Origin of the sequence: Neomoorella sulfitireducens (assembly GCF_024733845.1) — a bacterium.
In the GTDB taxonomy this organism is placed as follows: domain Bacteria; phylum Bacillota; class DSM-521; order Neomoorellales; family Neomoorellaceae; genus Neomoorella; species Neomoorella sulfitireducens.
Genome location: NZ_JANRHG010000003.1, coordinates 57,672 through 115,342, shown reverse-complemented (window position 1 = coordinate 115,342; position 57,671 = coordinate 57,672). Strand labels below are relative to the sequence as shown.

Annotated in this window: 57 protein-coding genes and 1 tRNA gene (1 of these 58 only partly in view); 3 read left to right on the top strand and 55 right to left on the bottom strand. The window is 55.9% G+C overall.

Annotation, left to right across the window (positions count from 1 at the left end; all coding sequences use genetic code 11):
• Positions 1 to 20 precede the first annotated feature (20 nt).
• The 5 genes from NWF31_RS04985 to NWF31_RS04965 form a co-directional block, all read right to left on the bottom strand.
• Complete coding sequence (locus tag NWF31_RS04985; RefSeq protein ID WP_258359408.1) at positions 21 to 212, bottom strand: hypothetical protein; 192 nt, start codon at positions 210 to 212, stop codon at positions 21 to 23.
• A 349-nt stretch (positions 213 to 561) separates the two neighbouring features.
• Positions 562 to 1,038 carry a DUF4365 domain-containing protein gene (locus NWF31_RS04980; protein ID WP_258359407.1) on the bottom strand — a complete coding sequence of 159 codons (477 nt, stop codon included), beginning with the start codon at positions 1,036 to 1,038 and terminating at the stop codon, positions 562 to 564.
• Positions 1,035 to 1,724, bottom strand: a complete 690-nt coding sequence (locus tag NWF31_RS04975; protein ID WP_258359487.1) for a hypothetical protein — start codon at positions 1,722 to 1,724, stop codon at positions 1,035 to 1,037. Before NWF31_RS04975 ends, NWF31_RS04980 begins: the two co-directional genes overlap by 4 nt.
• 187 nt (positions 1,725 to 1,911) lie before the next feature.
• Positions 1,912 to 2,271, bottom strand: coding sequence for a toxin-antitoxin system TumE family protein (locus NWF31_RS04970; protein WP_258359406.1), 360 nt, complete (start codon positions 2,269 to 2,271; stop codon positions 1,912 to 1,914).
• On the bottom strand, positions 2,258 to 2,575 hold the full coding sequence (locus tag NWF31_RS04965; RefSeq protein WP_258359405.1) for a hypothetical protein: 318 nt from the start codon (positions 2,573 to 2,575) through the stop codon (positions 2,258 to 2,260). The genes NWF31_RS04970 and NWF31_RS04965 overlap by 14 nt, the downstream gene beginning before the upstream one ends.
• Positions 2,576 to 3,223: 648 nt before the next feature.
• Here NWF31_RS04965 and NWF31_RS04960 point away from each other — a divergent pair.
• A complete protein-coding gene (locus NWF31_RS04960) occupies positions 3,224 to 3,445 on the top strand; it encodes a helix-turn-helix domain-containing protein (protein ID WP_258359404.1) in 222 nt (73 codons plus the stop codon).
• Positions 3,446 to 3,536: 91 nt separating this feature from the next.
• Positions 3,537 to 4,694 (top strand): site-specific integrase, encoded by a 1,158-nt coding sequence (locus tag NWF31_RS04955; RefSeq protein WP_258359403.1) that lies wholly within the window; start codon positions 3,537 to 3,539, stop codon positions 4,692 to 4,694.
• A gap of 366 nt (positions 4,695 to 5,060) precedes the next feature.
• On the opposite strand, the gene NWF31_RS04950 is transcribed toward NWF31_RS04955, so the two are convergent.
• From NWF31_RS04950 to NWF31_RS04905, 10 genes are all read right to left on the bottom strand, one after another.
• A tRNA-Thr gene (locus tag NWF31_RS04950) sits at positions 5,061 to 5,135 on the bottom strand.
• A 102-nt stretch (positions 5,136 to 5,237) separates the two neighbouring features.
• Entirely contained in the window at positions 5,238 to 5,798 is a 561-nt protein-coding gene (locus NWF31_RS04945; protein WP_258359402.1) for a YdcF family protein, read from the bottom strand.
• 33 nt (positions 5,799 to 5,831) lie between these two features.
• On the bottom strand, positions 5,832 to 7,019 hold the full coding sequence (metK, locus tag NWF31_RS04940) for a methionine adenosyltransferase (RefSeq protein ID WP_258359401.1): 1,188 nt from the start codon (positions 7,017 to 7,019) through the stop codon (positions 5,832 to 5,834).
• A 4-nt stretch (positions 7,020 to 7,023) separates the two neighbouring features.
• Positions 7,024 to 8,256, bottom strand: coding sequence for a bifunctional phosphopantothenoylcysteine decarboxylase/phosphopantothenate--cysteine ligase CoaBC (coaBC, locus tag NWF31_RS04935; protein WP_258359400.1), 1,233 nt, complete (start codon positions 8,254 to 8,256; stop codon positions 7,024 to 7,026).
• Positions 8,253 to 8,456: a DNA-directed RNA polymerase subunit omega gene (gene rpoZ / locus NWF31_RS04930; protein WP_258359399.1), complete on the bottom strand. Its 204-nt coding sequence runs from the start codon at positions 8,454 to 8,456 to the stop codon at positions 8,253 to 8,255. Before rpoZ ends, coaBC begins: the two co-directional genes overlap by 4 nt.
• 79 nt (positions 8,457 to 8,535) lie before the next feature.
• On the bottom strand, positions 8,536 to 8,805 hold the full coding sequence (remA, locus tag NWF31_RS04925; RefSeq protein ID WP_258359398.1) for an extracellular matrix/biofilm regulator RemA: 270 nt from the start codon (positions 8,803 to 8,805) through the stop codon (positions 8,536 to 8,538).
• A gap of 16 nt (positions 8,806 to 8,821) precedes the next feature.
• Positions 8,822 to 9,700 (bottom strand): YicC/YloC family endoribonuclease, encoded by an 879-nt coding sequence (locus NWF31_RS04920; protein WP_258359397.1) that lies wholly within the window; start codon positions 9,698 to 9,700, stop codon positions 8,822 to 8,824.
• A gap of 12 nt (positions 9,701 to 9,712) precedes the next feature.
• Positions 9,713 to 10,885 (bottom strand): LL-diaminopimelate aminotransferase, encoded by a 1,173-nt coding sequence (locus tag NWF31_RS04915; RefSeq protein WP_258359396.1) that lies wholly within the window; start codon positions 10,883 to 10,885, stop codon positions 9,713 to 9,715.
• A 98-nt stretch (positions 10,886 to 10,983) separates the two neighbouring features.
• Positions 10,984 to 11,829, bottom strand: a complete 846-nt coding sequence (gene dapF / locus NWF31_RS04910) for a diaminopimelate epimerase (protein WP_422880241.1) — start codon at positions 11,827 to 11,829, stop codon at positions 10,984 to 10,986.
• A gap of 74 nt (positions 11,830 to 11,903) precedes the next feature.
• The gene (locus NWF31_RS04905; RefSeq protein ID WP_258359395.1) at positions 11,904 to 14,702 is read right to left on the bottom strand and encodes a cation-translocating P-type ATPase; all 2,799 of its coding nucleotides are present in this window, start codon (positions 14,700 to 14,702) and stop codon (positions 11,904 to 11,906) included.
• Positions 14,703 to 14,832: 130 nt separating this feature from the next.
• On the opposite strand from NWF31_RS04905, the gene NWF31_RS04900 reads away from it, so the two are divergent.
• Positions 14,833 to 16,590, top strand: a complete 1,758-nt coding sequence (locus NWF31_RS04900; protein ID WP_258359394.1) for an Rqc2 family fibronectin-binding protein — start codon at positions 14,833 to 14,835, stop codon at positions 16,588 to 16,590.
• Between the two features lie 82 nt (positions 16,591 to 16,672).
• On the opposite strand, the gene NWF31_RS04895 is transcribed toward NWF31_RS04900, so the two are convergent.
• The 40 genes from NWF31_RS04895 to lspA form a co-directional block, all read right to left on the bottom strand.
• Complete coding sequence (locus NWF31_RS04895; RefSeq protein WP_258359393.1) at positions 16,673 to 17,497, bottom strand: HisA/HisF-related TIM barrel protein; 825 nt, start codon at positions 17,495 to 17,497, stop codon at positions 16,673 to 16,675.
• A gap of 106 nt (positions 17,498 to 17,603) precedes the next feature.
• A complete protein-coding gene (locus NWF31_RS04890) occupies positions 17,604 to 18,224 on the bottom strand; it encodes an amino acid kinase family protein (RefSeq protein ID WP_258359392.1) in 621 nt (206 codons plus the stop codon).
• A gap of 23 nt (positions 18,225 to 18,247) precedes the next feature.
• Positions 18,248 to 19,516 carry a hydantoinase/oxoprolinase family protein gene (locus NWF31_RS04885; protein ID WP_258359391.1) on the bottom strand — a complete coding sequence of 423 codons (1,269 nt, stop codon included), beginning with the start codon at positions 19,514 to 19,516 and terminating at the stop codon, positions 18,248 to 18,250.
• A gap of 45 nt (positions 19,517 to 19,561) precedes the next feature.
• Entirely contained in the window at positions 19,562 to 20,719 is a 1,158-nt protein-coding gene (locus NWF31_RS04880) for an ATP-grasp domain-containing protein (protein WP_258359390.1), read from the bottom strand.
• 34 nt (positions 20,720 to 20,753) lie between these two features.
• A complete protein-coding gene (locus NWF31_RS04875) occupies positions 20,754 to 21,542 on the bottom strand; it encodes a (5-formylfuran-3-yl)methyl phosphate synthase (protein ID WP_258359389.1) in 789 nt (262 codons plus the stop codon).
• 18 nt (positions 21,543 to 21,560) lie between these two features.
• Entirely contained in the window at positions 21,561 to 22,502 is a 942-nt protein-coding gene (locus NWF31_RS04870; RefSeq protein WP_258359388.1) for a triphosphoribosyl-dephospho-CoA synthase, read from the bottom strand.
• A gap of 15 nt (positions 22,503 to 22,517) precedes the next feature.
• Positions 22,518 to 23,474, bottom strand: coding sequence for an ATP-grasp domain-containing protein (locus tag NWF31_RS04865; protein ID WP_258359387.1), 957 nt, complete (start codon positions 23,472 to 23,474; stop codon positions 22,518 to 22,520).
• Between the two features lie 20 nt (positions 23,475 to 23,494).
• A complete protein-coding gene (mch, locus tag NWF31_RS04860; RefSeq protein WP_258359386.1) occupies positions 23,495 to 24,472 on the bottom strand; it encodes a methenyltetrahydromethanopterin cyclohydrolase in 978 nt (325 codons plus the stop codon).
• Entirely contained in the window at positions 24,454 to 25,308 is an 855-nt protein-coding gene (locus tag NWF31_RS04855) for a formylmethanofuran dehydrogenase subunit C (RefSeq protein WP_258359385.1), read from the bottom strand. Before NWF31_RS04855 ends, mch begins: the two co-directional genes overlap by 19 nt.
• Before the next feature lie 29 nt (positions 25,309 to 25,337).
• Positions 25,338 to 26,243, bottom strand: coding sequence for a formylmethanofuran--tetrahydromethanopterin N-formyltransferase (fhcD, locus tag NWF31_RS04850; RefSeq protein ID WP_258359384.1), 906 nt, complete (start codon positions 26,241 to 26,243; stop codon positions 25,338 to 25,340).
• Positions 26,234 to 27,892: a formylmethanofuran dehydrogenase subunit A gene (locus tag NWF31_RS04845; RefSeq protein ID WP_258359383.1), complete on the bottom strand. Its 1,659-nt coding sequence runs from the start codon at positions 27,890 to 27,892 to the stop codon at positions 26,234 to 26,236. Before NWF31_RS04845 ends, fhcD begins: the two co-directional genes overlap by 10 nt.
• On the bottom strand, positions 27,885 to 28,784 hold the full coding sequence (locus NWF31_RS04840) for a formylmethanofuran dehydrogenase subunit B (protein WP_422880244.1): 900 nt from the start codon (positions 28,782 to 28,784) through the stop codon (positions 27,885 to 27,887). Before NWF31_RS04840 ends, NWF31_RS04845 begins: the two co-directional genes overlap by 8 nt.
• Before the next feature lie 51 nt (positions 28,785 to 28,835).
• Positions 28,836 to 29,171: a hypothetical protein gene (locus NWF31_RS04835; protein ID WP_258359382.1), complete on the bottom strand. Its 336-nt coding sequence runs from the start codon at positions 29,169 to 29,171 to the stop codon at positions 28,836 to 28,838.
• Between the two features lie 24 nt (positions 29,172 to 29,195).
• Positions 29,196 to 29,558: a molybdopterin dinucleotide binding domain-containing protein gene (locus tag NWF31_RS04830; RefSeq protein ID WP_258359381.1), complete on the bottom strand. Its 363-nt coding sequence runs from the start codon at positions 29,556 to 29,558 to the stop codon at positions 29,196 to 29,198.
• Positions 29,555 to 30,853 (bottom strand): ATP-grasp domain-containing protein, encoded by a 1,299-nt coding sequence (locus tag NWF31_RS04825; protein ID WP_258359380.1) that lies wholly within the window; start codon positions 30,851 to 30,853, stop codon positions 29,555 to 29,557. The genes NWF31_RS04830 and NWF31_RS04825 overlap by 4 nt, the downstream gene beginning before the upstream one ends.
• 5 nt (positions 30,854 to 30,858) lie before the next feature.
• A complete protein-coding gene (locus NWF31_RS04820; RefSeq protein WP_258359379.1) occupies positions 30,859 to 31,719 on the bottom strand; it encodes an NADP-dependent methylenetetrahydromethanopterin/methylenetetrahydrofolate dehydrogenase in 861 nt (286 codons plus the stop codon).
• A 34-nt stretch (positions 31,720 to 31,753) separates the two neighbouring features.
• On the bottom strand, positions 31,754 to 32,425 hold the full coding sequence (locus NWF31_RS04815) for a DUF447 domain-containing protein (RefSeq protein ID WP_258359378.1): 672 nt from the start codon (positions 32,423 to 32,425) through the stop codon (positions 31,754 to 31,756).
• 4 nt (positions 32,426 to 32,429) lie between these two features.
• Positions 32,430 to 33,866, bottom strand: coding sequence for a DUF6513 domain-containing protein (locus NWF31_RS04810; RefSeq protein ID WP_258359377.1), 1,437 nt, complete (start codon positions 33,864 to 33,866; stop codon positions 32,430 to 32,432).
• A gap of 70 nt (positions 33,867 to 33,936) precedes the next feature.
• The gene (locus NWF31_RS04805; RefSeq protein WP_258359376.1) at positions 33,937 to 34,482 is read right to left on the bottom strand and encodes a flavoprotein; all 546 of its coding nucleotides are present in this window, start codon (positions 34,480 to 34,482) and stop codon (positions 33,937 to 33,939) included.
• A complete protein-coding gene (locus NWF31_RS04800) occupies positions 34,479 to 35,507 on the bottom strand; it encodes a beta-ribofuranosylaminobenzene 5'-phosphate synthase family protein (protein WP_258359375.1) in 1,029 nt (342 codons plus the stop codon). Before NWF31_RS04800 ends, NWF31_RS04805 begins: the two co-directional genes overlap by 4 nt.
• A gap of 90 nt (positions 35,508 to 35,597) precedes the next feature.
• Entirely contained in the window at positions 35,598 to 36,344 is a 747-nt protein-coding gene (locus NWF31_RS04795; protein WP_258359374.1) for an MIP/aquaporin family protein, read from the bottom strand.
• A 178-nt stretch (positions 36,345 to 36,522) separates the two neighbouring features.
• On the bottom strand, positions 36,523 to 38,004 hold the full coding sequence (locus NWF31_RS04790) for a DUF2193 domain-containing protein (protein ID WP_258359373.1): 1,482 nt from the start codon (positions 38,002 to 38,004) through the stop codon (positions 36,523 to 36,525).
• Positions 38,005 to 38,297: 293 nt separating this feature from the next.
• Positions 38,298 to 40,268, bottom strand: coding sequence for a sigma-54-dependent Fis family transcriptional regulator (locus tag NWF31_RS04785; RefSeq protein WP_258359372.1), 1,971 nt, complete (start codon positions 40,266 to 40,268; stop codon positions 38,298 to 38,300).
• A 482-nt stretch (positions 40,269 to 40,750) separates the two neighbouring features.
• On the bottom strand, positions 40,751 to 41,659 hold the full coding sequence (locus NWF31_RS04780; protein WP_258359371.1) for a DMT family transporter: 909 nt from the start codon (positions 41,657 to 41,659) through the stop codon (positions 40,751 to 40,753).
• A 59-nt stretch (positions 41,660 to 41,718) separates the two neighbouring features.
• The gene (hslO, locus tag NWF31_RS04775) at positions 41,719 to 42,612 is read right to left on the bottom strand and encodes an Hsp33 family molecular chaperone HslO (RefSeq protein WP_258359370.1); all 894 of its coding nucleotides are present in this window, start codon (positions 42,610 to 42,612) and stop codon (positions 41,719 to 41,721) included.
• 3 nt (positions 42,613 to 42,615) lie between these two features.
• A complete protein-coding gene (pyrF, locus tag NWF31_RS04770) occupies positions 42,616 to 43,338 on the bottom strand; it encodes an orotidine-5'-phosphate decarboxylase (protein WP_258359369.1) in 723 nt (240 codons plus the stop codon).
• Between the two features lie 36 nt (positions 43,339 to 43,374).
• Entirely contained in the window at positions 43,375 to 46,590 is a 3,216-nt protein-coding gene (gene carB / locus NWF31_RS04765; RefSeq protein WP_258359368.1) for a carbamoyl-phosphate synthase large subunit, read from the bottom strand.
• A gap of 1 nt (position 46,591) precedes the next feature.
• A complete protein-coding gene (gene carA / locus NWF31_RS04760) occupies positions 46,592 to 47,680 on the bottom strand; it encodes a glutamine-hydrolyzing carbamoyl-phosphate synthase small subunit (protein WP_258359367.1) in 1,089 nt (362 codons plus the stop codon).
• Between the two features lie 37 nt (positions 47,681 to 47,717).
• Positions 47,718 to 48,284 carry a bifunctional pyr operon transcriptional regulator/uracil phosphoribosyltransferase PyrR gene (gene pyrR / locus NWF31_RS04755; protein ID WP_258359366.1) on the bottom strand — a complete coding sequence of 189 codons (567 nt, stop codon included), beginning with the start codon at positions 48,282 to 48,284 and terminating at the stop codon, positions 47,718 to 47,720.
• 135 nt (positions 48,285 to 48,419) lie between these two features.
• The gene (locus NWF31_RS04750) at positions 48,420 to 49,871 is read right to left on the bottom strand and encodes an NAD(P)/FAD-dependent oxidoreductase (protein WP_258359365.1); all 1,452 of its coding nucleotides are present in this window, start codon (positions 49,869 to 49,871) and stop codon (positions 48,420 to 48,422) included.
• A gap of 33 nt (positions 49,872 to 49,904) precedes the next feature.
• On the bottom strand, positions 49,905 to 50,942 hold the full coding sequence (locus NWF31_RS04745) for a DUF1786 domain-containing protein (RefSeq protein ID WP_258359364.1): 1,038 nt from the start codon (positions 50,940 to 50,942) through the stop codon (positions 49,905 to 49,907).
• 31 nt (positions 50,943 to 50,973) lie between these two features.
• Positions 50,974 to 51,144: a twin-arginine translocase TatA/TatE family subunit gene (gene tatA, locus NWF31_RS04740; RefSeq protein ID WP_258359363.1), complete on the bottom strand. Its 171-nt coding sequence runs from the start codon at positions 51,142 to 51,144 to the stop codon at positions 50,974 to 50,976.
• A gap of 66 nt (positions 51,145 to 51,210) precedes the next feature.
• Positions 51,211 to 51,972, bottom strand: coding sequence for an ABC transporter permease (locus tag NWF31_RS04735; protein WP_258359362.1), 762 nt, complete (start codon positions 51,970 to 51,972; stop codon positions 51,211 to 51,213).
• A gap of 1 nt (position 51,973) precedes the next feature.
• Positions 51,974 to 52,894, bottom strand: a complete 921-nt coding sequence (locus NWF31_RS04730; RefSeq protein WP_258359361.1) for an ABC transporter ATP-binding protein — start codon at positions 52,892 to 52,894, stop codon at positions 51,974 to 51,976.
• Positions 52,895 to 53,078: 184 nt separating this feature from the next.
• Positions 53,079 to 54,563, bottom strand: coding sequence for a hypothetical protein (locus NWF31_RS04725; RefSeq protein WP_258359360.1), 1,485 nt, complete (start codon positions 54,561 to 54,563; stop codon positions 53,079 to 53,081).
• 95 nt (positions 54,564 to 54,658) lie between these two features.
• Complete coding sequence (locus tag NWF31_RS04720) at positions 54,659 to 55,597, bottom strand: AEC family transporter (protein ID WP_258359484.1); 939 nt, start codon at positions 55,595 to 55,597, stop codon at positions 54,659 to 54,661.
• A 10-nt stretch (positions 55,598 to 55,607) separates the two neighbouring features.
• The gene (locus NWF31_RS04715; protein WP_258359359.1) at positions 55,608 to 56,453 is read right to left on the bottom strand and encodes a DNA methyltransferase; all 846 of its coding nucleotides are present in this window, start codon (positions 56,451 to 56,453) and stop codon (positions 55,608 to 55,610) included.
• On the bottom strand, positions 56,443 to 56,682 hold the full coding sequence (locus NWF31_RS04710) for a putative signal transducing protein (protein ID WP_258359358.1): 240 nt from the start codon (positions 56,680 to 56,682) through the stop codon (positions 56,443 to 56,445). The genes NWF31_RS04715 and NWF31_RS04710 overlap by 11 nt, the downstream gene beginning before the upstream one ends.
• A gap of 1 nt (position 56,683) precedes the next feature.
• Positions 56,684 to 57,622: an RluA family pseudouridine synthase gene (locus NWF31_RS04705; protein ID WP_258359357.1), complete on the bottom strand. Its 939-nt coding sequence runs from the start codon at positions 57,620 to 57,622 to the stop codon at positions 56,684 to 56,686.
• Positions 57,619 to 57,671, bottom strand: the 3' end of a protein-coding gene (gene lspA, locus NWF31_RS04700) for a signal peptidase II (protein WP_258359356.1). Its footprint extends 400 nt past the window's final position; only the last 53 of its 453 coding nucleotides appear in the window; its start codon lies beyond the right edge, outside the window — the gene reads right to left on this strand; it ends in the stop codon at positions 57,619 to 57,621. The genes NWF31_RS04705 and lspA overlap by 4 nt, the downstream gene beginning before the upstream one ends.

Sequence of the window (57,671 nt, the reverse complement as noted above, 5' to 3'; positions counted from 1 at the left end):
TTGATGGAAATTTTTCCTGATTAGGAGTGCCTTGAGCCTCTGCTTACGGTTTCTTCGATTATGCTCAGCTGTCTATCGATTTCAGTGAGCATTTCCTGGATGGTCTGCCAGCGAACCGGGTGCAGTCGAATTCCACCCAGCCGGGCCTCAAGGTTAACAAACCTCTCTTTAAGACCCTGGCACAGGCTTAATGCTTTTTGAATTGCCTCCATGATTTTTCACCTCGCCTTAAGTTAAATTATACCTGCCAATTGCTTACTTACAAGATCAGCCGAACGGGAAACATCGGCGCGTGTCAAGTAACGATGGTGCTTTGCACAGCTATTTCCGATGCAATCCGTTTCGCAAATCAGCCGGATCTCAGTCAAAATGAACGTCAGTTCTACGGTTTGATAGAATAAGTCGCTATAGCTTTTATTTAATCAATCTAGCTTAGAAAATAATAAGGAAATAAAAAATCTCCCTAAGGGGAACCCATAGAAAATAATTTCTATGGTGTGTTACCTCTTTCAATTTTTGTCTCTTTAATACGGGCAAATGATACCTAAAATTTTTTGTACGCTACTCCAATAGGCTGAAATTATTTCTATACCGGTCAAACTTCGGGCGGGGCGCCACCGTGCCGTCTGCCCTTACGTTGCAAAAGTTGATAGTGTACCGTCCCGCGTTTCGCCCGGTCTTATTCCGGCGGGCAAGCCCGACAAGCTCTTCCGAAGGAACCACCCAATAAGTGTTGGCTTGCTCGGAGTAGAAAATGAAAAAGTAGTTGGGCCGGGGGTTGACAATATCCATGGCGGCAAAACGTCCGGCATTTCGGGGATTGCAATCTTTCGACCGCGCTTTGATCTGGACGTCCAGATACCGTAGCTCGCCTTCCTTTTCCTGCCGTATGATGCAGTCGATACCCTGGTCGTCCACAAGCGTCTGGTAGACGTCAAAGCCTCGCCGGAGCAATTCGGCTATGACAACGTATTCCTGCCGTTTGCCGAATGAGGCGGTGCTGCGAAAAGGGCGGCCTTCATGTCCAGTATTTCTCACGGATTTTCACCCCTTCCAAGGACAGCTCTCATAAGCTCCTTGACTTTCCCCGCGGGGGATTCGAAGAGGCGCCGCAATTCGGAATTAATTCCAGTATAAGGTCTTCTCCAGGGCAATAAGCCCTTCCATGCCCTCAATTGGCCTGCCAACCACAGGTACCGGTCGAGTTCCCGAGTGGTCACGGGAAAATCCAGGGAATCCTTCAACGCTGAAAAGCCCGCCCCAAACTGCTCATACGAAAGCCCTTCCCCGCCCTTCCCATTCAAATGGTATGTGAGCATCTTAACCGCATACGAGTCGTAAATCGGGAATCGATCCGGATCAATAAAAAAGTGAGCGAATTTGGACGCAAAACTCCGGAACGTCCATGTTATGTGCTTTGCTCCCCTGACAAACTTCACCTTTGCCAGCTCCTCTACGATGGCGGGAGTAGCCGGTACCGTGGTATTTCCCAAGACGCTGCATAAGTGTTCGGCCACCTCTGCTACGGCGTAAACCTGGGTTCCGTAGAGGGCGTTGACGGCTGCCGCTTTGAGCAGGATCGATTTGAAATCGAAGTCCGGAAAAGACCGGGCAAGGGAATCCAGCGCCTCATCCGTCGCCTGCCATCCCTTGCAATTTTGGTACAACTGCAGGGCAGCTTCCATCTGCCGGCGCTGGAGAGGAACGGCCGGTTTTTTAGTCATCACTCACTTCATCTCCTCCTGATACGATCTTAGTTTTTGGGCAATAAAAAAAGCCCCTTACCTAAAGGGGGTTTTTCATGACCAAAGCCGAGCGGCAAAAAAATGGGAAGTCATGATCGCCGAATATCGATCCGACGGCCAAGCATAGCCTTTGTCACCCGCAAAAACTCCCTTTCGACGCCTACGTTTAAGGGTTATTTTTCATCCAGGTCCGAATGGCGGCAAGTACTTCTTTTAAATCAGTCTCAGACGAGGCCAGTACTTTTTTTTCGTTATAAACATGCTTGTGATGTGGGTAGGTCTCTATTTCTGGCCAATGCGGCGCATTGTCCCATCGAACTAGTAGTTTATCATTCTTGTCCTGCCAGTGATAGGCGTATTTACGTTTTTGGGCATCAAAAATGTAGTCCCGTACATGCAGTTTACTACCGTCATTAAAGGTAATTTCCAGTTGCAGAGCGCTGTCATTGCCCTCAACTTCAAAACGTAGAACTTCCAGGTGGGCAATGATATCCGAAAAAGATTTCAATATATTACCGATATGCATTTTTTAGAACCTCTAATCGCTTTTGCCACAAAGCGAGGGCATTTTCTGCAAACTCCCAGTCCATTAAGTCGTTTTCTTCTTCAAAGACTTCTGCTCCAACAATACTATTTACCTTGCGTTGAAATTCCTGGAACGTCAGGCCATATTTCTTCCTGAATTTTGCACATTCGCGTTCATATCTACTAATCTTTGCAAGGGCGACCATTAAAGAAATCTCACGTGTGGCCTCCTTCTCAGAAGCAAAACCGCCTTCGGCCAGAGTGCGGGCAATCACCTGATTAAGCTCAAAATTAAAACTTTCCATCCGGACTTCACCACCCTTTCACGGCCCATTGGAAATCGTTCTTGGTCGATATTTCACTTTAATTATATCACGTTTAATTTTTGGGCAACAGCAGCTTATGTGTAACCTTCGGTCGGCGTGGGCATGATGATAGGGCACTTTGTGCTCTCTGGCGATCTTTTCGATCTCGTCAGAGGTCAGACGCCTGCCAGAAGCTTCCGCTACCTTCTTAAAAGCCGCTTTTAAGTTCGCGGCCTGGAAAAGTTCACTCTTGCTTGTCTTGCGGTGTTGTGAACCTACTCTTTCCCTTCGACCAAAGCGCGAAGCCTTTAATGGTAATTATTTCTCCCCGGGTCGTCCATAGAGACCCCCAGCATAAACTGAATTAATGAAAAAAGTGCAGTTATTTGCTTGATAATTGGAATCTGCTTCGAGGTACCGGTAGGCTTAGAGGTGGAAGGGTTTTTGCCCTTTTCGGATTGCAATCTTTCGGCCGCGCTTTAACTTTTTTAACCCCCTACGCCGCTCGAAAAGTGCTGGGATAGAATATTTCTAAAAAGTCAAGCTTTCAAGTGAAATATACTTAAAAGTTCCGTTTTCTTTTGTTTCAAATGAAAGTTTTACACCAACTTGATACTCTTTTCTTAATAGGATAACGAGGAAAGGAGCGTGAACATCGTGCTTGAACTTAAAAAGCAAAAAAGCATTATGGCAGAAAATTTACCGTTAGTATTAACCGTTCAAGAAGTTGCCCGTTACTTGCGAATAGGAAAAAGTCTCGCCTACGAACTAACTAAACGCAAGGACTTTCCCGCGCTTCGGATAGGTCGCACTGTTCGAGTGCATAGAGACGCTTTCTTGCTCTGGCTGGAGGAAAACCTCAAAAAGTAGAAAAAATAGAAGGCATTCTCCCCGATCAACAAGAAATATATATTGTTTTGGCCGGGGAGCCCCGGGAAGGGGAGTAAGTGTAAACAAGAAAATGGGAGGGAGTATAGAAAAAAGAGGAAAAAATACCTGGCGAATCAGGTATGAACTGCCGCGAGACCCCAAGACCGGCAAGCGGCGTCAGGGGTCCAGAACCGTTCATGGAACGAAAAAAGACGCTGAAAAAGTTCTTAGAGACATACTTACTCAAATTGACCAGGGAACGCACATTGAGCCTTCTGATTTGCCTTTAGAGAAATTTCTCAATCAGTGGCTCCAAATGCACCGCGCCAACATTCGAGATAAAACTTTCTATCGTTATGAAGGCATAATCAGAAATCACATCAATCCAACGCTGGGGAAAATACCTCTCAGTAAACTAACACCATATCATATTCAGTGTCTATACACTGAAAAACTAGCGGAAAACAGGTCAGACGGGGAAAAAGGCGGTTTAAGCAAGGCCTCAGTGCGCTATATTCACAGCGTTCTCCATAAGGCTCTGGAAACTGCTGTAAACCTGGACATGATTCCACGAAATCCAGCGGATAAAGTTCAGCCACCTTCACCGGAAGACACAGAAATTACCCCGCTGACGGAAGAGCAAGTAGCACGTTTCTTAGACGCAGCCAAAGGAAACCGTTTTGAGGCGCTGTTCATCACGGTCCTGGGAACCGGCTTGAGAAGAGGAGAAGTGTTGGGCTTACGGTGGGAGGATATTGACCTTCAGAACGGACTTTTGACAGTTCAACGAACTCTTGAAGCGGCAAAAGGAAAGCTCAAATTCGTTCCGCCGAAGACTAAAACCTCCAAACGAACAATTTCATTGCCGTCATCCGTCGTTGAAGCACTAAAAAAACACCGCATACAGCAAATGCAGCATAAACTTCGCCTGGGGCCGATGTATCAGGACCAGGGGCTGGTATTCCCCAGCGAAACGGGTACACCTTTAAACCCCGACAACCTGGACCGCTATTTCAAGCCGATACTAAAAAAAGCAGGGCTGCCGGACATCCGCTTTCATGACTTGAGGCACACCCACGCAACCCTGCTTATAAAGCGCGGTGAAGACATAAAGATGGTGAGCCAGCGTTTGGGCCACAGCGACGTGGCCTTCACCATCAGGGTTTACCACCACGTAATGCCCAATGTCGAACGCGAGGCCATGCTCCGCTTCGACGAAGTGCTCCAAGGAAGCGGGCAAAAAAAATAGGGTTCCTCGCTATTTTGTATGGGCGAACATTAGTTCTATTACCTTTTAAATGCGGCTGTTTATCGGAGCGTAGCGGAGACCTTTGACATGGAGAATGCCTGTGTTAGCCTGGCTGGCAAAGGGCCGCAGGCGTAGCCGTAGCTGGCCCTTGGCCGTTTAGAAACACAGGCGCGAGGCTCCATGTCAAAGGCAGCCGCATAGTTGATTAAGTCTTACCCACACTAAATAGCGAAGAACCAAAAATAGGACAGGATATTATCCCTGTCCGCACCTTTGCGGCTCGTGACCAAACGGTGACCAAAACCCATTTTTCCCCAATTAAGTCACCGCTCCGCGTCTCGAAAGCCGCACCATTATTAGCTTTTTTGGAGCTGATGGTGGGATTCGAACCCACGACCTGCGCATTACGAGTGCGCTGCTCTACCCCTGAGCCACATCAGCATTTATCACAGGTGTTATTATAACACCGCCCGGCCGGGGAATCAATACTGCATCCCCTATACACATGCTTTCCGGCCGGATACCAGTACAGGCGGTTCTGTCTCAGACAATCACCCTTACCAAATTAGCGAGTACTTCCCGCAATACCAGCGGGGGGCGAAACATGGCTGTCCTGTGGACCCCGGCGCCCGAGGCTTCTATACCCAGCCGCCGGGCCTCGGTGATTGCCCGCAGCAGGTGGTAATCATGGGTGACAATAATAGCCTTCTTCCACCCATACCTGAGCATGATTTTCCCGGCTTCAGCGAGGTTTTCTCTTGTGTTGCGCGATCTTATTTCTTCATGAATGGCATCAGGTGGTATACCGCGGGTAACAAGCGCCAGGCGGGCGGCGGTACCTTCAGGGGTCGGATTCAAAGTACCGGTACCGCCCGTCGTTATTATCGCCGGCGCATACCCCCTGCGATAGAGATCTTCGGCCAGGGAAATCCGTTCCAGCAAAGCCGGGCTGGGACCATTCTGCCAAACGGCAGCACCCAGCACAATGATCACATCAGCGTTACTTGGCTCTAAGTTTCGCCCATACCACTCGATGTAACCGTACATAAAACTTGTAGTTATAACAACGACCAGAACCGCAGCAATGATTACTTTTTTAAGCATTGGCGGGCCTACTTCTATGAATAAGGGCTGTGGCTATAGCCCGGCAGCCTCCCGCAGGGCTTCCACCTTGTCCAGGCGCTCCCATGGCAAGTCCAGGTCGGGCCGGCCGAAGTGACCGTAAACCGATACCGGCTTATAGATGGGCCGGCGTAAGTCCAGGTCGCGGATAATGGCCCCCGGTCGCAGGTCGAAGTAAGACCGGATTAATTCGACCAGTTGCCCATCACTGATCTTCCCGGTGCCATAGGTTTCTACGCTAATGGATACCGGCCGGGCCACGCCGATGGCATAAGCCACCTGGACCTCGCAGCGTTCGGCCAGACCGGCTGCCACCACGTTTTTGGCCACATAGCGGGCCGCATAGGCAGCCGAGCGGTCCACCTTGGTGGGATCCTTGCCGGAAAGGGCCCCGCCGCCGTGACGGGCCATGCCGCCGTAGGTATCTACTATAATCTTGCGGCCGGTGAGTCCCGTATCGCCCTGGGGACCGCCGATGACAAAGCGTCCCGTGGGATTAATAAAGTAACGCGTCCGGTTGTCCAGCATTTCCGCCGGTATCACCGGTTTGATAACGGTTTCCAGGACATCGTCCCTCAAGGTGGCCATGTCGATATCGGGGTGGTGCTGGGTGGATATAACAACTGTATCCACCCTTACCGGCCGGCCGTATTCATATTCTACCGTCACCTGGGATTTACCGTCCGGCCGCAGGTAAGGCAGGAGCCTCTCTTTACGCACCTCGGCCAGCCGGCGTGTTAGCTTATGGGCCAGGGCGATGGGCATGGGCATATACTCCGGCGTCTCCCGGGTAGCATAGCCGAACATCATCCCCTGGTCACCGGCACCGAGGGTTTCCAGCTCATCCCTGGCTACCCCCGCCTTTTTCTCCCAGGCTTCATTGACGCCCATGGCAATATCAGGTGACTGCTCGTCGATGGAGGTGAGTACGGCACAGGTGTCGCAGTCAAAACCAAATTTCGCCCTGGTATAACCTATCTCGCGAATGGTTTCCCGGGCTACCCGTGGTATATCCACATAACAGTCGGTGGTTATCTGCCCGGCCACCAGGACCAGGCCGGTACTCACCAGGCACTCACAGGCCACCCTGGCCAGGGGGTCCTTCTCATAAATGGCATCCAGGACGGCGTCGGCAATACGGTCGGCTATTTTGTCGGGATGCCCTTCTGTTACCGATTCGGAAGTAAATAACTTGCGTGTCATTACTCTATTCCTCCCTTTCCGGCCTTGTTCCCTTTTTTGGAAAGCCCGGCAGGTTTTTAACGGCATCCAGGATGCGGTGGGCTACTTCCGGCTTGGAAAGCCGTGGCAATTCTTCTTTGCTCCCGTCAGGATAAAGCAAAGTGACAATATTGGTATCGCTGCCAAACCCCGCCCCGGGCCGGGTAACGTCATTGGCTACCATTAAATCTAAATGCTTGTTCTGGAGCTTTTGCCTGGCGTTTGCCAGCAAGTCCTGGGTTTCCGCAGCAAAACCGACTAATATTTGTCTTTTTTTCCTCCTGCCCAGGTAAGCCAGGATGTCCACCGTCGGCTCGAGCTCAAGGTTTAATCCCTGTTTAGCATCTTTTTTAATCTTATTTGCTGCTTGAGCAACAGGCCGGAAATCGGCAACTGCCGCGGCCTTGAGGACTATATCGCTTCCTTCAAAACGCCCTTCTACAGCGGCCAGCATTTCCGCAGCCGTCTGCACCCGTATTACCTCTACCTCAGGTGGTGGGGGCAGCGGGCTGGCAGTAACCAGCGTCACCCTGGCACCCCGCTCCCAGGCGGCCCGGGCCAGGGCATAACCCATTTTCCCGGAGCTGTAATTCCCTATGTACCTTACCGGGTCCAGGGGTTCCCTGGTACCGCCGGCAGTAACCAGTACCGCCACATCCCTGTAATCACCTGGTGCCAGGGCTCGACGGCAGGCAGCAACAATGCGTTCTAAACCGGCAAGGCGTCCTTTGCCTGTAGTTCCGCAGGCCAGGAAGCCTTCCTCGGGCTCAACAATGCCCCAACCGCGTCGTTCTAAAGTTGCCAGGTTTTCCTGTACGGCGGCTTTGGCATACATATTGACGTTCATGGCCGGTGCTACCAGGGTAGGACAGGTGACGGCCAGGGCCGTTGTAGTCAGGAGATCATCCGCCAGCCCTGCGGCCAGCTTGGCCAATATGTTAGCAGTCGCCGGGGCTACAAGAAAAAGATCCGCTCTATCGGCCAGATCGATGTGGGTCAGGGGGTCTTCTCCCCCGGGCTTAAAAATTTCCGTCAGGGCCGGCTGCCCTGTCAGGACGCTGAAGGTCAGGGGACTGATAAATTCCCTCGCCCCCGCCGTCATGATCACCTGCACGGTAGCCCCTTCCTGAACCAAAAGCCGGCAGAGCTCGGCCGCCTTGTAAGCGGCAATGCCGCCGCAGACTCCCAGAAGGACGGTTTTTCCCTCTAAAAACTTCACGCCTTCTTTTTGCCCCATTCGTATTTAATTTTACCCTCGGCAATTTCCAAGAGAGCCACCGTTACCGGCTTGGTTCCCTTGGGGTATATTTCGGCAAACTGCCCTTCTGAAAGCGACCGCGCTCTCTTGGCGGCCAGGACCGCCAGGGCGTATTTGCTGCCGATCCGCTTTTCCAGTTCATCCAGGGATGGCTGTTTCAATATTCCTTCCTCCTGAAAAGATAAAAACACCTACCGTAATTATCTTGTTTATAGATCGCAGTTTTAATTAAATACAGGTTTACTCTTCTTCAGGGGTACTGATGGGTTCCCGGGTGGAAAGGCGGTGGGCCACCGTTTCCGGCTGTACTGCCGAAAGGATGATATGCCCGCTGTCGGTAATGATCACCGCCCTGGTCCTGCGGCCGTAAGTGGCATCGATTAACATGCCGCGGTCGCGGGCTTCCTGGATAATTCGCTTAATGGGCGCCGATTCGGGGCTGACAATGGCTACTATGCGCCGGGCGGAAACAATATTACCAAAGCCGATATTAATTAACTTGATGTCCATACTCCCCCTCCTTTGCCTACTCCACGTTCTGGACTTGTTCGCGCATTTTCTCCAGTTCGCCCTTAACTGCTACTACCAGGTTACTTATGGCCAGGTCACCGGCCTTGGAACCGATAGTGTTTATTTCCCGCCACATTTCCTGCAGGATAAAATCCAGCCGCCTGCCGGCCGGCTCCGTGCCGTTCATGGCCGTGGCCATTTGCTCCAGGTGGCTTATAAGGCGGACGATTTCTTCGGTAATGTCCGCCCTTTCGGCCAGGAGGGCTACTTCCATCTCCAGGCGCCCCGGATCAAGGACCATACCGCCGCTCAGCTCGGTAACCCGCTCTTTAAGCCGCCGGGCATACTCCCGGGGTACTTCCGGTGCCCGTTCCCTGATGGCTTCAACCTGCCGGCGTATGTACGCCACCCGTTCTTCAAGGTCGGCCCGGAGGCGTTGCCCTTCGGCCCGCCGCATGGCCAGCAAATCCGCCAGGGCTGTTTCTAAAGCGCCGGAAACAACCGGCCATAAACTGGCCTCGTCCCATTCCGGGTCGGCAACTTTAACGACCTCCGGCACGGCCAACAGCTTCTCGGCGGTAATACCCGCCGGTATAGCCAGATTCTGAGCCAATTCCTTCAAGGCATTATAATACGCCATCGCCAGGCCCATGTCAACGGTTAGCGGCCGTTTCTCTCCATTTTCTTCATTGATGCTCACCAATACTTCGACACGGCCCCTGCTCAGGTTATTTTTAATAACCTGGCGTATTTTTTCTTCCAGGGCCATGTAAAGGCGGGGCAACCGGATTACCACATCAAGGAAACGCTGGTTTACGGCGCGGATCTCTACGGTGACCGTCCTGCCGGCACCCCTGGCTTCCCCCCGCCCGTAACCGGTCATACTGTTAAGCATGTCCCGCTCCTTCTAAAACTCCACTTTACCCAGAGCCCGCCGCAGGCGTTCAATTGCTTCCTGCATGCGCTCTTTGCTGATAGTTAAAGCGATGCGGAAATAACCCTCGCCATAGCTGCCGTAGCCGTTGCCCGGGGTAATTATCACACCGGCCTTTTCCAGGACCGTCTCGGCAAACCCGGCCGAAGTATAGCCCCTGGGCACCGGCGCCCAGACATAGAAAGTAGCTTTGGGTTTCTCAAGCTGCCAGCCCAGGGAGTTAAGGCCGTCAACAATAATGTCCCGCCGCTCCTGGTAAATACGCCGTACCTCGGCAAGGCCTTCCTGGGGCCCCGTCAGGGCGGCAATGCCGGCATACTGGACGGCCTGGAAGGCGCCGGAGTCGATGTTGGACTTGAGGCGGCCCAGGGCTTCGATGACGTCGGCGCGGCCGCAGGCCCATCCCAGGCGCCAGCCGGTCATATTGTAGGGTTTGGAAACGGAGTTGAATTCAATGCCGACCTCTTTGGCGCCGGGGGTTTGCAGGAAGGAAGGGGCGCGGTAGCCGTCGTAGGTAATCTCGCTGTAAGCGGCATCGTGGCAAACAATGAGGTCATAGTTTTTGGCAAACTCGACAACTTCCCGGAAGAATTTTAAGTCGGTCACGGCACCGGTAGGGTTATTGGGGTAGTTAATAAACATCAGCTTGGCCCGGCGGGCGACGTCGCTGGGAATCTCCTGCAGATCAGGCAAAAAGCCATTGGCTGCCGTGAGGGGCATAAAGTAGGATTCCCCGCCCGCCAGCAGGGTGCCAATGTGATAGACAGGATAGCCGGGATCGGGCACCAGGTTGATGTCGCCGGGGTCAACGTAGCAGAAGGATATGTGGGCGATACCCTCTTTGGACCCGATGAGGGTTACTACTTCCCGGCGGGGATCAAGGTCCACATCGTAAAGCCGGCGATACCAATCGGCCACGGCCCGGCGGAAAGACAGCATGCCTTCTGATGTGGGATAACGATGGTTTTCGGGGTTGTGGGCCTGTTCGACCAGCTTTTCTATGACATGGCCCGGGGTGGGCATATCGGGATCGCCGATACCAAGGCTGATGATATCGACTCCCCGTTCCCGGGCCTCTTCGATTTTCTTCTCAATGCGGGCAAATAAGTAAGGTGGTAACTCGCGGATACGCCTGGCTTCCTGCATATTTATCCTCCTTACCATAATGGCATCATTTTGGGCGCTCCCGCCCTTTTAACTGTAGCCTGAATAAATGCTATTTCTGCGCCACCTTCAGGGGCGGTTTAATCGCCGGAAAGGGGGAAATCTCCCCGGAAGACTTCTACTGCCGGCCCGGTCATATAAACATGGTTATTCTCCTGCGACCACTCGATCTGCAGATCGCCGGCAGCCAGGTGAACCGTCACTTCCCGGTTGCTGCGTCCGGTCAATACCCCGGCGACGGCGGCGGCACAGGCACCTGTACCGCAGGCCAGGGTTTCCCCGGCTCCCCGTTCCCAGACGCGCATTTTCAACTCGCCCCGGTTCATTACTTCGATAAACTCGACGTTAGTGCGCCGGGGAAAGAGGGGGTGGTTTTCGACTGCCGGGCCTACCTCCGTCACGGGAGCCCCGGCCACATTTGCTACAAAGAAAACGCAGTGGGGATTTCCCATGGACACGCAGGTTCCCCGCCAGGTGATACCATCCACCGGCACCGGCTCGTCCACCACCGGGGAACCTTCCCCGGCCATGGGAATTAGTTCTCGCTCCAGGCGGGGCTCGCCCATATCTACCCGGACGCCGGCTACCTTGCCGTCCTTGAGAATAAGCCGGGGTTTGATAATCCCGGCCAGGGTTTCTACCCTGATTTCCGGTTCCCGCACCAGGCCGGCTTCATAAGCATAGCGGGCAAAACAGCGGATACCGTTGCCGCACATCTCCGGCTCACTGCCGTCGGGATTAAAAATCCGCATCCTTATATCCGCCACTTCTGATGTCAGTACGAGGATAAGTCCATCGGCGCCGATACCGAAACGGCGGTTGCAGGCCTGGCGGGCAAGACCGGCTAAATCGCCCGGCAAGTTTTCTTCCAGGGCGTTTACCAGGATAAAATCATTTCCCAGGCCATGCATCTTCACAAAATGCAACGGCAATCACCCTTATCTCATGGCATTTGATGCTCTTATTTTAACATTACCCTTCAATTTTTACCACCTTTATTTTACCTCTGCCATACCAGGCGCCTGGCCGGGGCTACCAGGTAGTAATATATGGCGTGGAGGATGGTGCGCCACCCGGCCGCCGCGATAACTATACCCCAGTGAAAAGGGTTTAAGGGTACTGTTTTAAATACGGCCTGGAGCAATGGCAGGTAAATTACCAGGAGCTGCATGGTAGCCGAGCAGGCCACGGCCATAACCAGGTAAGGATTGGATAAATACCCCACCGCAAAGGGTGAATGATGTTCGGAACGGCATTCAAAAACGGCGAAGAGCTGGGCCATGACCAGGGTGGTAAAGGACAGGGTACGGGCGGTGGCTAAATCGCCATTGCCCAGGTACAGGCCCAGGATAAATACGGCCAAAGTAGCCAGGCCGATCTGGAGGCCCAGGACGGCCATGCCCCTGCCCAGGCCCCGCGCAAAAACACTTTCCCCGGGTGGCCGGGGCGGCCGCTGCATGACGTCTGGCTCCTTGCTGTCCAATCCCAGGGCCATGGCCGGCAGGCCGTCGGTAACCAGGTTCATCCAGAGTATCTGGATGGGTAAGAGAGGTAGGGGCAGGCCGCTGATAACTGCCACGAACATGGTAAATACTTCGCCGATATTACAGGATAACAGGTAACGGATAAATTTGCGGATATTATCGTAAATACCGCGGCCTTCTTCCACGGCGGCCACAATCGTGGCGAAGTTATCGTCGGCCAGGACCACGGCGGCAGCTTCCCTGGCCACGTCGGTGCCGCTGCGTCCCATGGCAATGCCGATATCGGCCTCTTTAATGGCCGGGGCATCGTTGACCCCGTCCCCGGTCATGGCCACAATGTGGCCGCCGGCCTTTAAAGCCCGGACGATGCGCAGCTTGTGCTGGGGCGAAACCCGGGCATAGACATTTATTTCCCGTGCCACCCGGGCCAGTTCGGCATCGGTTAGCGTTTCCATTTCCCGGCCGTTTAAAACCTGGCCTTCTCCTGCAGGCAGGCCCAGTTCCCGCGCCACGGCCTGGGCCGTTACCTGGTGGTCACCGGTAATCATAACCACTTTAATTCCCGCCTGGTGGCAGGCGCGGATGGCCGCTGCCGCTTCCGGCCGCGGCGGGTCCAGCATACCCATTAAGCCCACCAGGATAAGGTTCTTTTCTACCGTTTCTTCATTTAATTTCGCCCCCGCCTCCAGGTCGCGGTAAGCCAGGGCCAGGACCCGCAGGGCCTGCCCGGCCATAGCCTCGTTCTCGGCTCTGATGAGCTCGCGCCGGGCGGCATCCATGGGCAGGATCTGGCCGTCCACCAGGATCCGGTCACAGAGGTCGAGGATCACATCCGGGGCCCCTTTGACATAAACCTTTAAGCCCCGGCCGGCCCGGCAGATAACGCTCATGCGCTTGCGGCCGGAATCAAAGGGAATTTCGGCCACCCGGGGTTCTTCCCGTTCCAGCCGTTCCCGCCAGAGGCCACCTTTGGCAGCTGCCACCAGCAGGGCGCCCTCCGTAGGATCGCCGCTGATACTAAAGGTGCCGCCGTTGCTGCCGCCAAAGATTTTGCTGAGAAAACCGTTCTTTCCTCCCTCACCGCCCTTTTCCCGGCCGTCGTCCCGGCGCAGCCACCCGCCAATGGCCAGGCCTGCCTTCTGCAGGACGGCGTTGTTGCACAGGGCGGCAATCCTGAGGAGCATCTTCAGGTCCCCTTCTACGTTCACCCGCCGGTCCCGGTCCAGGTACTCACCCCGGGGATTATAGCCGCTCCCGCTTACCGCCAGGCTCCTGCCGCCAGCCCAGACCCGGAGTACGGTCATCTGGTTTTGGGTAAGGGTCCCGGTCTTGTCCGAACAAATCACCGTAACACACCCCAGGGTCTCTACGGCCGGTAGCTTGCGAACGATAGCCTGGCGCTGTACCATCTTCTGTACTCCCAGGGCCAGGCAGACGGTAACGATGGCCGGCAGGCCCTCGGGAATAGCTGCCACCGCCAGGCTTACCCCTGCTAGGAACATGCTGTACAACTCTTCGCCCCGGAAGGTGCCGAAGCCGACCACGGCAGCGCAGATGGCCAGGCAGGCCAGCACCAGCCAGCGGCCTAAGGCAGCCAGGCGCTTTTGTAAAGGGGTTTCTTCATCCTTTACTTCCTGGAGCAGGCCGGCAATCTTGCCTACTTCCGTTTCCATCCCCGTGGCTACCACTAGAGCCTCGCCGCGACCGCTGGTGATCACCGTCCCCTGGTGAACCATATTGTACCGGTCGCCGACGGCCACCGTGCCCGTAAGGGCCCCAGGCCTTTTGTTGACCGGCACCGATTCCCCCGTCAGCGCCGCCTCATCGGCCTGGAGATTAACTGCTTTTAAGAGCAGGGCATCGGCCGCCACCCGGTCACCGCTTTCCAGGAGTAAAATATCGCCGGGGACGACCTCCCGGGCCGGTACCCGCCGCACCTCATTATCGCGCCGCACCCGGGCCTCCGGCGCCGCCATTTCTTTTAAAGCTTCCAGGGAACGTTCGGCCCGGTATTCCTGGATAAAGCCCAGGAAGGCATTGATAACCACAATGGCCATAATAGTTACGGAATCGGCAAGTTCTCCGAGAAAGGCCGAAACAGCCGTAGCCGCCAGTAACACCAGGACCATGAAATCGCGAAACTGGTTTAAGAAAATTATATAAGGTGGTTCCTTCGGTTTGGCCTTCAGCTGGTTGGGACCGGCTTTCTCCAGGCGCCGGCGTGCTTCCTCCCCCGCCAGGCCCCTCTGACCGTCTGACTGCAAAACCTCCAGGGCTTCGTGAGGACTCATCTGGTACCAAAGGCGTGACTGCATTCCCCTCTTCCTTTCTTTCTCCCGGAATCACCATCAGTCTATGCCTGTCCCTGGAAGAAAAGAACAGCCGGCCGGGGAGTTTCCCGCCACCCGGGGGGCATGGTATACTAGGGGAAAGGAGCGAGATATAATGGCTTTTGACGGGCTTTTCCTTGCCGCCATTAAGGAAGAATTAACCGGGCTGGCTGGCAGCCGGGTTGACCGCATCTTTCAACCGGAAAAGGAAACCATCATTCTCCACCTGCGTAAAGGCCGCGACACCAGGAAACTCCTCCTCTGTAGCCTTGCCGACCAGGCCCGGGTGCATCTTACGGCGGCCGCCTTCACCAATCCCGTTACCCCGCCCCTTTTCTGCATAGTCCTGCGCAAGCACCTGGAGGGTAGTATCCTGGCGTCCGTCGCGCAGCCGGGCCTGGAGCGGGTCCTATCATTACATTTTCAGACGACCGATGAACTGGGCCGGCCGGGAACGCGGGTGCTATTGATTGAAATCATGGGCAAGCACTCCAATATCATCCTTCTTAACCCCGGGGGCAGCATTATTGACGCTGCCCGTCGTTACACCCACGCCGTCAGCCGCCACCGGGAAGTCCTGCCCGGGCGCCCCTATGTCCCGCCGCCGGCTCAAGTTAAGGCCGATCCCCGCAGCCTTGACGCCGAAACCTTTGCCAGCCTCCTGTGGGAAAACCCCTGGGATACACCCCTGGAACGCCTGCTGGTGACCAGATTCGCGGGCATAGGGCCGGAAACCGCACGGGAAATTTCCTGCCGCGCCGGGATGCCGGCCGGGACAACCCTGGATAGCTGCGGCGAATACGAGCTGGCCCGCATCTACCAGGCCCTGCGGGATATTATTGCTGCTACTGAGCCCGGGGCCTGGCATCCCGTTGTCGTTATGGACCGGGACCGGCAACCCCTGGCCTTTGCCGCCTATGAGCCTTACCAGTACGAGGGGTTACCCCAGCAGCCTTTCCCAACTCCCTCGGCCGCCTGCGACAGTTTTTACCAGGCCCGGCGGGAACGACAGCTCCTGGAGGGGGCCCGGCGCAGCCTGGAGCATATCCTCGACCGGGAATTGAAACGCTGCTATAAAAAAGAAGGCCTGCAGGCGACCGCAGTAGCTGAAGCTGCCGAGGCAGAAAACTTCCGCCTCGCCGGGGAACTCATTACCGCCAATATCTACCGGCTGGAAAAAGGGCAGGCCGCTTTAACTGTTAACAACTTTTACGACCCTGCAGGTGAAATGGTGACCATCGAGCTGGACCCGGCTCTCACACCGGCGGAAAACGCCCGGAGGTATTTTCACCGCTATAACAAAGCCAAGAATGCCGCCCGCATAGCTAAAGAGCAACTGGAACAAACCCGCGCCGAAATAGCCTACCTGGAAAGCATAGCCCAGGCCTTGAGTATGGCCGTAAGTTTTGAGGACCTGGCGGAAATCCGGCGGGAGCTGCGCCAGGCAGGGTACCTGCTGGAAGAAAAGGAAAAAGAAAAGCCGGGAAAAAAGGGTGATAAAAAAGAGGCCGCCCGGCCCTCCCGGCCCCTGGAATTTACTTCACCCGATGGTTTTAAAATCCTGGTCGGCAAAAATAATCGCCAGAACGACTGGCTGACCTTAAAATATGCCGCTTCAAGCGACCTCTGGCTCCATGCCAAAGACATTCCCGGCTCCCATGTCATTATCCGTACCGGCGGCCTGGAAGAAGTGCCTTTTACCACCCTGGAAATGGCCGCCCGCCTGGCTGCCCGCTACAGCCGCGCCGGCCAATCCAGCAAGGTACCGGTAGATTACACCCTGGTGAAAAACGTCCGTAAACCCTCATGTGCTAAGCCCGGCATGGTAATCTATGACCACCAGCGGACTGTTTTTGTATCGCCGGCGGAATAAACGAGCACGAGCCACCCCGGTGACGTAGCTTTATATCTCTCGGGCGATATTCGGGTACCTCTTCTTAAGAAACAAATATTCGCTAATGGGTTCGGTGTTTAAGGGCCTTAATGTCCTGATAGGTAAGACTTCCATTATGGAGGGCTGTGGCTACCAGAGCCCCGTCTATCCCGGCGTTAGCAAGCCACTGCAAATCGTTAAATCCCGAAACTCCACCGCCCACCAGGAGAAAACTATTGCTTGATTGATAATCAGGCGTTACTAAAGCGGCGATACATTCCCGGATGAGCCGGCGGTCAGGGCCGGCTCCGGTACCTACCCGATTTAGTTCCAGCAGAATAAATTTTTTAACCCCTAGCCCCCTTAGCTGTCTCAATGCTTGAGGAGGGGTAAGATCGGCAAGTTCAGGAGTCGCGCTGATAATACGCCCCTCCCGGCTGTCCAGGCTTACAATTATATGCCGGGAACTATATCGCTTGATGATCGCCTCCAGGTGGGAGAGGGAAATCAAGGTCTCCGTGCCGATAACAACTTGATCGGCTCCTGCCTTCAAGACTTGCTCGACGCCAACCACATCGCCGGCTCCCGCATCAACCATGAAAGAAATCCTTCCCATGTAACCGGTTATTTCCCTGTTCCGCTGTATAATCCGGGCTAAAATGTTTAAATTTCCGGTCTGTCCATCCCGGGTGTGTCCATCGCCGGCAATAGCATCCAGATCGGCCAGGTAAAACTCCCGCAGGCCAAACTTGCGAACAAATGCTTCTATAACCATATCAAGCTCTGCCGAACTGGTTAATACACTTTTTATGGGTTTATAGTTTTCCCGTTCCCCTCTGAGGGCGTGTACTACCAGCCCATCCTTCATGTCAATTACCGGTATAAGCCGAAAAGACTTTACATTCATTGTCAAGTCAACCTCCATAAGGTGTACAATCCGGCTCCTGTAAGAAACCATATTTTTACCGCTCAGGTCCACGTAAGCGCCGGGTGATGCAAGGTGGTTTTATCGTTCAATAATAAATTCCCTCGGTTTGACCTGCTTCCAAAAGTTTGGCCAACCGCTCGGGATAAAGACCGTTAACAATCCATACCCGAAGATCAGGAGGTACGGCTTGACTAAAAAAGGGATCGACAATTGTATTTTTAATCTCAGGAACCACATCTACACTTTTTAATAAGACCAATAAACGAGCTTTCCACACCCTGGCTATATACGCAGCAATGGAATCGGAAGTAACATCCCAGGAAAGGGGTAAATCTTCCGGAGGCACGCGGCTTATTAACCTGGAACAGAGCAGAATAACTGGATAAGATGATGCCAGCTCTATTAATTGACTGCCCGTCCTCTCTTCCCCCAGATCTAGCAACCTGCTGCCGGGTATAAATTCCCGCAAAAGATAGGCGTACTGGTCCATGGAGGATAAGGCCATAAAGTGGCAGGTAGATTCCCCCAGACCCAGTTTCTGCCCGTACTCCCGTACGACTTCGGCAAAAGGCCCCCCGCCGGGCACGATGGCTAAAGAATATGACATCGATAAACGAGCGATTTCTTTGCCCAAGCGGCCCAGGACCCGGCCCCCTTCGTGATAAACCAGGCTTCCTCCAATCTTAACCACAGTTAACGCCCGCAACTTTGCCCCTCCTTCTCTAAAATTCACGTTTCTAATTGAGAGGCCAATAGCCAGGCAACGGCATAAGCAGTAAGGGCATATCTCTCCCACCGGCCATTGTCTATTATCTCACCCTGACTGCCGGGCGCCAGTTCCCACCAGGGAATAGCTTCCCAGCCCAGACGACCTGCTATTTGTTCCAGGAGAAAAATCCCCTGGCCGGCCATTATCAAGCGCCGTGGCCAACCCGGCGGCCAACCCTTTGCCGGTTCCTGTCCTTCTGGCGTCAATCCCGGTCCTGTTTCCCGTCCTCCCGGCGGCCCCATCTGCGGCGGTTCTTTGCCCAAAAACCGCCGGCTACCCCCCTCCTCACCCTGCCGTGGCAGCATCCGGTGACCCGATGCCGGGCACCAGATGCCATTTGTTCCCCGGCTGCGGGAGAGTACCTGCCAGATAGCTTCAGTTACCTGTTGGATTTGCTTCTCCACTATATAACGGGCCACAGCATATATCCCACTCCATCCCAGGACTTCGGGCTCAGAGGCCACCACCCGGGCCAGGCGCCGGGCACAGCCTCCCGGGGTCCGCGCACCGTTGTCAGGAACCGCCGCCACATAATCTTCTTCCCGGATGTATCCCAAAAACCGGTAAACATCAGCCGTAATGGCAAAATACTCGCCGGTCACCCGGCAGGGGCGGCCATTAATAAATACACTGCCCGTTATGGTATTGACCGGCGTCCGGATTATACCGGTATAGACGAGTTCCCCCCGTTCCAGCCGCTCAACGTCAGTTCGTCCGTAAACCTCCACCCTGCCCCGGGACAGCGGCAGTATATCCGTAGTGGTACTGCCCATATCCACCAGCAGGGCAGTGGTATCCTTCACCCGGGAGGAACGAGCTAAAGCGGTGGCGCTGGCCAGCCAGTTGGCAGCAGCTGCCTCCATGGGTTGTTCTTCTGCCCCGGCAAGGCTAACGAAATCTCCATTTAAAGTCCAGACATAAACCGGTGTCCCGGTGAACACCTGCCGCGCTGCCGCCAGGATCAAGCGAACTCCCTGGACCTTAGAGGTGAAAACATCGCACAGCTCGGCAGTCATGGTCAAACCTACCGCCCCGGGTGCACGGCCGGAGCCAAATCGCCACGCCTGCCCCTTCAGCCTTTCCAAAACCCCGTACAGGCCTTCCGGGTCACGCCAGACTTCATAATAAATCGACTCCCCATGGACGCGGATAACCTGCCCGTCTTTTATCTCCAGCCAGCAGGCCTTGGTATTGGCCCCACCGATATCCAATCCCATAACTACCGGCAAAAAGATCCCCTCACTTGCAAGTAAAATACCTTGAGCAGCAGCCCGCTAGGTTATGTTTTTCCCTGCGCTTACCCGGTAAGTGAATTGCCCCGCAATCTGCGGCAGGGGAGGCAGGCGGTGCTTGAGGCAGGCATCCAGAATATACCGGGCCAGGTTAACATTAACTACTTCCCGCAGGGCTACATAGGCCACGGTAACCCGGGGATTTATCTCCATAACTACCGGGCCAATTGAACTGAGTACCAAGTCTACCCCTACATAGCCGGCCAGCCCCGGGATAAGCTCGCAGGCCCGCCGTGCTATATCCAGCGCCACCTGGGCCTGGCGATGGGAATAGGGCGCCACGACGCCTATAAAATCGAGGTTATCGCCGGAGATTATCTGGCGGTTCAAGGTCAAAGGCAAAACCGTACCTGCTCCAGGTTGACTACCGGCACCGGGGCCTTCTGCATACGGCGGTACTACCAGGCAGCTCACGCTAACCGGATCCCCGGCTACATACTCCTGTACCAGAAAGGAGGGATGGTTGGAGGTGGCAGCCACCCTCTTTAAAGCGCTTTCCCAGCGGTGCGGGTCTCTTACAACCGTAATTCCCTGGCTGCCGGCGCCGTCCAACGGTTTTACCACCGCCGGCACCGGGAAACGATTAATTAGCCGGGAGGTTAACCCGGAAGGCAAAGGTGAAGAAAAGACTTCACTGTGCGGGGTTAAAAGCCCGGCCTCCCGGCACAGCTGTAAAGTTTGAGCCTTGTCGCCGGCCGTGGCCACTGCCTCGGCCGATGAACCGAGTAAGATTTTCCCCCGGCGCTCAACTTGAGCCGTCAGCCGGGCCAGAAGTCCTCCCGTCTCCGGGGCAATAACCAGTGCTCCTGCACACTGCTCCAGGGCTTCTGCAAAAGCTCCTCGCCATTTTTCTTCATCAAGGTGAGTTCCCCCGTCTTCCTGCGGGCAGGGTTGCAACTCGACCGGCCCGCCGGAATCTTTATCTGTCACCAACGCGTGTACCTGTCCTGCATACGGAGCGCTTGTAACCAACGGCTGTAAACGACTATCAAGTACTGTAAGAATCTCTAAGCCGGGAATGCACGCAAAATCGCTAAGGACGGCGTTTAACATCGAGAAACCCTCATGGAGCAGGCTTTCTTCCTTATCCCTCCCGGTAGTTCCCCCGGCTGAAAAATATTCAAAAATCAAAACGCGCAAGTAAATGTCCCCCAGTAATCATTTTGGTAAGAACCTAAAACGGTCTTGCCCGCAATAAGCTTATCCCCGCCTCGGGGTCCAGATTGGTAAAGAGAAGGGTTTTAAGATAGCTCACCCGTGCCGCGGTCACCCGTCCCCGGAGGCGGTCACCGCCGCAAGCTGCCGCCCGAATACCGATGATATCAGGGCCTAGTTGAGCGAGGGAAGAAAGGTGACCGGGTTGCACGGAACCGGCAAGACCGCATAAGAGTTCCTGGCGGTGGCAGTTATCTATAAAATCACAAATTTGCTCCCGGGATAGGATCTGGATCAGGGAAGTTCCATTTTTCTCCCAGGTGTCTACCAGGCAGCCTGTCGCCCCGCCTTCCCGGGCCATCATGGTAAATTGCTCCAAAGTCCAGGAAGCGGAAGCCAGGGTATCGGCATAAGCCACGGCTACTATCCCGGGAGGAGTGGGAAAACAGGAAACTAACCCCCGGGTTATTTCTTTCAGAGTGGCAAGTATTTCCCGGGGCAAGGTGGAACCCGGGAAACCGATTTTTAGATAATCAGGCCCGCAGGTCGCCGCCCCTAGCGACGCCAGGGCCGCAGCACAGGGCTTTCCCGGAAACTCTCCCAGGGCTACACTAATCGGGATGGTCGCTTGCAAATGCCGGCAAATAGCCAGGGTAACCTGCGGGGACGGAGCCCCTAAAGGGCCTTCCGCCGGGTTTTTAATATCAACTATATCCGCACCCCCCCGGCTGGCTGCCACAGCCTCATCAAGGTTGATGACGCTTACCAGGAGGCGCGGGCCGTGATGCCGCTGCTTACCGCTGTCCAAGGATATCCTCCTTCCCCCTCATTTGGATCCTGCTGCCGGTCGGCTCCGGCGCCAGAACTCCGGGCCACCCTCCAGCAACAACCAAAAAAGGGCAGCTGCAGTTATATCGGCGGTGGCGCCCGGATTTAACATTTTTCCCTGTTGCCGCAACCAGCTGTCTAATTGCTTAACAGCTTCACGTCCGTTCGCAGTAGTCCATCCACCCGCCTTCCACGCCTGCCGGGCCCTGTGCTGCACCTCTGTGACTGCCTCGTTCCCCGTTTTCCGCGCGATTAAGGTATCCTGGTAGCGGCTCAACAGGTAAAGGTGGGTCTGGGCGATGGCCTCCGGCAACTCCAGGCCCTGTCGCAAACTCCGGAGCAACATTGGACCACCCATCGCAAAAGTCAGCCGGTAACCGGTAGCGTATTCCCCGGCTATCAGATCCCGGCCTGCCGCCAGCTGCATAGCTGCCAGTAAAGTTATTTGCGGCACTTCCTCCCGGTAAATATCGTGGGCTTCTACCTGCCCCATCCCTGAGGGTGTCGCTAAACGGATGGCTTCGTACACCGCCCGGGTATCTTCAACAGTCAGGCCATTGAGTACCTTGCTTACTTCAGCCATTAGCTCTTTTTTACTGCGGCCTTTTCCTACCGGGTAAGGATGATAACTGCCGTCTGTCATCTGGCCCCACGCCTTGGCCAGAGGAACCATCAGCAGGACCATGCCCAGGTTAGTGTTCGAGGCTACCACCCGGCGGGTGGCGGCAATGGCCTGGAGCACGGTTTCGCCTACACTCTGCCGGTGAGCACGGCCCAGGGGCTGCCCCAGGGCCAGGGCGCTCAAGAGAAAATCTTCCAGGGAACAATCAGCAAAGTCATGAAAACGATTGACATTGCCTACCTTGGGAGCAGCCGCCTCGAGGATACAGGCCGCCTGTCCCGCCCAGGCAATATCCCGGCGAAAATCGCATTCAGGCATAATTTTCCTTCCTTATTAACTCCATTTTGATACCCGGCGGCTCCTGGAATAGCCCATCTTTTCTTTCTCCAGGCATTTATCGACGGCATAGCCGGCGATGACACGGGCGATGTCAACAGGAGCCACCGACTGCAGGCCGCTCCAGCCAGGTATGCCGTTGGCCTCCAGGATATAAGGCTGGTTATTGCAGATCAAAATATCCACTCCCAGGTAATCGGCACCCAATACCTCGGCAGTTTTCAGGGCCAGCCGGGATAAAGCCGGGTCGGGGTTTACGTGTTCAGGTACGGCCCCGCAGGCGATATTGGTTTTCCAGCTGTTACCGCGGCGGCGCATGGCACAGACCACTTCTTTGCCAACTACTAAAAGGCGAAAATCTTCGTTGGCATGGGGTAAAAACTGCTGCAGGTAATAAATATAGCGCCCCAGTTCCAGAGCCCGAAAGACGCGGTAGGCTACATCCAGGTTATCTACCAGCACCATGCCCTGGCCACGGGAGCCGAAAAGGGGCTTTACTACCACGGCGCCCAGCTCTTTAACCGTTTCCAGGGCCCGGGTGAATTGTTCGGTCACCAGCGTCCGTGGCACCGGTAAACCGGCATCGGCCAGTAGCGCCGAGGTGTAAAACTTATCAACCGTCTTCTCCAGCACGGCAGGCCGGTTAATCACGGTTAGACCCAGGTTTTCCAGGCGGCGGAGCACATCTACCCTGTAAATCACCTGCTCTAAAGAGCCTCCCGGCAGGGACCGGACCAGCAGGGCATTGAGGGTTTCCAGCCCGGGCTCACTCCCCGGCATTGCTTCTACGGCCAGCGGTCCCGGGATATGAACGGTCAGGCGCGTGGGAGAAATCAAGACCACCTCTGCCTTCAGGCTCTGTAAAGCCGCAGCTAAAAGCTGAACATGGGTAGACCGGGAGGTTCCCAGGATGCCAATACGGAGTTTTTCCTGCTTCCTGCTAGCCAGTCCCACTGCTATCACTCCCGGGTATTTCATTCCGCCAGCCCGAAAGAGGAGGCCAGGATGTCCGGGCGCACGGAACCGGCATGAAAAGTGCGGCCGCTTTTCAAATTGCTCACCCACACTTCAGCCGGGCTGAATAAAAAGGGGTCGATGCTATAAAAGTCGCCATAACGCCGGAACAGTTCCCCGAAGGGCTGGCCGTAATCGCGGGAGGCCCGGGAGGGAACCCTGGTCACCAGAGAAGCTATATTATCGTCCTCATCCTCGACATTATAATGAACTATCGATCCGTAAAGCACCGCATCGTTGGTCCGGCCTATGGCCGCCAGGTCACCCGCGGCCACCGGTGGTACAGGGCAGATACCCCAACCGCTACGTATAAGCCCCAGATCATAACCCAGTTCCTTCAACTTATGCAGGCCTGTCTCTACCGCCCTGGCGGCAACCTGCACCGAGCCCGCGGGCGAGGCTGTAGGAGCTACCAGGATATAGACATCGGCCGGACTGCGTTTACATTTTTGCACAATATATTCAGCTACCTCTGGCGACGGGAGCCGGTTGCTTTCCAGGCAGACAATGGCCGGGCCGGAGCAATCTTCATAATCCAGCTCCTGGAATAGATCTTCTACTCGAGCTGCCGCCCGTCCCGGTCCCGAACCCATGGCTAAAAATTTTTCTTTTTTAATCGCCCACCCGGCATACTGGGAGGCCAGGCAGGCACGTACCGGGTGATCGGTCATTACTTCCACCGCCGGCCACTGCCAGCCGCCAAAATTCATCCAGTGCAACTCCACCCTGGCCAGGCCCCCCAGGCAAATAGCGGCAAAAAGGCGGCCTGCTTCCCATCCCCCCGGGGCTTGAACGCCGCAGTCGATCACGGTAACCTTATCTAGGATATAGACTTCCACCCGGAGCTGATCCGGCCTGGCCAGCATTTCCCGGACCAGGGGCAGGGCCTGGAGATTGGGACTCAGAGATGGCGCGGCTTTTAATTTAGGGACTGGCATACCAGGATTTCCCCCTTTCCCCCTTCGTTGGCATCGCCGCTGAAACGCTTAAAACTCATTTCCCTGTAATCCGGGGGCAGCGCGAAACCCTCCTGTTGCAGGTAATTATAGAGCAGGCGCCAGAAGAGAGGTCCATAGGTGCAATCATAATAAAAGGTGGGCAATAGCTCGCCGGGTTGCAACAGGATAATGGTACCCCGTCGCATCTGTGCTCCTGCCCGTAAACCGGGCGCTCCCCGCACTACCACCGTCCCGGCAGCCATCCCGAAGCCGGCGAAGTCACCGCAGTTACCGCCGACGGCAATCACACCCCGGCGCATGCGGGCACCCAGCATCTGCCCGGCGTCATCCCGGATAATAATAGTCCCCCCTTGCATTCCCGTCTTATAACCACGGTAAGCGGCGCCGGCAAAATTCCCGGCCGATCCCTGCACCAGGATTTTGCCGCCTTGCATATGGGCTCCCAGCCAGTCCCCGGCCTGCCCCTGGATAACCAGGGTGCCCCCGCGCATAAAGGCGCCGGTATGGGGCCCTACACTTCCCCGGATAAGCATCTCTCCCCTGCTCATGCCCCAACCCAGCCGCTTGAAACGGGACAGGTCCCCAACCAGGTGCAGGGTTGCCAACGGGGCGTTATCGTCATCCTGTTGCGCTTCTGTTTCCTCCACTTCTACGCGAAAGTAATCGCCCACCCTTTCCTTGCTATTACCAACCCACAGGGGAAGATCTTCAATTTCCCGGCGATCTTTGGCGGTAACGCTCTCCGGATTGATGCTTTCTGCTTCTACAGGTACCGGGGGTGTTTGTTTGAGAAATAAAGTAATTCTTACCGGCACACTCTCATCTCCCACATCCGATGATGCTTTCATTGCAAAATTTGCCGTAAAGGGAAGAGGTGCTTTCCTAAACGGCCGCCGTAATTGCCGGCGGAAATGCCCCTTACGCCCTCAAGGCAGGCGGCACGTATGCCCACCCGCATGGCTTCGGCAACCGCTTCCGGGGTCAACCCGTCAATAACAATCTCCAGCACCGCGTTGACGCCCGGAGGGAGCATGGTCTGAGCCGCGATCCCCCGTAAAGTCGGGCAAAATGCCACGTTGGTTGAGGCCTTAAGGAATTTGTAGCGGGATCCCACCTGGCTGCCGCTGCGGACCACTCCTCCCGGGAAGGGCAGGATGACCCCGCGCACCGCGTGTATGGCCTCAACAGCCGCTTCCGCCGCCGCCAGGGCCGCCGCCGCCGTTTCGGCCAGGATAAGGAAGTTCCCGCCCCCCACCCCTTTGACCACGGTGAACTCTTCCTGGACGAGAAACTCGCCCTCCATCACCGGGATGCGCCAGAAACGCCGCCCGTCGATAACCTTGCTGCTCTGGTAACCGTCGCCGAAAAAGCGCAACTTGCCGCCTATCTTCAGTCTGGCGGCAGGTTGTTCCTGCCGCCCGTAATCTGGCACCAGGCCGTCGTAACAGGCGGCGGTAGGGGTGGTCATGACGGCCTGGCCGATACGGTTCAAAAGCTGCTTTTCCATATCTTCCTTGGAGGTAGTAAAAAAGAGGCAATCAATGCCGGGTCTACCGTCGGGGGAAGACAGGGCCGGGCCCTCGATGCCGGCTTCCACCCCGCAACCGATAATCGAAGTGGCAAAGCCGGTAGCAGCACGGGCTGCATGGCCGGCCCACTTTTCATTAACCGCCGTAACGGTTACCCTTGCCCCGTACATGGTAAAGGCTTCGGCGAAAGTATCTTCGATGGTTACACCGTTTAAGCGCATGGGATCACCTCCGGCCGGGCCACATATGCATCTTCTACCGTATAATTAGACAAAGATATAGAGTAAAAAGCGGCAAAATCTTCTTCCAGCTCCTCCGGTAAGCGATTGGGTGCGGGGGGGCTTACTAGAAAACGCTTACCGTAACAACTATCAACCACCTGACCGTCGCGGACAACGATTTTCCCGCCCTTGATTACATACACAGGCCGGGCGAACATGGCTTCCTTATCCTGCTGGGGCCGGTAAATCGCTACATCGGCATCGGCACCTGCGCCCAGGTGTCCCTTGTGCTTTAACCCCAGGGCCCGGGCCGGGCCGGCCCGGGTGATGATAGCGATCTCCTCTAACGTGTATTCGCGGTCAAGTTCCGCCAGGAGGGTATAGTCCTTAACTTTAGGATGCAGGCGCTCCATTTGCGCCCGGCGATAATCGCCGTCCATCAACAACCGGATTACCTGGGGATAAGCAGTAAAAGGCCCGCCGTTGGGGTGGTCAGTAGTTAAGAAAATCTGCCAGGGGTTGGTGACCAGGAGGAATAGCTCCAGGCCGATAGCCCATTGGATGGCATTGGGCAGGCTCTGCGGGCGGTAAACGAGGGGGACTACGCCGGAACCTGTTTCCATCTCCACATCGCAATTACCCCATTTATTCCCGGTCAACCGGTGCAGGCTGAACTGCAAGGGCGCATCGGCGGTCATAGTGGTGGCCGGCCCGAAAATAATCTGCCCGACGTCGCAGGTAAATTCCGGGTGTTCGTTCAGATACCCGGCGACCTGCGGGGCGGCCGACCGGAAACCGCCTTTGGGGGTAGCTTCATAGGCATGGAATTGCAGATGGGTCAGATGCAGGCGGCGGCCTGCCAGGGCGCCCATGGTCGCCAGGGTGGTCCGGTAGTTGCCCGGCTGGCCGATGTGATTGGCGTGAAGGTGTACCGGGTGGAGGAGCCGTAACTCTTCGACGGCTCCCGCTAACCCCAATAATATCTGCCGTGGTGTCACATCGAAGGGGGGTACGGGTGTATCCAGGTCTACTTTATCCCGGCCCCACTTCCAGTTCTCCACCCCGCCGGGGTTGACCACCTTGACGGCGTACCCCTTGCTGCTGCCCAGCAGCCACGCCACCAGTTCGCGCAGGCGTTCCTGCCGGCGGGAACCGTCAGGATCGCTGAGAACTTTCATCACCATATAATTATTGCCCATCAGGGTGTAACAACCTGTATCCAGCAGGGGAGTGTCCTGGAGTTCTTCATGGACGTGGCGGGCTTTAAGGGGCGGGGCGGCAGCTTCAAAGACAGTGGTATAGCCCATCCTTGCGTACAGGTAGCCGGTAAGAAAAGTGCCAGGAGTGGTGTAGCCCGTACTTGAGCGCTGCCACGGGGTTGCAACGGTAAAGTAGTCATAGTGATCCTCGGGGCATAACAGGCGGCCGCTGTTAACTTTAGGACCGGCGATATGGCTATGGATATCTATGCCCCCGGGCATGACAATCAAACCGCTGGCATCAATAATTTCAACCCCGTCACACCCCGGCCGCGCTGGTTTATTCCCTTCCTCCGCCACAATTTTGCCGCCGGTAATGCAAATATCCTTTACTGCTCCCCTGACCCCGTTGATAGGATCGTAAACCTGGCCGTTGACGATTTTAAGCATTGGCGATTCTCTCCTTCAGCGCCCGCAAAACTTCTTCGTCGGACGGATAGGGGAAATCAACAAGTTTCTTTACGCGCAAAGGCACGTTATCCATGCGGTAAAAGGTACCGGCTGCCCCGACTCCCGCCGGGGCTACGGGTATGACGACCTGCGCCCAGGGGGTTGTCAGGTTGCAATGGGGTTCAAGAACGATAGTTGGGATTTTTTGTAAATGTTCGACGGCAGCCCGGGGCAGGTGGGCGCCCGGGTCGGTGGCGATTATAAAGGCGGCATCAACCTCCCGGCGCCCCAGCATATCCACCACGCTGAATTCGCCCGGATTGTAACGGGGATAACCCCGGCTAAAGTTGACGGCAAAAGGATAACCGGTCTGCCAGGTCAGGACATGATTGATGCCGGTAACATTGCCGTGGCCGCGCATGGGTATGGCGTAAAAACGGGTATACCGGTTGAGTTCCCGGATTAAGGTTAACAGGAGTTCGATATTCATTTCCTTACCCCGGCTCATAGTTGTACCTATACCGAAAAAGACTACCCCGTAGCGACAGCTTTGCATTAATTGCGCCAGTTCCTGCCAGGCGGTCAGGGTTACGCCGGCTACGGTACCCGTACCGGGATCTACATTTCCCAGGCGCAAACCTTTGATCAGGGCCCGCAGGGCATTAAATACTTCAAAATCGGTACCGGGTTTTATTTGCAGGAAATAGTCGGCCGCCCTGGCAGTGGGAGTAAGCCTGACGTCAACTACCACTATTTTTTTCCCCTGGCGGCCCCTGGGCGTAAAAAGCCCTTTGGCCAGTGTTGAATAGCGGGTGAAATGGCGCATATGGGCTTCCATGGGATTGCAACCCCAGAAGATTAGCAGGTCGGCCCGGTTTTTTACTTCTCCCAGGGTACATGAAGCCAGCCCTACCTGCTGGCGGGCGATAACGCCCGGGCCGTGTCAATACGAGGCGGGATTATCAATAGTAGCGCCAATTAGTTCGCCTATGGCTATGGCCTCGCGCTGGGCTTCTACGGTAGTGCTGCTCAAGCCGTAAATCAAGGGGAACCTGGCCTGCTTCAAGATACCGGCGGCTATATCCAGGGCTTCGTCAAGGGAAACAGTTTTATTCCCGGCAGTAAGCCGGGCCAGGTTGGACCGGGCATGAAGGAGTTTATTACGTCCTATGGCGCAGGCGCTTTTGACCCTGGTGATTTGATTATTCTCCACCTCGACTTCCAGGTCATCGCAGAGGCAACTGCAAAATGTGCAGACAACATCCTTATGGATACTCATATCGTTCTCCCCCTCCCCGACTTATTATTGTTCATCTCCGGCAGTCGCCCCGTGATACGGCTCCAGTTTAACTTCTAAACCTTTAAAGCAGGGAACGCCGGTTCCCCCGGTATCGGTGCCTATTAACAGGTTGGCGGTGGGGCCCAGGGGGAGGAAAAAAAGCTCCGCGGGCACTTCCGCCGGTCGGCAGGTGACGACGGCTTCGCCAAAAGGGCTCCGCAAACGGGCCCTCTGGCCGGGGGCCAGTCCCAGGGCGGATAATACTGCGGCGTTTACCTCCAGGGTAGCCGTTTCTTTTTGGTACTCAGGGCTTAACTTGCCGCCGACCATGGCTACGCCCTGCCTGGCCGTGCGGACAGTGATTAAAAAACCGGCAATGCTGCTCAAGAGCCATCACCCCATAATGAAAGTTGTTGGCAATACCCCGGCCCGTGGTCGAGATCATGATCGTTGCGCGGGAAGGTTTTGCCCAGAACCCTGCGCGCCCAGGCCGCCCGCACCTGTAGCTCCCGCCAGCAGGAGTAATCGCTTTCCGCCCTGGCCAGGACGGTACAAACAGGTTGACCGCAATCGATTATGGTCCCGGGTACAGGTATATCCCGCAACCCTTGCCGGTAAAGATGCTCTATTTCTTCCTTGGGATCTATTTGCAAAGGAAGGCGGGCGTAAACTATGGCTTTGCCCCAGAAGCACCTGCCGGAGCCGTTATCAATAACCCTGGTCGGAAGGTTAAACCCGGCCTCCGGGCTTTCCCCGGTGTTTTTACCGCAAACGGCCAGGTGAAGGGGAAAGAGCAGTTCCCGGCGCCATTTTTCGATAAGTTCCACCGAGGCCGACCAGCGGGGATTAACCTCTAATATCCAGATACCGTCCCTATTGACGATGAAATCCAGGGTATTCAATCCTCTTAAACCGAAAGTGGCGGTCAGATGGCCGGCAATCATGGCTAACTGTGTTTCTAGGGCCAGCCCCGGGTTGGCAGGTAAAGATAAAGGTACGATATTGCCGGCATAAGTAAAAGGCCCGGCCGCCCGTCCAGCCGGCCCTGCCAGCTGGCGGCTGGTGCCCAGCAAAAACGACCGCCGCCCGTCGGCGATAAAGGTCGCTGAAGCGGGAATACCATAGACCAATTTCTGGATGATAAAACTGCTTTTGTCCCCCAGGGCTGCGAGCTGGGCCAGGGCTCCTTTTTTATCCCGTTCCAAGGGCCGGATACCGTGCCCGCCGCCGCCGGCAATGGGTTTAATAATCCATCCTCCGGCAGCCCAATCAGGTTTCCACTCCTCAACGGCGTAAAAGGGAGGGGTCAAAGCCCCGATCAGGCGGAGGGCTCGTCGTAGCTGCCAGGGGTCCCGTACCTGCCTCAGGGTAGAAGTATTATTGCCGACCAGCAAACCTCGCTGCTCCCACAGCTGCAATTCTTCCGGGTGATTTTCCGGACCCGAGGTATAAATCACCCCTTCGAGAGTACGGGGTTGGAGTTCCCTGTCGCTTACTTCCCCGGCGATCTGGAGCAGGCGTTTAACAGAAGGTTTCAGGCCCAGATCCGTCTTTAACCCTATGGTAGGGCACAGCAGGCGTTGGTCAGCGTCACCAAAATAGTCGATGGCCATCACCGCAAAACCGGAATAGACGGCCGATTCCGCCAGCGACCGGGTGCTAGCTCCTACCAGGAGAAACATGGCCGTTACTCACTCATTTCCCCGGCCAGGGCATAGATCGCCTCCAGATCCATTACCTGATTATTGCTCCTGAATAAAGCCTGAATGGCAGCTTTATGGATTTTCATCTTCAAGTTGCCGATGGCAAGGGCCCCGTAGGCGATTTTTCCCTGCCTTTCCTTACCGTCATCGGTCGCTTTAATACCTTCTATGCCCAGGGGTTCTACGGCATTGATATCCGCCATAATCTCAAGGGATTCTTGTCTCGTCCAGGTAGCCCCGTCGATCAGGCGCACCCCGGGAGCACCGCAACACACCAGCACGTTGACACCCGCCAGCGCCCTGCCGGCTTCTTCGCCATCCCTTACCTGGACCGGTTCTACTTTTACTTTGGCCCGGGTTTCTAAATCCCGGCAAACCTCTTGGGCCCGGGACAGGGAGCGGGAAGTTAGGAGCACCCGGCATCCTTCCCGCGCTAACAGGGTAGCTATGCGGGTACCTACCGGCCCGGTACCGGCCAGGACCAGGGCTTTTTTACCGGCCAGTTTGCGCCCCCGGGCCAACTTTTGTACTGCCGCAGCGGCAGTAGTATTGCACCCGTTGGCGTCGAACATCACGGAAACCCGGAAGGGACCAAAAAAGGTCTGCAGGACGCCATCCATCAGCCTTTCGGCGTCTGCCACCCTGGTGCCGCCGACAAAGATGGCGGAGTTGCGCAGGCTGTCTCCGCCCCGGGTAAACATCACGCCGTACACCAGATTGGTTACTTCCTCAGGAGCAACCCCGCCGCAGGCGATAACTTGATCCACCCCGGCATCATAAGCGGTAACCTGATCAAATACGCTGGCCTTGGCGTCGCTCTCCAGGTGAAGTAAAATCTTTTTCATCTCGCATCCCCCTTGCTGCAGGTTCTCCCGAAATTTATAGCAACAGTGGCAAGCTAAAGCCTTTGTCTTCCAGGTATTTATGGACTAAGGAGAAGGCCTGAAACTCTCTTGCCCCCCCTGTCTTCACAACTAATTGCTGCCAGTAATCCCAGCGGGAAGCTACCTGTTGGGGTGCAAGCCACTGCCAGCGCGTTGCGGCGATGGCAGCTTCCAGTACCGCGAATTGGGCCCGGCAAAAGCCGCGAAAACCGGCTCCTTCTCCCCGGTGCACGATCCGTCCTGTCACCCGGGCCGGCTCGGCTGCAACGTTAAAGTCGCTAACTTTGAACTCCCAAACCGTGCCGCTGCCGGCCAGCCGGGGAGGGCGCACCTTTAGTGACGGTACATATGAGGGACAGGTTGAAAAAAGTGCCGTCTCCACGAAGAGCAGGACGTCATCAATAAAGCAGATCACTCCTTCTCCCGTCGATAACAAATTGGCGTAAGTCCGGGAGCCCCTGTACAGGTGCAGTTCTACCTGCCCGTCTTCCCGGGCGGTGGAAACGGCCTGTCCCGGCGGGACAAAACCGGCTTCCACTGCGGCGCTATCTCCCGCCAATGTCCGGCCTGGTTGACTGCCATGCTCAGAGGGAAGTCGTACTCCTACCGGGGCAAAATTGATTTCACCCGCCGGGCTGATGGTGGAAACTATGGCTTCCAGGATCATCTGATTACTCCTCTTCCCCCTGGGCGCCGTTACCCGCCCCCGGCCGGACAAACCCTTTTCTTTCCTCCTGCCGGTGTTGCCCTGCATCCTCATCCAGGTAGCCCCAGCGTAACGGGTGATCCTGCACGTATTTTTTCCGCAGACGCAAGGCCAGCTCTGCTCTCTCCAGTTCTCGCCCCAGGTAAAAGGCATGACCCGGATCGCTGACCGCCAGCCCGGCAAATAGCTCCTGGGCGGTGGTACCCCGGTGGAAAAGATGATTATTAAAGACATAGATATAATGGTCATCGACAAAAATCCGGTAGTTTCTGTCTCTTACCCGGGTATGCATTTCCCGCAGTTCGGCTTCGCTGAAGCTATTACCCCGGGGATCTTTAATTGTTAAAAGGCCGTAATCCAGGTGTTTCGGCAAACTACCCCGGGCAAGGGCGCGCTGCACCAGGCGGCGAGCCAGGCAAACTTCCTTTACCGCGCCAACAGCCCGGTGGCTGACTTCGGTCGTGAGAACATAATCGATATCCAGTTCCATGGCTATACCTACCAGGAGGGCATTAAGGCCGGTACTGTCGGCATCAATAAGCTCGGTAACATTCCCAATACCCATCAGCAGCGGCTGCTGCGGGAACTTTTCCCGCAGTAGAAAATACCGGCTTATCCCCTCAGCCAGGCCCAGGGTCAGGGGGGGGAGGACTGGATCGAGGACATAGGGTTTGCCCCACTGTTCCAGCTTTTCGATACAGCGCTCCAGAGAAGACAAACCCTCTCCCTCATCAGGTACGATCACGGCCGGGCACTGTAATTCTTTAGCTAATTCAAGGTTACTGGAGTTCAGGCTGAGGACCAGGTCAACCCCCGCCAGGTTGGCGGCGCGGATATCTTCCGGTCGATGGCTATCAACGCTGACAATAAACCCTTCTTCCTTTAAAATACGAACCGTTTCCGCCAGGTGCGGGAAAGGGCGGTGGATATCGCAACCGATATCGATGATGTCTGCTCCGCCGGCCTGGTAATAACAGGCTCGCTCTACTATTTTGGCTAAAGTCAACCGGGAAGCGTCTACTATTTCGGCAATAATTTTAGGTTTCGGCCGGGTCAGATTATCCTCTCTTTCCCCGGCCGGCATGCCATCCGGCAGTTCCGGGCTGTCGAAAAATGCGGGTAAGTCCTTTAGATCGGCGGGTCCCCGTACCACCTGGCAGCCTGTAGCCTCGGTTATCACTTCAAGGGGGCCCTGGCAGAGACCGGGGATAATTATGATCTCAGCACCGGTTTCTCCTTTGACCTGTTGCAGGTTCCGGGCGATGTACCCGGTAGTCATAAGCGCCGCTACCGACCGCTTCAGGACTTTGATGGTGTACCCGCCTTCGAGATTGAGGTTGCGGGCTACCCTCTCCAATGCTTGATAGGCTATCTTGCCGGTTACCAGCAAATATCTGGGCATTGAGCTGTGTTTAATCCTCCATATGAAGGCGTAGTTGTGTAGATACCACGAGAAATAAGCCAAAGTACAATTATTTCCGGCTGGTACTTAAAATCTGATCGATTTCCCGGGGATGTTTAACGACGGTTACCCCCGGGCAGGTGGAAAGGCGGGCCACATTTTCCAGGTCAATATTCCGGGGATATACCCGGACCCTGAAACCCGGGGGTGCCGGGGAATCAATTTCCGGTCCAATATCGGTTGGTAAAACGACAACAGGAACCCGGCATTTACCGGCATGGGCAAACAGGTTGGTAACCAGGTTATCTGAGATTCCGGCGACAAATTTAGCTATCGTGTTGGAGGTGGCGGGAGCGATAATCACCAGCCGGTAGTAACCCCGGTAGAGCCCGGTCACCGCCCGGGAACTGGCGCTGCGGTCCCAGTAAAGCCGGTGGCCACATCCAAGCAAGCTCTCCAGCAAACCATACCCGGCCAGCACTTCCCGGGCCGCCCGGGAAATAAAAACGTCTATGTCATGTAGCTTAACTAAAAGCTCCATACATGGGGCCAGGAAATGCCCCCCGCCGGTGATTCCCCAGGCAATCCTGGATGTGACCCTCTTTTCACCTGTCATAATGTTCCTGTTGACCTCATTTCTGGAACCTGCTGCCCGGTTGCACCGGTTTCATTCCAGCCCCAGGCAGCGCCATGATTGATTCCCCGGGCTCCTAAAACTCGCCCGCGTTCTCCTAAAAACTTCCTGGTAGCTTCCACCAGGAAGGATAATCTTTCCCCTTCTACAAAGCCGTAAACTGCCGGCCCCCATGAACTTTGTCCCACCCCGGCCGCCCCCAGGGACAGGAGGTATTCAGCCACTTCCGCTCCTTCCCTGGTAGCGAATACCCCTCCCTGGACGGGGCTAAAATAATTGCCAACCTGCTTTTGAATCTCGGTAACAGCTTGACCGAAGAGGTACAAATTTTTTTCAACCAGGGCCGGCAAAAGCTGCATTAAGACTATCCGCGCCACACGGCCTGCCAGCCCTGCTTCCATAGGCGGCAGGGAACTAAATGCCTCTTCTTCCTTGCTCCCGGCCATTTTCTCTTGCGTACGAGGAATGGCCAGCACTATGCCCCACTCCCGGGGAAAGGGGTGCCGGGCGATTACCGGTGGTACGACGTAGGGACCGCCTCCCTGTCCTTTGCCTTGAGCTACCGGGCGCCCGCCGTCGACGACGAAGCCCCCCCCTTCAAACACTGCCACCCCGATACCGGAACGGCTCCCTTCCCGGTCGGTCACTTGGGCCAGTTCCAGTAAAGAAGGCTCCAGACCATAAACGCGCGTCAGCGCCACCCCTATAGCTAGCGATAGCTGGGTACCTGAACCCAAACCGCAATGGGCCGGCAAGGATTGGAGGATGCGGATGCTGGCTCCGGGTAAGCGATAGCGCTGCAGGTACTGGCTGGCGATGCCTATTACACGCTTGGTTTCAGACTCCGGTCCCTCTACCTTAAGCCGGGAAGCTTTCTCTACCGCTATTTCCAATTGAGGCCGGTCTATCGCCAGGCCGATACCGCCGTAAAGCCGGCCTAGCGATCCGTTAAGATCCAGCTGTCCCAGGTGCAGGCGGGCCCCGGTTCTAACCCAGAAAGTCGGCATCCGCTTTTCTCCCTCCCGGTAGACTTGTTCATCGAACGGCGGGTATGCTATCAATTTGTTTCCTGCGGCTGGTTTATGGTACAGGCTGGCTCATTCCTCCTTGACCACAGCGTCATAGATCCAGACGGCAACCACAGCGCCGATGATAGGCGCTAGAAGGTAAATCCAGAAAAAGGGCCACAGGTTGGGGCCACCGGCTAAACTGTCGATGAGATAGGGGCCAAAGGTACGGGCGGGATTAATTCCCTGACCGGAGACGTTTCCAAGGGTGGTAATGACCCCGCCTACAATCAGTCCAATAATCAGACCGGCCCAGCCCTGGGGCGCCCTTTTGTCTACGGCAATACCCATTATGGTAAGCATCAGCATGAAGGTACCCACGGCCTCGGCTACAAACACCTGCACGAGGCCAATACCAGGAAATGGACCCGGGGCTCCCAGGCCCCCTACCGTTGCTCCCTTGCTCCCGAGCATGATTAATAAAGTCAAGGCGCCAAGGGCTGCCCCGGCAAACTGGGCCACCAAATAAGGTATAACTTCATTTGTGGGAAAACGCCGGCCTGCCCACAGGGCGATGGTTACGGCCGGGTTGATATGGCAGCCGGATACCGGGCCAAAGATGTAAATTGCTGCTGCTACCACGATGGCAAAGGCCAGGCCGATAGCGAGCCAGTCGCCCAGGCCTCCCAGGGCCCCGATGCCAATACTAAAACTGGACGCCGGCTTTTCGCCCTCGGCCAGCATCAGGGTAACGGCGGCCGCACCCGCTCCCACTATGACCAGCATCCAGGTCCCTATCAGTTCAGCGATCACCTTTTTGGTCAGAGAAGGCTGCATGCCAATCCCTCCGTTCTTTGCTTGTTTTAGTGCCGGTGAGAACCGGGTAGCAGGAGGTGCCCCGGGTCCGGCCCCCCTGCCACCGGTACTTCGTACCAATTGCAGCCTAACTGGCGGGGTTACCTGCTAATTACCCGGCCGGCCGGGCTGAAAGTATATCCTCCATAAACCTGGCGAATTACACCGACTGCTTCCAGTTGCAGTAACCGTGCCGATTAATCAAGGTAGTCACCGCACAATCCTTGCAGACCCGTGCCGGGGAACCCGGGACCTTGGGATTTAAGGCAATGACGTTGGTCATCAAGGTGGCGGTCACCGGCTCGCTGGTCAGGAGGCAGGGGAAATCGGCCAGCCGCATCAAGGAAGAGAAGCGGACGGTTATGGCGCAGGCGGGATAGGTGTAGCGCTGCGGGTTGGCAAGCACTTCGCTGGCGTCAACAGGATCAAGCTGTACCAGGATACCTCTTACTTTACCGCCGGCCCCGATGGGAGCCACTTCGAGAATCTTGCTGCCCCGGTGAATCATGTCCATGAAATCGCAGTTATGCAGCTCGGCAGCAGCACCGCGGTTGGGATATTTCTGCACGTAATTGGCAAAGCGTTTGGTTAACAGGTCGATGACCATGGGCACGGTGAAGCCGTCTTTTTCCAGGATGTAAGCAACGGCGGCCGCCGTCGAACCGGTGGCTACGCTGAGCACGTCATAGGGACTGTTAAACCCTTGCTCCAGGCCCAGATTCAAGGTCTTTTCCATTACTTCGCTTACGGCGTCCATGATGGCCATGGTTACATCATCTTTGGCCATATTAAACATGGACTGGGAGATATGGTGGGCCACATCCCCAACACAGTAAGCCGGTACCGTAACCACGTTGCTGTAGTGTACGCCAGCATCCACGGCCGCCTTAACCGCGGGCCGTATTTTTTCTTTATAGGTTTCCATGTACTTTTTTACGTCAAAGGAAGTGTGGCCGGCATCAGTCATCAGTTTGGTTTGGGCCGCAATGGGTTGGTCATATACCATCTGGAGCATGGCAATTTCTTCTTTAACTGCTTCCGCTACCGTCTTGCCTGCTTCAATGGCGGCGGCAAAGGCAGCGCCGATACCGTAGGAGGTGTTCATACCCCAGGATTTGGAAGAAAGGATTGCCTGTTTATAATGTTTGTCTATATCCAGGCCGTTCAGGATGGTATTGACGACATTGCTGGTGGAGCCGGGGCAAAAAGCAAAATCAACGACACAAGTCGGTCCATAGAACCCGCCATAGCGCCGGACAGCCTCGCGGCCGATCAGGGCTTCACTGTCAGCTATGGCAGCAATAAACTGTTCCATGGCCTTACGGAAGTCGGGGTCCAGTTCATACAGGATCTCGAGCACCGCCGGGGTCTGGTAGTGCTCCACGAAGGGATCATCCTCCGGTCGCACCGTAGTAGTTAACTGGTTCAGGATTTCATAGTGGGCGTTCACGGAATCTACGTGCAGGCGAATTACTTCCGGGCTCTGGCCTTCCGCTGCCTTCATGCCGTTTACGGCATCCACATAAGGTTTGGCATCGGTGATTTGGAAACTTCCACCCCTTTTCTGCCTGATAACATCCAGATCTGCCTTTTGGGCCGCAACCGCCTCCGCCACCATTTTGGCATACACCGACTTGGACATTTACCATACCTCCTCATATGAAGATTAGTTTGGACCCTGAATTACCTGAATTGCAATTATCATGCCAGGTGGCGACAAGGCTGGTCCAGGTTAATATTCTTTCGATAAAGACAGGCCTGGCATTAGTTTAGAACCCCGGAATTAAATAAATATTATGTTATTTTGCCCCGAAATTGAACATTTCAACTAAACTACCTGCTAAAAATTGGCTTATGGACAGGGCTTTATCTTCCGTCAGCCATTGTTCCATGGTGACGCATGTATTACGATGAAACATTAATTATGAAGTAAAGTTAATTATAATTTCGGGCTGCAATAGAATATTTCTTTAGCTTGCGATAAAGGGTGTTGCGCCCGATGCCCAGTACCTTAGCGCACCGGGAGATGTTGCCGCCGGTATTTTTCAGGGCGTCCAGGATAATCTTCTGTTCCAGCCTTTCTAAAGACATCATCTCGCCTGCCGGGGATTGAATAGTTTTAAGCATCGCCTGTATCGGCTCCGGTAAATGCTCCATGGTAATGGTTTTTCCCTGTGCCAGGTTGACAGCCCTTTCGATAGCATTGGACAATTCACGGACATTTCCCGGCCACCAGTAGCTTTCTAAAGCTCGTGCAGCTTGAGGATCAAGATTATTAGGAGGTAATTTTAACATTGCCGAAAACTTTTTAATAAAATAGTGTACCAACAGGATAATATCGCTTTCACGTTCCCGCAGGGGAGGAATGGTAATGTTAATTACATTCAGGCGATAGTAAAGGTCCAGGCGAAAATTGCCTCGCTCAACTTCTTTTTTTAAATCTTTATTGGTGGCGGCAATAACCCTTATATTTACGGGAATGGGTTTCAGCCCGCCCACGCGAAGAATTTGTTTCTCCTGGAGAACCCGCAAGAGGGAAATCTGGGTATCCAGGGGCATGTCAGCTACCTCATCGAGAAAAATAGTACCCCCGCTGGCCAGTTCGAACTTGCCCGGCCGCCCACCCCGTTTGGCGCCGGTAAATGCACCTTCTTCGTAGCCAAAGAGTTCGCTTTCGATGAGGTCCCGGGGAATGGCCGCACAATTGATAGCTACGAAAGGGCCATTGGCCCTGGGGCTGGCATTATGGATAGCCTGGGCAAACATTTCCTTACCGGTACCGCTTTCCCCCTGGAACAGCACCGTGGAAGTGCTCGGGGCCACAGTTCTGGCAATCTGGATACTCTGCAGCAGGGCCGGGCTATTGCCAATTATATCGGCGAAGGTGAATTGGGCGCGGGCTCCCACCATATTAGTAACTAAACGGTGGACATTGTGAATTTCACGCAGGGTAATTACACCGCCGCAGACTTTTTGCTGTTGATCCAGAATGGGACGGCCGGAGAGCAGGAAATGAAGCCGGCCGTACCTGGTATCAAGCAACACTTCCTGATCATAAACGGCTTTCCCGTGTTCCAGCAGGTCCTTGATTATCACAGGAACGGCCAAAATTTTCTTCAGAGGCTGGCCCAGGCAGTGTTCAGCCTGTGTACCCAAGATTTTAATGGCTACGGGGTTAATGTTAGTGATCTCGCCATTTTTATCAAAGGAAATTAGTCCTTCAGACATAGATTCGATAATGGCGGTAATATTGTTGTAAGACCTGGTGATTTCTGCATTGGCTGATTTCAGGAGCAAGAGATTTTCCATGGCCTGTACTGCGGCTACCACCATTCCCAGGGTGTGGGCGTGGGCACGACGGTAATCCCCGGAAACGTCAAGGATGCCTATCATTTTTCCATTCACATCGCGAATGGGGGCCGCCGAGCAGGTAAGCCAGTGGTTCAACCGGCAGAAATGCTCGGTGGCATAGACCTGTAAAGGCTTTTTCTCTATCTTAACTAAACCCATGGCATTGGTGCCTTTTGTTTCCTCGTTCCAAAATTCGCCCACTTGAAAATGTTGATCACGGTTTAATATATCCTGATCCCCCATAAGCTCCAGTATACAGGCCTCGGAGTCGAGAAGAATAACTACAAAGCCGGACCCTTTAACCAGCTGATAAAGATTTTTTAGGAAGGGCTGAGCTACTTCTATCAACATCTGATGCCGTTCCCGCCGGGCCTGGATTTCTTTGGTAGAGAGACGTGAGGTTATCACTACATCGGGGTTTAATTTTTTATCGAGGCAGCGCCGCCAGGATGACAGGATCATTGGGTTTACAATCTCAAGGTTTGTGGTATGGTTTTTCATGACGACATACTCTTTCCAGGCTCTATAGACAGTCTGGATGCGCGCAGACGTCACCAATCCCACCTCCTTTATCTATTTCAGGTTATATGCTGTTCTCCAGTAAGCAGGGTTTGAGGAGATATCACCTCCCGGTATGATAGGGTGATGTTAGCCCCGGAAGAAATGGTGGAGATTAACAGTTGGATTAAAAGAAAGATAACGAAGCAAGGGCAAATACTTTGTGGAACATTTTTGTTTCAGAGCGGAGCAATTTTTCTATCCTTCTGTAATTACTATGCAACTTTTATGCCAACCTGGCAACAAAATTAAATGCAAGGAAAACCTGGTAAAACCCCGTAAAATTATGGCGGTTTGATATTTTTTTGCATTTTGTTGCGCCAAAATGGAACAAACAAGAAATCCGCGTGTTCCATTTTTGAACATTTCCTGTTCCTATATATAATATCCAGGGTTTCTTTAACCTAAGAAAAGGCCAGGGTATAGAAACATGACCTCCCTATCCGGCAGAGACAGGGTAGCTTAAGCACGGGGCTTTATTAAGACCTGTCCCGGGAAACGCCCCCCTGCCGGGCTAGCTGCTGCCAGGTAACTCCCAGGATTATAAGGACTCCTCCCAGGGCCTGGACGAGCAGCAATTTTTCCCCCAGGACCAGGTAAGCCAGGACGGCGGTAATTGCCGGTTCCAGGGTACAGATAATAGCAACCCTCTGTGCTCCTATATATTGCAACCCTTTAGCCATAGCAGTATAGGCCAGGACGGTTGTTATCAACACGAGGGCGGTAATAGCCAGGAAAGCCTGGATATTAAAAGCAAGGTCAAAATCCCCCGTAATCAAAGCTACCGCCAAGAATACCACACCTACGATCAAAGTCATATAAGCATTAAAGGTTCCGGGGTCCAGGCGTTTAAGCATGTGGGCCTGGCCTACCATATAGATGCCGTTGGCCAGGGCGGCCAGGAGGGCGGCCACAACCCCTCCTGTGTTCCACTCCCCTGCCGGTACCCCCAGGATGATAACCAGGCCCAGGAAGGTAATGGCCAGGGCCCCGAGCGTGGACCGGGTCAGGGATTCCTGGAGAAAGACGGCGGCCAGGATAGCTACAACTGCCGGATAAATATAAAAAAGGAGTATGGCTGCTGCGGCTGGGATATGCTGGAAAGAATAAAAAAGCAGCAGCACCGTAAAACCCTGCCCTCCTGTAGAGAGGATTACCAGCCGGTAAAATGTGGGCGTGTCTACTTTCCGGATTGAAGGGGAAAATAACAGGTTGCCCCAGAAAAATGCCGCTGCCATGAGAAAACGAAGGGCAAGGACGGTCAGGATATTAGCCCCGCCGGCATAGGCCAGTTTGGCCGCTATCCCCTCTGTTCCCAGGGCGGCCGCGGCCAGGACCGCTAAAAACATACCCCTCATTTCCCTGGAACTACCGCTAAGCTTTACCAATGCTAATCCCCCTGTACTTTAAAAGGCCGGGCCGGGTTTAACTCCTCGAGTGGTTGTTCTCAATAACCTTCCTGCTTCCTCCTTGGAACGGTAGCGAGAAGTTCAGCCACTTCTTCCCCGCTGAAACGATATACCCGGCTGCAGAAGGCACATTTGGCCTCGGCGCCGCCCTGTTCTTCCAGAAGCTTTTGTAATTCTGCCGGGCCTAGAGCGAGGAGAATACCCTTAAGGCGTTCCCGGGAACAGCCGCAGTTGTATTTTATCGGCTGGCGTTCATGGACTTTGAGGGAAAATCCTTTAAGAAGCAGGGCCAGGATATCTTCCGGCGTGTGCTCCTGTAAGATGAGGCTGCTTACAGGGCCTGCTGCTTGAATGTTTTTTTCCAAAGAAACGGCTATTTCTTCGGCAGCTCCAGGCAGGAGCTGCAAAAGATAGCCGCCGGCAGCCCCAACCTTGCCGCCGGGTTCTAGCAGGACCCCCAAACCCACGGCAGAAGGTTTTTGTTCAGAAGCAGTAAAGTAGTAGGCCAGGTCCTCGCCGATCTCACCGGAAACAAGGGGCACGCTGCCGCTGTAAGGTTCTTTTAAACCCAAATCTTTAGCCACATAAAGGGTTCCCCTGCCCACCGCCCCGCCGACGTCCAGCTTGCCGTCACTTTTTAAAGGCAGGTCTACCCCCGGTTCCATAACATAGCCTTTCACTTCCCCGGGACGCGCCACAGCTACAATGCTGCCCAGGGGACCATTCCCCAGGATGCGGACGGTAATCCCCTGCCCTTCCTTGAGGGTCGCTGCCATCATTGCCGCCCCGGTCAAAACCCGGCCCAGGGCCGCCGTCGCGGTAGGCGAAGTGTTGTGCAGTTCTTTAGCTGCCTGCACCAGCCCTGTCGTTTGCGTCGCAATGGCCAGGATCTGGCCTTCCCCTGCCGTAGCCCGCACCAGGTAATCTGGCATAACTTATATAACGCCCTCCATTTCTTCGCCGATGGCCCGGGCCGCAGCTGCCGGGTCGGGGGCGGCGGTAATGGGGCGGCCGATGACCAGGTAGGAGGCCCCCTGCTCCAGGGCTTCCGCCGGGGTCATAACCCGGCGCTGGTCGCCGCGTTCGGCTCCCGCCGGGCGCACCCCCGGGGTTACAATTAGAAATTCCGGTCCACAGGCCTGCCGGATGACCTGGATCTCCCGGGGAGAGGCCACAACCCCGTCCAGTCCCGCTTCTTGAGCCAGCCTGGCCCAGTACACAACCTGTTCATCAACCCCTCGTTCAATACCCACCTCATCTCTTAACGTCTTCCCATCAAGGCTCGTTAATACGGTAACGGCCAGGATGATGGGAACTGGAAGCCCGGCTGCCGCAGCTTCTTGCCTGGCAGCCTCAGCCGCGGCCTCCATCATGCTCCTGCCGCCGGCGGCATGAACGTTGAGCATGTCCACCCCATGGCGCACCAGGGACCGGGCCGCCCCGGCCACGGTGTTGGGTATGTCGTGGAGCTTCAGGTCGGCAAAGACTTTGCCGCCCCGCTCCTTAACCATGCGGATGGCTGCCGGCCCGGTGGCCGTGTATAACTCCAGGCCTACTTTAAACATGCCGACATAAGGGAAAAGCTGGTCTACCAGTTTTTCCCCTGCTGCCAGGCTGGCAACATCTAAAGCCACGATTATTTTATCTCTAGCAGGCATAATACCAGCTCCTGTACCTTTTATTCTCGTTTTTGTTTAAGGACGAGATACATATTCCTGCAGGGGCTTGAGTTCAAATTTATCTCCCGCCTGCAGGGACTGCAGGACTTTCAGCAGGGCCCGGGCCGTATCCAGGGAGGTCAGGCAGGGGATACCCAGTTCTGCCGCCGCGCGGCGAATTTTAAAGCCGTCGCGGCCGGGCATCTTGCCCCGGGTCAGGGTATTGAGGACGAAGTGGATTTTCCCTTCGCGGATATAATCCAGGATGTGGGGCGAACCCTCGCGGATCTTCCCCACCCTTTCCACGATGAGCCCGGCCGCGGCCAGGGCGCCGGCCGTACCGGCCGTAGCCACTACTTTAAAGCCCAGTCCGGCAAATCCCTTGATAATGGGTATTGCTTCCGCCTTATCCTTGTCGGCAATGGTGGCCAGCAAGGTGCCGTGGTTGGGAACAGCGCAGCCGGCAGCCACCAGCCCTTTGTAGAGGGCTCGCTCATAGATAGGATCAATTCCCATTACCTCGCCGGTAGATTTCATCTCCGGTCCCAGGGAAGTATCCACCTGGAGGAGCTTGCCGAAGGAAAAGACGGGGACTTTTACGGCGGTAAAATCCGGCGGCGGCATCAACCCTCCCCGGTAGCCCTGTTCAGGCAGGGTTTTGCCCAGCATTACGTTGGTGGCCAGGGCCACCATGGGCACACCGGTAATCTTGGAAAGATACGGCACCGTGCGGCTGGAGCGGGGGTTGACCTCCAGGACGTAAACTTCCCCCTGGTGGATGACGAACTGGATGTTGAGGAGGCCCCGAATGCAGAGGGCCCGGGCCAGCCTCTCGGTATAGGCGACAATCTTTTCCGTCACTCCCGGCGGCAGGCTGTGGGCCGGGTAAATGGCGATGCTGTCGCCGGAATGAACACCGGCCCGCTCGACGTGCTCCATAATACCTGGGATGAGGACGGTCTCCCCGTCGCTGACGGCGTCTACTTCCACCTCGGTTCCCGGCAGGTATTTATCCACCAGGACGGGATGTTCCGGGGCCACGCGTACGGCGGTGGTGGCATACTCCAGGAGCTCGCCCTCGCTGTGGACGATCTCCATGGCCCGGCCGCCCAGGACGTAGGAGGGCCGCACCAGCACCGGGAAGCCCAGTTCCTTGGCAATCCTCGCTGCCCCTGCTACGGAAGTGGCCGCCCCGCCCCGGGGCCGGGGGATCCGGAGCTCATGCAGCAGGGCGTCAAATTTTTCCCGGTCTTCGGCCCGGTCGATATCCGCCACCGAAGTACCCAGGACCTTGAAGCCGGCCTCGGCCACCGTTTTGGCCAGGTTGATGGCCGTCTGGCCGCCGAACTGGACAATAACCCCTTCCGGCTGCTCCCGTTGCAGGACGTTCAAGACATTCTCCGGCGTCAGGGGTTCAAAGTAAAGGCGGTCGGAGGTATCGAAGTCGGTACTCACCGTTTCCGGGTTGTTGTTGATCATTATGGGGTGCATGCCGGCGCGGCGCAGGGCCCAGGCGGCATGGACCGAGCAGTAGTCAAATTCGATCCCCTGGCCGATGCGGATGGGGCCCGCCCCCAGGACCACCACCTTGCTGCCTTCCAACGGCCGGACTTCATCTTCAACGTCGTAGCTGGAATAATAGTAAGGGGTGACGGCTTCAAACTCGGCGGCACAGGTATCCACCATCTTAAAGGTGGGCGTAACCCCCTCTTCCTGCCGCTGCCGGGCTACGGTCGCCGGCGGCAGGCCGGTAAAATTGGCAATCTCCCCATCGCTAAAGCCCATGGCCTTGGCCCGCCTCAAAGTTGCCCCATCGAGGGTGGGACCTGCGGCGATGAGCTTTTCTTCCATGGCCACAATTTTTTCTATCTCGCCTAAAAAATACGGGTCGATGCCGGTTATTTCATGGATGGCAGCAGTGGTCCAGCCCCGGCGCAGGGCTTCGGCGATGACAAAGAGGCGCTCGTCGTCGGCCTCGGCCATTTTGCGGCGCAGGGCTCCCTCGGAAAAATGCTGGAAGGCCGGCACCCTTAAACCGTCGAGCTTCAATTCCAGGGAGCGGATGGCCTTTAAGAGGGCACCGCTGAAGGTGCGGTCAATGGCCATTACCTCCCCGGTGGCCTTCATCTGGGTGCCCAGGAGGCGCTCGGCCAGGGAAAATTTATCAAAGGGAAAACGCGGGATTTTCACGACGACATAATCTATGGCCGGTTCAAAGCAGGCTTTTGTTTCCCGGGTGACGGCATTGGGAATCTCGTCCAGGGTTAAACCTAAGGCGATCTTGGTGGCCACCCGGGCGATGGGGTAACCCGTGGCCTTGGAGGCCAGGGCGCTGGAGCGGCTGACCCGGGGGTTGACCTCAATGACGTAATAGCGCATGCTGCCGGGATCCAGGGCGAACTGGATGTTGCAGCCCCCTTCGATGCCCAGGGCGCGGATTATTTTGAGGGAAGAGCGGCGCAGCAGGTGGTACTCCCGGTCGGAGAGGGTCTGGGAAGGGGCGACGACGATGCTGTCGCCGGTATGAATACCTACCGGGTCGATATTTTCCATATTGCAGACGGTAATGCAGTTGTCAGCCCCGTCGCGGATGACTTCGTACTCGATCTCCTTCCAGCCGGCGACGGAGCGCTCCACCAGAATTTGTTTAATGAGGCTCAGCTTCAGCCCTTTGAGGGCAATGGCCTCCAACTCCTCCTCATTCCTGGCCACCCCGCCGCCGGTGCCGCCCAGGGTATAGGCCGGCCGCACGATGACCGGGTACCCGATTTCCCCGGCAAAGGCCAGGGCTTCCTCGACCGTATTGACAATCCTGCTTTCAGGTACCGGCTCCTCAAGTTCCAGCATCATGGCCTTGAACTGTTCCCTGTCCTCGGCCCGCTGGATGGCCTTTAGAGGTGTACCCAGCAGTTGTACCCCCGTTTCCTCCAGGACGCCGGCTTCGGCCAGTTCCAGGGCCAGGTTCAAACCCACCTGCCCTCCCAGGGTGGGAATAAGGCCGTCAGGCTGCTCTTTACGAACGATCGCGGCTACGAAATCAAGGGTCAGAGGTTCCAGGTAGACGCGATCGGCCATGTCCCGGTCGGTCATGATGGTCGCCGGGTTGGAGTTAACCAGGACAACCTCCATACCCTCTTCCTTTAAAGCCCGGCAGGCCTGGGTGCCGGCATAATCAAATTCCGCCGCCTGGCCGATGATAATGGGTCCGGAACCGATAACCATTATCTTTTTCAACCCGGGTTTAACCGGCATCTCAGTGACCCTCCTTTCCGCGGTTGGCGTCTACCATCCGGATAAATTCATGGAAAAGGTATTCAGAATCCGTCGGGCCGGGAGAAGATTCGGGGTGATACTGGACGGAAAAGACCGGTAGCTGCCGGTGGCGCAGGCCTTCAACGGTGCCGTCATTAAGGTTGATGTGGGTGACCGTCGCTTCATCCGGCAGGGTTTCGGCCCGCACGGCGTAACCGTGATTCTGGGAAGTGATATAGACCCGGCCGGTGCTTAAATCTTTGACCGGGTGGTTGCCGCCCCGGTGGCCGAAGGGAAGCTTATAGGTATCGGCTCCCAGGGCCAGGGCCAGGAGCTGGTGACCCAGGCAGATGCCCATCACCGGTACCTTACCCAGGAGTTCCCGGATTGTGGCCACGCCGTAGGGGACATCCTTGGGGTCGCCCGGGCCGTTGGAAACGACCACCCCGTGGGGGCGGGCGGCCAAAATGTCGGCGGCCCTGCTACCGGCCGGCATGACTGTAACCGTACAGTCCAGGCGGCGGAGCCAGCGGATGATATTCTCCTTGACCCCGAAATTGTAAAGGACGATACGGCGCTCCCCGCCTGCAACCGTAAAAGGCTCTTTGTTGGTCACGGCCGGAACCAGCCTGGGGCCGCTTAGAGGCGGCTCCATTACGGCCCGGTCCTTCAGCTCATCTAAGTTAACATCTCCTGCAGCCAGGATGCCCCGCATGGTACCGTGGCGGCGCAGGTGCCTGGTGAGGGCTCGCGTGTCCACGCCCTGGAGGGCCGGGATGCGGTTTTCCTTTAAGTAGCGGTCAATATCCCCGGTCGCCCGCCAGTTGCTGGGGCGGGAACAGGCTTCATGGACGATAAAACCGGCCACCTGGGGACGTTCGGATTCCAGATCCTCGGCGTTAATGCCGTAGTTGCCGATCAGGGGATAGGTTAGGACAACGATCTGGCCGCAGTAAGAGGGATCGGTAAGGATCTCCTGGTAGCCGGTCATACTGGTGTTGAAAACTACTTCGCCGTGGCAACTGCCGGGGTGACCAAAGGCCTCGCCGGTAAAAACCGTGCCATCGGCCAGCACCAGAAAACCTTGCATGGGCGTTCACTCCCCGCCAAGTTTATACTTTGCATCGTCAAGGACTGACGTCGAGTTCATGGGGCAATTCCCGGATCAATACCTGGTCGACGCCGTCGACTTCCTCGAGCTGGACGGCTATCTCTTCTTTGCAGGAGGTGGGGACGTTTTTACCGACATAGTCGGCGCGGATAGGCAATTCCCTGTGCCCCCGGTCGATGACCACCGCCAGCTGGATATTCCGCGGCCTTCCCCGGTCAAAGAGGGCATCGAGGGCGGCCCGGATGGTGCGGCCGGTAAAAAGGACGTCGTCGACGAGGACTATCTTTTTCCCGGTAATCTCAAAGGGGATATTTGTTTCATTAACCTGCGGTTGGATATTTAAAGTTGTCAGGTCGTCGCGGTAAAGGGTGATATCGAGTATCCCCAGGGGGATTTTTACCCCTTCGATCTCTTCAACGATTTTCTGCAGCCTCTCGGCCAGGGGTACTCCCCGGCGCCGGATACCGATTAGCACCAGGTTTTCCGTCCCGCGGTTGCGCTCCAGGATCTCATGGGCAATGCGGGTCAGGGCCCGGCGCAGCTTGTCGGCATCCATGATCCTGGCTTTGATCGTTAGCTCCATTTTTTAATCCCTCCTCCGGGCATAAAAAAACCTGCGCGTGAAGGCTGGCGCAGGTTTAGTATACCAGTATCCCTTTGCTACTAATCCTTTGCTAGCCTCACCGGACTAACTTAAAAGGACCTTCGTGATGGTAGTTTAGCCAAAAATACCCCCCCTGTCAAGGGGTAATTTTATTTGGAGCTCTCCCGGATGGGTCAAGGCGAAGTAAGTAATACCGGCGATAAAAAGCAACGCAGTGAGACGGTAAGACAGTTCGCCCGTAACCAGAGACCTCACCCCGCTGTGGACGAAACCCCCGTAACTGTCACTACGCCCTTCCTGTTGGCCAGCGGCCATAAAAAGATGAGAAAACCAGTGGGACCTGTTGAGAAAGTTATTCACCTTGAAAAGCCACATCCCCACGCGGTTGTCCAGTATGAAGTTTTTCAGGGGGGCGTGGTAAAAGCGGGCAAAATCGCGTTCGCTAATCCCGTGGTAAACCATAGTGGCTGCTGCCAGGCGACTGCCAAGGAAAGAAGCGAAATAACCGTCCTTTAAAACCCGCCCGTACCCGGCCAGATCACCGATTACCACCCACCTGTCGCCGTAGAACCTCCTTGATGGCCCGGTGAAAACCTGGGCGCCGCATACAAGCTGACAGCGTAAATGCTTGCTCGCTTCAGGAAGTTCAAGCCATTGCCGTATACCAGGATGGGATAGAACCTGGTCGACTTCTTCTTTCGTTAAATGCCGTCCCAGGGACGTGAGGGTAAGCCAGTCTTTACTTTTTGGAATTAAAGCCAGTACCGCACCAGGAAGAATGTTATCAAGGATAAACATATTATTACCAACCAGATTCTTTTTTGCAGAGGATGTATCAATTTCGGTCACGCTGGCGGCCATTATCGGCGGGGGCTCATATCCGGTACTTGCGATGAAGGATTGCAACATTGGCCTGCCGAGAGAACGAAAGCCTGCCGCCATTACCAAAACATCGCCTTCCAGTTCTACGAAGGAACCACTTTCATGTCGCCGGCTGATAATTACCCGCCATCCAGTCTCTTTTTCCTGGCGATATATCCGCTTGACAACGGTAGGCTCAAAGATTTCAAGCATGTTCCCTATTTCTGGTGACAAGCCTTCGAGAATGCGGAGCTTAAGGGAGTCGTCAAATCCTGTAACGCCAAATCGACTGGTACGTAACACGGCATTTAGAGGCGTATTTAACTCCACGGTTACATGGCCGGAAACGTTAACATAGATGCACCGCTCTACTTTTTGTAACACCACGTCTTCTGGTAGGTCAAGTCTAAGAAAGGAACGCATGGTATTCAGGGCTAAATCAGTAATTAGCCCTCCACAGTAATTGCAGTTGGTACTGTTTACTAAATATACTTTTATCTTCAAATTTTCACGTCGCGCTAAAAGAAGTAGTTGTCTTGCAAAAGCACTGCCAGCAATACCTCCACCAATTACAATAACCCGGTCCCCATTCACAAGGGGCCTGGTAGCCCGATGACGGCTGCCCGTCCGCTCGAGATCGGCCAGGCGTGGCGGGCGACGTGAAAAACAGCGTTCTAAAAAGCCGACGATATTTCCTCCCGGCACAGGTGCGCCTCCTTTTAAGACCCCGGTACAATTTTAACTGCCTCCAGCGGCCACCGCGGCCACCAGGCCAAAGCAGCCGCTGAGCATCATGTCGCCGTAAGGGGCGGCCCAGTAGTAATCCTGGTGAATGGTCAGCCGGCGCTGCGGTCCCGTTACGGCAACGAAGCGGTAACCCCCGTCCGGGCGGTAACCCGGATCAATATAGCAGCCGTGGCCGCCGTCGTTGAAGATTTCCTCATTGGTAAGCTCCCCGGCCCGCAGCTTTTCGACGTAAGCGGCCAGCTTGTGGCCGCTCAAACAGCTGGTATGGTGTTCAAAGAGGCCCCATACCCTCTGCCCCTGGAGGAGAACGCCGATGGTGTGCTGGTTGCCGCAGTTGACAAGGATCAACCCTTCCTCGCTGTGGGCCGCTACCCTGGCATCACCCAGGGCGCCCCAGAGGGCGGCTGCGCCGGTGTCCATGAGCCAGGCCCCCGGCGCCTGCTCCCGTACGGCCTGCATCCGGGTGAAATAACGCGGCGGCTCGCGGTAGAGAAGGTCTACCAGCCTGCCGCCACCGGCGACAAAGCGCTGCCAGTGCCGGAAACGAAAAAGGCGGTCGCTTGTACCCGGCGGCGCCTCGCCGTGGTCGAGGACGGCTATGGCCACCTCCGCCGGCAGGCCGACGCCGTAGGGGGCAAGGCTGGCGGCCAGGGTATCTAGATCGACATCCCCCGTCCTGATGGTTACTGCATCCCCCGGCGGCTCCTCAGTGATTACAATGCCCAGCTGCCGCACGCGATCCAGGTCGTCATAAACCGTCCGGGCCGCCGCGGCCGTAGCATAAACCCTTAAACCGGCGGCCAGGTGGCGGCGCAAAGCCCCTACCACGGCCCCGCCGCCCATCAGGGAACCGGTGAGAAAAACATCACGGCGGGCGGCCGTTGCCGCCTCCACCTGCCGGGCGCAGATGACCGTCGGTGATGGTAATATGAGCTGAACACAATTTTCCACGGGCTGGTCCGGGCGGTAAAGGAGGATGTCCTGGGTGCCGCCGCCGATGTCTATGGCCAGTAAAGGCCGGGTGAGCATTTAGCCACCTCCGTCAAAGAATAGAGAGGGCTTATTTTTCCTCCGGCTTGTCGCCGGACCTGAGGCCTTTTTTGAATTCATTTATGGTCCGCCCCAGGCCGCGGCCGAGTTCCGGCAGCCTTCCGGGGCCAAAAATGATAAGTGCCGCCAGGATGATGAGTATCCAGGCGTAAGGGCTGAATAAGGTGCCGAGGGTTATCATCTTTAATGCACTCCCTTTTTATAACCTTAAACCCAGGATAACATATTATCCTTTCCGGGACAACCGCTAGCCCGTCAAACGCCGGCGCAGGAGGTAAAGGGGAGGGTAGAAAAAGATGGCAATAAAAACTACCAGCCAGGCTGCATGAACCAGGAGGCCCGGGCTTAATTGCCCCAGGACCAGGGAGCGTACCAGCTCTACTACATGGTAAAGGGGGATTAACCATGCCAGCTGCCGGACTATTACAGGCATGGCATCCAGGGGGAAGAAAACGCCGGCGAAGAGGAACATCGGGGTGATAATCAGGGTAAAAAAGTAACTGAAGGTATCAATCTTGGGCACCAGGCCGGTCCACATCATCCCCAGTTCGGCAAAGACAAAGCCGCATAACACCAGGACCGGGGGCACCAGCAGGGCTGCCGGCGACTGCACCAGTCCGAGCAGGAAAATCACCAGCAAAATTACCGTGCCATAGAGGACACTTTTAAAGGTGCCAAAAAGCATTTCCCCCACAACTACTTCATCAAGACTCACCGGGGTCGCCACAATGGCATGGTAGGTCTTCTGAAACTTCATGCGTACAAAGCTGTCATAGGTACACTCGGAACACGTTGCCCACATGGCCGAAGAGGCAATCAGCCCCGGTGCCAGGAACTGGAGGTAGCTCATTCCCTCGATGGCCGGGATGTAATAACCCATGCCGTAACCCATGGCCGCCAGGTAAAGGAGGGGTTCCAGGAAATTGAACATGATATTGGTCAGCCAGGTCTTGCGGAAGACGACAAAATTGCGCCAGAATACCTTCCAGGCACGATAAGAAATATCCATCCTAATCCAGGCTCCTCCCGGTTAGCTTAAGGAAAACGTCCTCCAGGGTCGCCGGCCTTAAGCGCATATGGCTGAACCGGCCGGTTAAACCCTGGACCTGCTGCCAGGTGTCACGCCCGTTGCCGGTATATAGGTACAATGTCCGGCCTATGATCTGGTGGGCCAGGACGCCGCCGTCTACTTTGGCTAAAATCTCAACGGCCTCGCCGTCTACCGGAGCCAGTTCCAGGACTTCCCGGCCGACATGGCGCCGGACCAGCTCTTCCGGGGGGCCTTCTTCCAGGATTATTCCCCGGTCCATAATTACCAGCCGGTCACACAGCTGGGCCGCCTCCTCGAGGTAATGGGTGGTGAGAAGCAAGGTTACCCCGGCCGCTTTGAGCTGGCGCATTTTCTCCCAGATCATATGCCGGGCTTCCGGGTCCAGGCCGGTGGTAGGCTCATCTAAAATTAAAAGCTGCGGCTTATTTACCAGGGCCCGGGCAATGGCCAGGCGCCGCTTCATACCACCGGAGAGGTGCTCGACTTCAACCCCGGCCTTTTCTTCCAGGCCGGCAAAGGCCAGGAGTTCGCGGACACGCTTTACTGCCTCGCCCCGGGGAATATCGAAATAGCCGGCATAGAGGAGGAGGTTTTCCTCAACCGTTAACTCCGGGTCCAAATTGTCCTCCTGGGATACCACCCCCAGGCGGGCCTTAATTTCCCGCGGGTGGCTGCCCACGTCGTAGCCAAGGACTTCCAGGGTGCCCGCAGTTACGGGGATAAAACAGTGGATCATTTTAATGGTGGTGGTCTTACCGGCGCCGTTCGGACCTAAAAAGCCGAAGCACTCGCCGGGACGGACCACAAAGTTTATCCCCCTGACGGCAGTAAACCCATTGTATTTTTTTACCAATTCCCTGGCACAGACAACCGCAGTCAAGCTTCAATCCTCCCTGTAAACAGTTCCTGTTTCCTTTAATAAAAATACCCCGGTTGCCGGGGTATGCAGTTTCCATAACTATATTATAAGCTAGAATAGCTATTTCTGGCAAGGGATGCTCCTGGGTCTTAAACGAAACTACCGGAAGGGGCCACAGGTAGCAGGGCCGGCCTTTACCCTCTTTTTAACGGCTATAAGCCCGGGCACGGTTTTTTTCCCGGGGCAGGCCGAAACCGAAAAGGGCCGCCAGGCGCAGGGCCAGGCGCACCGGCCAGTGGGCGAGCTGGCGCTTTAGCTCCTGCCGTTCCTTTTGCAGGTCGGCCACGGTCCGTTCCAGGTCTTCATTGGCAATGAGGGTCGTCTGGAGACGGTACTCCTGCTCCCGCAGCTGCTGCTTCAGGCGCGCCTGCTCGGCCTGGGCATCGCTGACGGTTTTATTGAGGGTTCCCTGGAGCTGCATGAGACGTGTCTCCAGGTGGCTGACCCTTTTTTTCAGGGAATCCCGTTCAACCCTTAAATTTACCAGCTGCTCCTCAATCTGGGTAAGTTCCTGGCGCAACTCCTCCTTGCGCCGGTGAAGTTTTTCCAGATCGCTTAACAGGTTTTTATTCTCTTGGCGCAGGTCTTCTATTTCCCGGCGCAGCCTTTCTTTTTCTTCATCCCTTTGCTCTCCCTGGCGGCCGGCGGCAGCCTTGCCGCCGTTAATAAGGCTGAATTCCTTGGGAACCGGGGTTAACTTTTCTGTTTCCAGGGTTAGGGCGGCGGCTTCGGCCCCGGCTGCTATTTCCTCCCAGGCCGGCGGTGCCACAGTGGCGTTCGTCGCTGGCGCAAACCTCGGGGCTGCTGGCGGTGCCGTCTTCTCGGTATGCTTCAAAGGGAATAATTTGTCCCAGAAATCGCTCTCTTTAGCCGCCGGGGCCGGTTTGGCCAGGGGAAGCACCGGCTCGCCGGCCCGGGGCATTTCCACTACCTGGGGTGCGCTGTTTCCCCTTCCCGGCGCCGTCCTGGCCGTAGAATCCACGGGCTGCGTTTCCTGGCCGTTGCCGGTGGCTACGGCCGTATCATACGGCAGGCCCCGGGACTTTACGGCAGCAGCAGGCGGTGCTGTGGCCTGGACAGGGGATACACTGTGGCTTCCCGGGCCGGGAGTATTTCCCATCACCGCAGGTACCGCCTCCTGCGTTGCCTTGGCCGCTTGTGCCGGTTCCGGTTCCACATAAGCCCAGTGAATGAGGCCCCAGCGGCCATCCTTTAGCCGCAAGAAACGGCCGTCGGCCACCAGTTTCTGTTCCCCCGGTACTTCCGGCTTCCCGGCTTCCTTTAGCTCCGCGTTGATTTCACTTAAGCGCAGGGCATCGCCATGGACCTGGAGGACGCGGTGGGCGGCATCGTTCTCCTTCAAGCCGTCCAGGCGCAGGCACCACAATCCCTTACCCTCGCTGCGAAAACAGGGATTCTTGGCCAGGCAGCGGTTCACGTTTTTCTGGATCTTGGCCAGGTTATGGTTGACCAGCAGGCTATGTTGCGCCTCCTGGACCAGCTCGTCCACCGATTGGGGCGAGTACTCAAATAAACGTAATTTTAAAAGGTCGGTGAGGGAATCTAATTTTCCCGTTACTTTAACTTTAGTTATCTTGGGAGCCGGGGCATTTTTAGGCTTTTTGGCCACGGGTGTCACCTCTTCCGCTTTTTTAGGATAAACCATTATATACCTGGTAATATTTGACACCCGGGCTGGATTTTCCTTCCAAAAAAAATGGGATTTTATGTCATTATATGGTAATTTAACAACCATGCCCAGAGGGGAATGGTTAACAGGGAAACCAGGGTAGTAGCTACCACCCCTTCGGAGATCAGGTTGTAATCGCCGTCATACTTCCGCGCTACGGCCGGGGCAATGGCCGCCGCCGGCATGGCCATCTCCATAATCACCAGCAGGCGAACGGTCTTATCCCATCCCGGGACAAGGAACATGGCCCCCAGGGCCAGGAGGGGTAAGATTATCAACCTGACTGCCACTATAAGGTAAACTATCTTGTTACCGGCCAGGGTACGGATGGGCGATTCGGCCAGCATGGAGCCTACCAGGAGCAGGGCCAACGGTATAGTAGCCTGCCCCAGCCCGTCCAGGGGGCGAAAAATGAGGGGCGGCAACTGGATATGGAAGATGGCCAGAAACAGGCCCAGGATAATGGCCAGGACGTTAATATTCAAAATCGAGCGCCAGTCCGGGCCGGCGGCTTCCCGGTGATCCTGCATCAGCCAGACGCCTAAAGTCCAGAAGAGGATATTATGACCCAGGGCAAACATGGCGGCATAAAAAACCCCCAGCTGGCCCCAGAGAAAGTAGGCCACCGGGAAGCCCAGGTAGGCCACATTGCCGAAGGCGGCGCTAATACGAAAGGCGTAATTAGTCTTTAAAGGCAGGTGCCACCAGGTACCCAGTATGACGCACAGGGCATAGGAACCAAGGACCAGGACCACCGCAGCGGCCAGGATCAGGAAGGCGTTTGTCAATTCCCGGCCGGATACCTTGAGGTTCATGGAGGTTATGGTAAGGGCCGGCATGGCAAAGTAAAAAACAATGTCCGATATTACTTTGTCGCCCTGGGCGTTTAAAATCTTAAACCGGCGCCCCAGGAAACCCAGGAGGACATAGAAAAAAAGGGTGCCAACCTGGGCCCCAACAGCCAGCAGTTGCATCAATTCTACTTCATTCCTTCCGCAGGATAAGGATGTTCTGGTGGGTAATGTTGGGTACAAAGACTGATTTTATGGCGTAAGGTTTGAGGGGCCGGCGGGTAGCCTTGTTGGACCAGATTTTCAATCCTTTAAATTTAAAACCGATCTCGCGCATGGCCTGGGCTACCAAAAAGCCCAGGGGGACATATTCCCCCTGCTGGTAACGATCCCCTACCAGCATCACCAGGTAGCGGCCCGGCATGAGTACCCGCCTTATTTCCTGCCCTATTTCCTGCAGCCGCCCCAGGAAACTGGGCAGGTCGGGGGCCCGGCCCAGATCGTTTTCCAGCATGGGCGAAAGCATATTAAAGTTGGTTTCCTTGCTAAAGCCTGTAGGGCCATGGTTAACCCCGTAAGGAGGATCGGTAATTACCGCCGGTACTGTCCCGGATGGTATCTCTTTCAGCAGGGACAGGCAGTCGCCCTGGCGCATTTCACCACTCAAGGGCTCCCCGCCGGCACCCGCCTCTTCCCGGCGGCAGATGACCCCGCTGGCAACGACAAAATCGCGCTGGATGGCCCGGTAGATGGCTACCCAGCGGGAGTTGAGTTCAAAACCGAGACCCCGGCGCCCGGCCAGGGCCGCCCCCAGGAGGGTACCGCCCACACCGGCAAAGGGGTCCAGGACCAGTTCACCTTTTTTAGTAAAAAAACGGATGATTTCCGCCATTACCTCCGGGGGTTTCATGGCTCCATGCTGCTTGCGTAAAGGGTGGGTGGCGTCGGGGGGATAGGCAGTAATATAGAGGGTATCGGTCCAGTACAGCCACTGCCGGCCGTCGAGATCGTTGAGGCGGTTCTGGAGTTTACCTTTCATGGCCTGCTTCTTCCTGGAATCCAGCCGCCAGGATTTCCCGGGCCTGCCCGGCAGCTTCCGCCGGCACCTGGACCTGGACCAGCCCCAGGGGGCCGGTATTTAAACCGTAAATGTTACCCAGGGCTTCCCCCAGCAGGCGCACCGGCAGGCCGGCAGCTGCCAGTAAGCCCCGGAGCATAAGGGCTTCTATCCTCTCCCTCACGGCCACAGTTACCCATTCGCCAGGCATCTTATTTACCCTCTCCCCTTTTCTCCCGCCTCAAGTTTTCCAGTACCTGCAAGAAGACCGGCGGCGGCGGTGCCGTAAACTCCAGGTAATCCCCCCGTACCGGGTGGTTAAAGCCCAGGCAGCCGGCATGGAGGAGCTGGCCGGGCAGGTTGAAAGGACTCCGGCGGGGGCCGTACCTGGGATCGCCTACCACCGGGTGACCCAGGTAGGCCATATGCACCCGGATCTGGTGGGTGCGCCCCGTCTCCAGCCGCACCTCCAGCAGGCTATAACCTTCAAACTGTTCGAGAACACGGTAGTGGGTGATGGCTTCCCGGGAATTCTTCCCGGTAACAGCCATGCGCTGCCGGTCCACAGGGTGCCGGCCAATGGGCGCCTCGATACGGCCGCGGGGCTCGGCTACTGTCCCGTGGACCAGGGCCAGGTAAACCCTTTTCATGCTGTGGGCCTTGACCTGTGCCGCCAGGCCCCGGTGGGCGGCATCATTTTTGGCCGCCACCAGGATGCCGGAGGTATCTTTATCCAGGCGGTGGACTATGCCCGGCCGCAGGATGCCGTTTATACCCGACAGGTCGCCACAATGGTACAACAGGGCGTTGACCAGGGTGCCGTGTTCATTGCCCGGCGCCGGGTGGACGACCATGCCCTGGGGTTTGTTAACAACAATAATATCCTCGTCTTCGTATAAGATGTCCAGGGTGATTGGTTCAGGCCTTACCTCCAGCCTTGCCGGTTCCGGCAGGCTGACCCTGATTTTTTCCCCGCCCCGCAGGCGGTAATTGGCCTTCGGCCGTGTGCCTTCAAATAGAGTAACCAGGCCCTCGTCCAGGAGTTGCCGGACACGGGAACGGGATATCCCTTCCATTTCGCCGGCCAGCCAGGCGTCCAGGCGCTTGCCCCTGTCTTCCGCGGGGACCTCAAGGATTACGAGACGGTTCACAGGCTCTTCCCCTGTTCGCCGGCCGGCCCCAGGAGTTCCCAGCAGAGGA

Bases quoted from the DNA above. Each gene is read 5' to 3' on its own strand.
- NWF31_RS04985 (WP_258359408.1), bottom strand. From the start codon at position 212: ATGGAGGCAATTCAAAAAGCATTAAGCCTGTGCCAGGGTCTTAAAGAG.
- NWF31_RS04975 (WP_258359487.1), bottom strand. From the start codon at position 1,724: ATGACTAAAAAACCGGCCGTTCCTCTCCAGCGCCGGCAGATGGAAGCT.
- NWF31_RS04970 (WP_258359406.1), bottom strand. From the start codon at position 2,271: ATGCATATCGGTAATATATTGAAATCTTTTTCGGATATCATTGCCCAC.
- NWF31_RS04965 (WP_258359405.1), bottom strand. From the start codon at position 2,575: ATGGAAAGTTTTAATTTTGAGCTTAATCAGGTGATTGCCCGCACTCTG.
- NWF31_RS04955 (WP_258359403.1), top strand. From the start codon at position 3,537: ATGGGAGGGAGTATAGAAAAAAGAGGAAAAAATACCTGGCGAATCAGG.
- NWF31_RS04945 (WP_258359402.1), bottom strand. From the start codon at position 5,798: ATGCTTAAAAAAGTAATCATTGCTGCGGTTCTGGTCGTTGTTATAACT.
- metK (WP_258359401.1), bottom strand. From the start codon at position 7,019: ATGACACGCAAGTTATTTACTTCCGAATCGGTAACAGAAGGGCATCCC.
- remA (WP_258359398.1), bottom strand. From the start codon at position 8,805: ATGGACATCAAGTTAATTAATATCGGCTTTGGTAATATTGTTTCCGCC.
- NWF31_RS04920 (WP_258359397.1), bottom strand. From the start codon at position 9,700: ATGCTTAACAGTATGACCGGTTACGGGCGGGGGGAAGCCAGGGGTGCC.
- NWF31_RS04915 (WP_258359396.1), bottom strand. From the start codon at position 10,885: ATGCAGGAAGCCAGGCGTATCCGCGAGTTACCACCTTACTTATTTGCC.
- NWF31_RS04905 (WP_258359395.1), bottom strand. From the start codon at position 14,702: ATGCAGTCACGCCTTTGGTACCAGATGAGTCCTCACGAAGCCCTGGAG.
- NWF31_RS04900 (WP_258359394.1), top strand. From the start codon at position 14,833: ATGGCTTTTGACGGGCTTTTCCTTGCCGCCATTAAGGAAGAATTAACC.
- NWF31_RS04895 (WP_258359393.1), bottom strand. From the start codon at position 17,497: ATGAATGTAAAGTCTTTTCGGCTTATACCGGTAATTGACATGAAGGAT.
- NWF31_RS04870 (WP_258359388.1), bottom strand. From the start codon at position 22,502: ATGCCTGAATGCGATTTTCGCCGGGATATTGCCTGGGCGGGACAGGCG.
- mch (WP_258359386.1), bottom strand. From the start codon at position 24,472: ATGCCAGTCCCTAAATTAAAAGCCGCGCCATCTCTGAGTCCCAATCTC.
- fhcD (WP_258359384.1), bottom strand. From the start codon at position 26,243: ATGCGCTTAAACGGTGTAACCATCGAAGATACTTTCGCCGAAGCCTTT.
- NWF31_RS04845 (WP_258359383.1), bottom strand. From the start codon at position 27,892: ATGCTTAAAATCGTCAACGGCCAGGTTTACGATCCTATCAACGGGGTC.
- NWF31_RS04835 (WP_258359382.1), bottom strand. From the start codon at position 29,171: ATGAGTATCCATAAGGATGTTGTCTGCACATTTTGCAGTTGCCTCTGC.
- NWF31_RS04825 (WP_258359380.1), bottom strand. From the start codon at position 30,853: ATGTTTCTCCTGGTAGGAGCTAGCACCCGGTCGCTGGCGGAATCGGCC.
- NWF31_RS04820 (WP_258359379.1), bottom strand. From the start codon at position 31,719: ATGAAAAAGATTTTACTTCACCTGGAGAGCGACGCCAAGGCCAGCGTA.
- NWF31_RS04815 (WP_258359378.1), bottom strand. From the start codon at position 32,425: ATGATCCTGGAAGCCATAGTTTCCACCATCAGCCCGGCGGGTGAAATC.
- NWF31_RS04810 (WP_258359377.1), bottom strand. From the start codon at position 33,866: ATGCCCAGATATTTGCTGGTAACCGGCAAGATAGCCTATCAAGCATTG.
- NWF31_RS04805 (WP_258359376.1), bottom strand. From the start codon at position 34,482: ATGACAGGTGAAAAGAGGGTCACATCCAGGATTGCCTGGGGAATCACC.
- NWF31_RS04800 (WP_258359375.1), bottom strand. From the start codon at position 35,507: ATGCCGACTTTCTGGGTTAGAACCGGGGCCCGCCTGCACCTGGGACAG.
- NWF31_RS04795 (WP_258359374.1), bottom strand. From the start codon at position 36,344: ATGCAGCCTTCTCTGACCAAAAAGGTGATCGCTGAACTGATAGGGACC.
- NWF31_RS04790 (WP_258359373.1), bottom strand. From the start codon at position 38,004: ATGTCCAAGTCGGTGTATGCCAAAATGGTGGCGGAGGCGGTTGCGGCC.
- hslO (WP_258359370.1), bottom strand. From the start codon at position 42,612: ATGCCAGATTACCTGGTGCGGGCTACGGCAGGGGAAGGCCAGATCCTG.
- pyrF (WP_258359369.1), bottom strand. From the start codon at position 43,338: ATGCCTGCTAGAGATAAAATAATCGTGGCTTTAGATGTTGCCAGCCTG.
- carB (WP_258359368.1), bottom strand. From the start codon at position 46,590: ATGCCGGTTAAACCCGGGTTGAAAAAGATAATGGTTATCGGTTCCGGA.
- carA (WP_258359367.1), bottom strand. From the start codon at position 47,680: ATGCAAGGTTTTCTGGTGCTGGCCGATGGCACGGTTTTTACCGGCGAG.
- pyrR (WP_258359366.1), bottom strand. From the start codon at position 48,284: ATGGAGCTAACGATCAAAGCCAGGATCATGGATGCCGACAAGCTGCGC.
- NWF31_RS04745 (WP_258359364.1), bottom strand. From the start codon at position 50,942: ATGCTCACCCGGCCTTTACTGGCCATAGACATCGGCGGCGGCACCCAG.
- tatA (WP_258359363.1), bottom strand. From the start codon at position 51,144: ATGATAACCCTCGGCACCTTATTCAGCCCTTACGCCTGGATACTCATC.
- NWF31_RS04735 (WP_258359362.1), bottom strand. From the start codon at position 51,972: ATGGATATTTCTTATCGTGCCTGGAAGGTATTCTGGCGCAATTTTGTC.
- NWF31_RS04720 (WP_258359484.1), bottom strand. From the start codon at position 55,597: ATGCAACTGCTGGCTGTTGGGGCCCAGGTTGGCACCCTTTTTTTCTAT.
- NWF31_RS04715 (WP_258359359.1), bottom strand. From the start codon at position 56,453: ATGAAAGGTAAACTCCAGAACCGCCTCAACGATCTCGACGGCCGGCAG.
- NWF31_RS04710 (WP_258359358.1), bottom strand. From the start codon at position 56,682: ATGCCTGGCGAATGGGTAACTGTGGCCGTGAGGGAGAGGATAGAAGCC.